This is a genomic window from Fibrobacter sp. UWB13 (assembly GCF_900177805.1).
Lineage (GTDB): Bacteria > Fibrobacterota > Fibrobacteria > Fibrobacterales > Fibrobacteraceae > Fibrobacter.
Genome location: NZ_FXAX01000001.1, coordinates 1,497,657 through 1,555,327 on the forward strand (window position 1 = coordinate 1,497,657; position 57,671 = coordinate 1,555,327).

The following is a 57,671-nucleotide window of genomic DNA, read 5'->3' on the forward strand; positions in this document are numbered from 1 at the left end:
CAAATTAAAATAATCGAACGGACGCTTGACTTTCCGGAACGGCTTGCCATATTCTATTTCGGCACCGTACATGATATGCTTATCATCCCAGCGTTGGTCCAAGTCATCTTCGTTGCGGCCACCATAGCGGTAGATGTTACCAAAGTGCGAACCTGTTCCTAAAAAGATGGACATGTCCACCGGCGTATTCCCCGTAATACCATCTCGATTGCCAAAAACTTTTCTTTGTAAGTAAGCCGAGTGAGCAAAGCCAAATGCGGCAACTTGCTTGTACCAAGAAGATTCTTCAACGCCGTAAAATTTTCGCGAAAGCCTGTAAAGAACTTCACCATACACGGCACCACCAATTGATGTAGCAAGCAAGTCATTAATGGACGGGTATTCCGTTTCGGCAAACATTTCCCACGTGTAGCTTCCTAGCGCCGTAAACAACAAGCTTCCATAAAATCCGTAGCCTGCGCCACGTGCAAAGTTGTAATAAGTTGCCCCTTGGTAAGGATGTCCGTAAAAGTTAATCGCCCAATGGTTGTGGTCCCATTCCCACCCTTCTTTAAAATTGCGTTTCCAATAGCTCGGTCCTGTGCGTGCATAATTTTTATCTAGCACATAGCGGTCCCATGCCCAGATAAAGCCGTTAAAACCAAATACCTCGCCCAAGACGATAAACGGGGAAACTTCTTTAGGCTTGTCCAACGCATCGATTTCTAGCGTGTCTTCGAACGTCGTGTTCGTTATCGAATACATGACGTTAATGGAATCTTCGGGAAGCGTTTGAGACGGGACAGAAAACAAAGGAATCACGCCCTGCGAGATATCCATGCTCAATGCGGTTACAGACAAAAATAATAGCGATGACAACAGTTTGCGAAACATATCACTCTCTCTTTTTTCGCAAAAGCTAAAACTTTGTCAAAAAATTTAAAGAGGAGTCTCGACGACTCCCCTAAAGTAGAGAATGAACGACAAATATTTAAGATAAATGGTTACTTCGACTTGAGCAAATTATCGAAGTAGACGATTGTCTTTTCGAGGCCCTGGCGAAGCGGAATGGTCGGTTCCCACTTGAGAGCACTCTTCGCAAGCGAAATGTCCGGACGGCGCATTTTGGGATCGTCACCCGGTAGCGGCTTGTAGACAATCTTGCTCTTGGAACCCGTAAGCTCAAGCACTTCCTTCGCAAGTTCGAGCATCGTGAATTCGCCAGGATTACCGATGTTCACCGGTCCGATAATCTTGTCCTGATTCATCATGCGGACAAAGCCTTCGATGAGGTCGTCCACGTAGCAAAAGCTACGCGTCTGGCTACCATCACCGTAAATGGTAATGTCTTCGCCATTGAGCGCCTGGACAATGAAGTTCGAAACCACGCGACCGTCGTTCGGGAGCATGCGCGGACCGTACGTATTGAAAATGCGAACAATGCGGATGTCGACCTTGTTCTGGCGGTGGTAATCCATAAAGAGCGTTTCGGCGACGCGCTTGCCTTCGTCATAGCAGCTGCGGATGCCGATGGGATTCACGTTTCCCCAGTAGTCTTCGGTCTGCGGGTGTACAGCAGGGTCACCGTAAACTTCACTTGTAGAAGCCTGCAAGATGCGGGCTTTCACGCGCTTTGCGAGACCGAGCATGTTGATTGCGCCCATGACGCTTGTCTTGATGGTCTTTACCGGGTTGAACTGGTAATGGATCGGGCTTGCCGGGCATGCCAAGTTGAAAATGCGGTCCACTTCCAAAAGGATCGGTTCGGTCACATCGTGACGGATGAGTTCAAAGTTGCGGTTGTCGCGCAGGTGGGCAACGTTAGCCATACGACCTGTGAAGTAATTGTCCAGGCAAATGACTTCGTGACCGTCATTCAAAAGTCTTTCGCAAAGGTGACTTCCTAAGAATCCAGCACCACCAGTAACTAAACAACGCATAAAAACTCCCATAAAGCGTCTAGATGTAAAAAATATAGTAAAGGAGATGCCCGCTCAAGGCGGGCATGACAGCTAGATGGCGGGGCAATCCCGCCATGACAAATTCGAATTAAATTCTCATCGAGATGTCGAGAGCCTTGACGCTATGCGTGAGGGCACCGACAGAGATGAAGTCGAGGCCGAGCGTAGCAATCTGCTTCGCGCGTTCGAGTGTCATGTTGCCAGAACCTTCCACAAGCACCTTGTCGCCACTTTCCTTGATAATCTTCAAGGCTTCGGCCATCATTTCGTTGCTCATGTTGTCGAGCATGATGACATCGACACCCTTGTTGAGAAGAGCGCGGAGCTGGTCGAAGTTTTCGACTTCCATTTCGACCATCAAGCCCTGCTTGTTGTTCTTCTTGACAACTTCAAGAGCTTCGAGCACGCCACCAGCAGCTGCAATGTGATTGTCCTTCACGAGCACCATATCAAAGAGACCCATGCGGTGGTTGGAACCACCACCGACGCGAACGGCGTACTTCTGCAAAGTGCGGAAACCCGGAATTGTCTTGCGAGTATCGAGCACCTTGGTCTTACCGCCCTTCAAGGCTTCCTGGAACGTGTGAGCCACAGTTGCCACACCAGAGAGCTGCTGGATGAAGTTCAAAAGCGTACGTTCGCCCGTCAAAAGTTCATGAGTCGTGCCATCAAGTTCGGCAATCAGGTCGCCTTTCTTCACGACGTCACCATCATTCTTGTGGAGCGTCACCTTGGCGTTTGCCTTGAGTTCCTGGAACACGAGTTCAATAATCGGGAGGCCGGCGAGCACGCCATCTTCTTTGGCGATGAGGCGGGCATGCTGTTTCTGGTCAGCAGGAATAGTCCATTCACTAGTCACATCGCCCGTGCGAACGTCTTCCGCCAAAGCGAGGCGGATCATGGTCAAAGCATCTTCGGTTGGGAATACTGGAGTAGAATTATCGCCGTACATTACTGTGCGCCTTTTCCGGTTAAAACAACGTAAACTGTTCGTACAAGAATCTGGAAGTCCAAAAGCAAGCTCATATTCTCGTAGTAATACATATCGTACTGGAGCTTGATCTGCACATCTTCGATGCTCGTATCATAATGGTGGCAAACCTGAGCCCAGCCTGTGAGGCCCGGTTTCATCTTGAGGCGGCTGATGTAGAACGGAATCTGTTCACGGAGCTTGCCGATAAACACAGCGCGTTCCGGACGCGGCCCCACCATGCTCATGTCGCCTTTCAAAACACAAAGAATCTGCGGAAGTTCATCAATGCGGGTCTTGCGCAAGAAGCGTCCAATTCGCGTAATGCGCGGGTCCTTCTTGGTGGCCCACTGGGCACCGAACTTTTCGGCATCGGTACGCATCGTGCGGAACTTGTAGACCGTAAACGGCTTGCCATAAAGACCAATGCGTTCCTGCGAATAGAAAACAGGACCATGGTCATCGAGCTTAATCGCAATAGCAGCAAACAAGCAGACCGGGAGAGACAAAAGTCCGAGGAACAAGCCAAAAGCAATATCGATAATGCGCTTGACACGCACCTGCCAAAGCGGCATCGTAAACGCAAAAAGTTCCTGCAGTTCAAAACCGTAAACGAGGTTTGCCTTAAAGCGTCCATTCACAACGCTATACAATTCAGGAACAATATAAATGTGGAGCGGGAGTTCACAAATCCAGACGAGCACACGCATAATCTCTTGCGGAGACGTACTTTCGTGCGCAATGATAATGCCGCTGACCTTGTACTTCTTGACAAGAGCAGGCAAATCAGAATACTTGCCGAGAACCGGAACCTTCGCAAACTTTTTCGGCAAGACTTGATAGCGTTCATCGACAAAGCCCACAACACGCTGACCACGAGCCGGAGTCTTTGCCAAATCTTCAGCAATCTTTTTACCCGCTTCTGTAGCGCCAAGCACGAGGATGTTGTTCGCCCCATAACCCTTACGGAGCAAAGCCCGCAAGAAGATGTAGATGAGCATACGGAACAGGCCAACAAGCAAAATAGCAAGGCCGCCATATATAAATATCCACGGGAACCGAGATCCATAGAGATAGCCCTCGCTGAGCGGTTGGTTCGTGAAGACCTTCCCCATGAATTCAGCACCAAAAAGACAGACAATCACCAAGACCACACCAATCACGACAGCCCTGAGGACGCGCAAGACTTGGTGCGTTCTTGAAAGCAACAACCAGGAGCGATACAATCCGGCAAAGGTAAATAGAGTAAGCCACCCGATATTCAAGACTAGTCCGTACTGCCAATAGCTTTCGAACGTCTTGGTCGGGTCAAACTTATCTACAATCCAACCACTATGGAACTGAACCCAAAACGCCAAGGCGAAACAAATCGACAAAGCGGCAAAATCCGAGAGGATTAAAAGAATTCGTTCCAAAGTAGTTGCGCGAATCATATACGACCTTTAATTAAGCGAGAAAGCGGATGACCTGGCTTTTCTCAACGATTTCGGAGAGAGAGTTCACTGCGTCGACAGCCTTGGAGAGCTTGCTATCGAGAGTCTTTTCCGTAATGACGACGATGGACACCTTGCCCGGGTCGTTCACGTTCTTCTGGATAATCGTTTCGATAGAGATGTTGTTGTCTGCAAGGATCTTCGTAATCTTGGCGAGCACACCGCAAGCGTCACGGGACGTGAAGCGGAGGTAGTAGCGGGCGCTAGTTTCGGAGATCGGAACGAGCGTTGCAGAGTTTTCGACGTTGAACCAGCCCATCGGGAGTGCCTTGCGGCTGCCCTGGTCGGTAGAACGAGCGAGGGACACGAGGTCTGCCACGACTGCAGATGCGGTCGGGAGGCGGCCAGCACCGGCACCGGTCTGAACCGTTTCGCCGAGGTTGTCGCACTTGAGGTAAACAGCATTGATGACGCCGTTCACGTTAGAGAGCAAGTTAGTGTTCGGAACGAAGCACGGATGGACACGGGCGTCCACGCGGTCGCCATCGCGGTGGTAGATGCCGAGGAGCTTCACGCAGCAGCCAAGTTCCTTGGCGAATGCGATATCCTGGGCGGTAATCTTGGAAATACCGGTAACGTGAATCTTTTCGAAGTCCACGCGCTTGCCGCTGCAAAGGCTAGCAAGGAGGGCGGTCTTGTGGGCGGAGTCGATACCTTCGATATCAAAAGTCGGGTCAGCTTCAGCAAAGCCGAGCTTCTGGGCGTCCTTCAAGACGACGTCGAAGTCGAGACCTTCTTCGGCCATGCGGCTGAGGATGTAGTTGCAAGTACCATTGATAATGCAGCTGAGGCTTTCGACCGTAGAGCCAACGAAGCCTTCCTGGACGCTGCGGATGATAGGAATGCCACCGCCAACAGCAGCTTCGAACAGGACATGCAAGCCCTTCTTTGCGGCGAGCGGGAAAATTTCGTGACCGTACTTGGCGAGGAGAGCCTTGTTGGCCGTCACCACATGCTTACCGCTTTCGAGAGCAGCGAGGATCCACTTGCGCGGCATGTTGTAGCCACCAGCGAGTTCCACGAGCACGTCGATATCGTCGCCAGCAATCATTTCGTCGGCATTGGTCGAGACCTTGTAGCCCTTAGCCTTGTACGGGGCAACTTCTTCTTCGGACTTAGCGCAGATGCAAGCGAGCTGCAGTTCAACGCCAAGCTTTTCCTTATATTCGGCAATCTTCTGTTCAAGAATCTGAATGACACCACCACCAACGGTACCCGTGCCAATTAAACCAATACGCAACATATAGCGTCTCCATTTTAAATTTTACGCGCTATAATGTAGTAAAAAGTCACTCCAAAGTTTTTAACAGAGAGTCCAGACGATGGGTCATTTGCATGGCACCAGCACGGCAGAGGTGATCATCGTCATAACTCATTCCTTCCAGGTAATCATGTTCCCCCATTTTATGCTGGTCAAAGAAGGTAAAATTGCTGTATTTCTGGGTCAAAGCATCGAGTCGTTCTAGAATTTGCGGAGCATCGCTGTTACGGAGCCCATATTTTCCATAAGCATTCGATTCCTTGTAATTGGGATTCTGCGGGAACTCCACACCGATAACCTTGATATTTCTTTCAGCAGCCAATTCGATAATATCGGTCAAGTAACCCAAAGTTTCTTCAAGACGGACAAGCCCCGTATCAAGCCATCCAATATCCTTTTCGGCATGTGCACTCGACCTCCAGTCGCTACAACTGTTCAAAGGCATATACCCCCGTTCGGTCAAATTGGCAGCATACGAGGAAACCTTGGGCACATCATGCGTCATTTCCTTAAGACCTTCAGGAACGCCAGACTTCCAGAAATCGTGATTGGCATCGTAGACATACCCTTTGATTTCTGGGCTATAAAGGTAAAAGAAGCTGTTCACTTTGCCAAGCCAGAGCCTATCCAAGCTTATGCCAACGATTATATACTTCAACTTCTTAAAGTGAGGCAATACGTAATTGACCGCAATATAATGCGTACTGTGAAGATTGCCATGCGCACTAGCTAAATTTACCACGTAGAACTGATCGCTAAACAATTTGGGAATAACCCCATGATGCGATCTGGACGATCCGAAAACGACGACATCCGCAGTATCCCAATAAGTCCAGACAAGCTCCATCTTGTAGCTCCAATGCGCTTCCTGGAACTCATTGTTTTTGGCATAAAAACCTGCGCTATCCTCATCAAGTTCAAAGAATTCCACTAGTTCTTCCGAAGAACTGCTGAAGAAATCACTAGAACTACTCGATTCTCCTGAGCTGCTAGAATCATCGCTTGAAGAGCTCGATTCCCCGGAGCTACTGGAGTTTTTACTGCTGCTTGATTCTGCGCCGCTAGAACTCGAGCCTTTGCCGTCATTGCGAGAACTCGAAGAGTTCGAAGCAATCTCTTTACTACTACTGGATACTTTGCTTGAACTGGAAAGGGTCTGCTTTTTCCCCTGAATCCAGAGGTTCGGGTACCATAATTCTTCGCCTTCAACAAGATTTGTAACAGAACTATCCGCCAAGTGGACAAGAACAATCTTCGTGTGAGCTCCATCTGCATTTGTAAGAGTCGCCACAAGATTCTGGTTCACACGACCCGTTGCCCATTCGGAATGATCAAATACAAAACCCGAAGGTGCCCTCACACTTTGAACAAGATTTCCAGAGCTGTCCGCAATAAACAAATACTCGTGGACTCTGTATTTTTCGCCCACAAAATTTTTGCCAGTGCTACCACCAAAATCAAGAAAAGCCGTACGCTTACTATAATCCTTCGCAAGCGATACATTGCACGCCTGTTCCTTATTATACCAGATTTTCTCTTTTTTATAGACACGAGCACGGAGAATTTTCGACCCTGTAACCGCAAGCGACTCGTCTTCACTGATACCGCCATGGAACGAACCGTCGAACAACTTTACCGGCGTTCCGAACTTTCCATTCATAAACGGCACTTGCCAAGTACTTGCACTTTTGAAGGTACTCTCGTTAGAATTATCCCCTGCTTTGGTCACGTAGGTAATAACAGTATCTCCATTAGCGAGCACGCTCCAGCGAGGGATAGCAGCACTCTTGACATCAAGTTTTACAAGACCGGACCCCTTTGGATCCAAATTTCGGACGTAAAGCCGGGAAGTTTGGTCGATACCTTCTATACCCGTACAGAACGCCACTTTTTTCCCATCCGGAGAAATATCGGGATGATAAGCAGGAATCGTATCCACAATTTCCACTATATCTTTTTCATTTGTATAATCTATATAGTTGAGGTTGCCCGTAACCTCGTTTTTAAAGACAAGCTTTACTTTAGAAGTCTTTGTGTAATCCCACAGTTTCAGCGCTGATAAAACAATTCTAATAGGAGAACTTACTTCCTTTCCGTCTTGGTCTAAAAAAGTCGCATTAGGGATTGCGCCAAGCGCCAAACGGAACCCAACATGGTCATCATAAGTAGACGGACTTACAGGATACGTCCCCCCTCTTGAATAAAGGTTTGACGAAGATCCACCCTTGATAATACGTTCATCGGCGCCATTTGCACTGGACGCACCCGCAAAATTTGTCACGATCTCATTTTTGAAAAGACCTTTGTAGTCGTTGACAAACTCCTTCTCTTCTTCAAAACAATCCGAACATTTATCATCTTCAGAAGCTACCTTCACCCATTCAGCTTCGGTCGGGAGCCTATAGCCCATCCTATCGAGATGGAACGAAAAACCTGCAAGATTCACACAATGTCCATCTCTATCAAATTCCACACTTGAATATTCATAGACCGTATCCAAATCATCCATTTTGCTTTTTTCATTAGCAAAGAGAACAGCATCAAAAAAAGTCACATTGACTACAGGCACGCTATCCGAGCCACAATCGATGCGTTTTTCAGCAACCGACTTAAATTCACCACAAGTTACCTTATGGACATCCATCCAAAAATCATAGTCCAGCAAGACCTTCATTTCCGGAGATTCGTCTATTTTGGCACCACTCTTATTTGTTCCTAGTGTAACGGTATCTTTTGACCCTTCGACAAGCAACATTTGCCTATGAACGTCCGAAGACGGAATACCCTCGGCTGGATAACTCCCTCCATCCGAAAAACACCCCCAAAAAAATCCAGCAAAAATAAGCACCCAAAAAAGTCTAACGGTCATTTTCAATCCTTCTATGAAAAATCTAATAAAAAAACATCGTATTGCAAACATTGATTTACAACACCTAAAAAATTGGCACTTATTGAAAGCAATCCCCATTTTTTTATATTTAGGCACATGGAACAGGAAACCGTCAATCCCGCAATTGGTTCGATTCTTAACGAACAGAAATTGAAGAATATTGTGTATCCAGCCAAGCTCTTCAAAGCTAGGTTGAACGAAGAGTTTTTGCGCGCGAACCGCACCCGCAAGCCCTTCCTCTTCATCAAGATCTATTCGCACCAATATGACGTGCTTGGTTGGGGACGTCCATCTAAGATTGTCGAAAATACTTGGAAAATCAGCGTTCTCACGATGTTTTCGCACTTGCGCTTTATCGATGTACTTGGTTACCTGAGCGACAATAGCGGTATCGGCATCATCCTTTTGAATTCTGACATGAGCACACTCGAGAGTATCCGCAAGGAAATTCTCCACAAGCTCAACGATGCAGGTCTTATCCAGGCACTCCGCCACAAGCCCAAGAGTCCGATTTTCCAGGCATACCTTTACACAGGCTATCAGGAAAAGGACAACCTCGAAATGGACGATAAGCTGAAGGAATTCAACAGCACAAACGGAAGTTTCTTCACGCTGAACAGGTTGAACCTTTCTGACATCTGGGTCCACCCGCACAAGATCCGCTTCAGGCACATCATCAAGAGGATCGTAGACATCACCTGCACTTCCGCAGCATTGATTGTCCTTTCTCCGCTCCTTTTATTCTGCGCGCTCGCCGTCAAGATTAGCGATCCGAAGGGACCGATTATATTCAAGCAGACCCGCGTGGGCAAGAACGGAGCTTTGTTCACCATGTACAAGTTCCGTAGCATGTATGTGGATGCCGAAGAACGCAAAAAGGAACTCATGGCACAGAACGAGACTGGCGGCAAGACCTTCAAGATGAAGAACGACCCGCGTATTTACCCGTTCGGACATGTTCTCCGCAAGTTCAGCCTCGACGAACTGCCCCAGCTCATCAACATCCTTAAAGGCGATATGTCCATCGTCGGTCCGCGTCCGCCAATTCCGTCTGAAGTGGCTGAATACGAACCGTGGCACCGCATGCGCCTTTCCGTGACTCCGGGACTTACCTGTATTTGGCAGGTCAGCGGTCGCAGCAACATCCCGTTCGAAGGTCAGATGCGCCTCGACAACGACTATATTCGTCGCGACGGCAAGCTCGGGGACGACTTCAAGCTCATTTTGAAGACGTTCAAAGTCGTGTTCAAAGGCGACGGCGCGTACTAGGCAATAGGGATTAGGAAGTAGGAGTTAGGAATTCTGATTCGTCATGCTGAGTTCGAAAAACGAAGCATCCAGTTAATTCTAGTAATAAATTGACTGGGTCCTTTCCCTTGCAGGGTCAGGATGACGCAGGGATAAAACATTCTTGAAACTCCTTGTTACTTTTAGTATCTTTCGCTCTCGGTGTATGGTTAATTATCCGGTGTGATATAAGGAGCGAATATGAAAAAATATTTGATTTCGACGGCGTTACTCGCAGCTAGCGCCTATGCCGCAAGCGTAACAGTCGATCCAAGCGCAACAGCCCAGAAAGTTACGGGATTCGGTGGCGCAAGCGTTTACTACCAAAGCTGGATCAAGAACCTCCCCGCAGCAGACCAAGAAGCACTTTTCGATACCGCATTCACGGGTCTTAACATATCCTTGCTCCGTGTGGGTAACTGGTACCAGGACGAAGATATTACGAAAGTCCAGGACGACATCGACATCGTCAAAGCTGCCAAGACCCGCCTCGGCGACCACATGAAAATCCAGATGTCCAGCTGGTCTGCTCCGGCAAAGCTCAAGCCGAGCGGCAACTTGAACGGTAAAGTGGACGGACAAAAGATCAAGAGCCAGAACACGCTCAAGCCCTCGAACAGCGACCCGTATGGCAAATACGTCTACAGTGATTTTGCCAACTGGTGGAAGAAGAGCCTCGAAGCCTACAAGGCAGCAGGCATCTCTCCGGACTATGTTTCTCTCCAGAACGAACCAGACATGGAAGCCGATTATGAAGAAACACTCTTTGAACCGACAGAAACTAACGAAATCGCCGGTTACAAGGAAGCCTTGAACGCCGTCTATGACGCCGTGAAGGGACAGACCAAGCTAATCGGCCCGGAACCGCTCGGTATTGGCTACAGCAACTTTGAAAAGTACGCCAAGGAACTCGATGCCAACAAGCTCGATGGCTACTCCTACCATCTTTACAACGCCGGTGATGGTAACGACAACTCCGGTAACAACTACCTGGACCCGGAAAACTTCCGCAAGCCCATGAAGGCCATCGCCGACGTCTACGGCAAGGGCGACAAGCCCATCATCATGACGGAATTCTGCCCGATGCTCGACGAACCGCGCGAAAAGGACATGCTCGGCCTCGCCCAGATCATGCAGATCGGCTTTACCGACGGTCGCCTCTCCGGCTACATCGCCTGGCAACTTTTCTGGGGTTACCACTCCCAGATGATCGGCGTCTGCCCGGGTGCAGGTTGGGACCTCGATGGCTCCGGCAAGTACGTCTGTGACGATGCAGGTTTCAAGATTTTCCCGGAATACCATGCCATGCGTCACTATTCCAAGTTCGTGAATCCTGGTGCAAGCGTCATCGCCTCCACGACTGCCGAAGCTAACCTCAAGACGGTCGCCTTCCTCAGTGCAAACGGTGATTCCATCTCGACCATCCTTATCAATACGGGTAGCACCGCCATTCAGCTCGACAATCCTGCCATCACGGGCTACGGCCTCGTTACCGCAGTGCAGTCCAAGGAAAACGGTCTTAAGAGCAAGAACATTTCTGTTGCTGCATGCACCGTTCTCCCGGCACGTTCCATCACGACGCTCGTTTACAAGAAGGGTGCTGCCGCTTCTGCTGTTGCAACCTGCAAGGACGAAACAAGCGACGCTAGCTACATCGAACCGGAAATTAAGCCGAGCGCAGACGTAGTCATTGTCGATTACACGACTTCGACCGACGTTTCTGGCTGGCAGGCAATGGACGACAAGCTCTCCGCAGTTACCTACGGCACCACCGCTATTGACGGTATCGCCGGTTACGCAAGCGTTCCGCTCGCCGGTTGCGACCAGTCCGAAGAATCTTGCGGCTATCAGAACCAGCTTTTGAACATCAGCGCCGAAGGCGCCAAGGCACTAGCCTCTTGCGAAAGCCTCATCATCACCATGCATAGCCAGGGCACTTCGGACGCTTACGTGAACGTGGGCGGCGCCGCAGGCGGCAGCTGGGTCGATTACGAATACGGCAAGCCGGCTTCGGCAAGCAAGTGGAGCGAAACAAAAGTTTCCCTCAAGAAGGAAGGTGAAAACGGTTCTACCGCACTCACGTTCAACAGCGAATCTGCAGGCATCTACATTGCAAAGATTGTCGCCACGGGCTGCAAGAGCGCAAGCGCCATCAAATCGTTCCGTCAGCAGGTCCTGAACGACAGCAAGACATTGGCAATGATTTTTGACATGAACGGCAACCTCGTTTGGAAGGGTCTCAAGAGCGAAGCTCTCAACGAAAACGGAACGCTCAAGCCGAGCATCCGTCAAGGCGCCTACATTTTGAAAACAAAATCTAATGTTCAGCGCGTCTTCAAGAAGTAACGACAAACGCTATTAAAACTTAAGAACGGTCCGCGAATGCGGGCCGTTTTTCATTCATGCTTTAGCTCGGATTTACATCTGAGCATTTTATGTATTGAGCTTGAACAAGATACGCAAAAGGCACCTGGTGGCGAAACCAGGTGCCTTGGAGCTGTATTATGTGAGAATTTCTATTAGCTAAGATTCTCTAGCTGATTATTTAGCATCAACTGCAGGGTCAGTGTCAGAGACGCAGCGGACCGTGAAGGCGTAGACCTTGTTAGTCGTGTTGACTTCACTACTTGCCTTGTCCATGACAACCAAGCCATAAGCCTGCTTCACTTCATCCTCATCTTCAGTATCAGACCAGAAGTAAGCGTAATCACCCTTCATGACCTTATTGTTGTTAGCGTCGTAGTAGCCTACCGCCGTGAAATCGAAACCAACGTCATCGAAACCATATTCGTTCTCAACATTGGCACCAGCAGCCTGGAGCAGATCAAGTTCGTCCTTAGTCGGCAATCTCCAACCAGCCGGGCATGCACCAGAAGTCTGATCCTCAACGTTAAGTTTCTTGATTTCGCCTTCTGTCATGTTATTTCTGAAGTCACCTTCACCCTTTGCAGATTTCCAAGTATAGTAACGGCCTTCAGTAGCTTCGAAGTTTTCAAAGACCTTTTCTTCGAAATTAACTTCACCCATAACCTGGTCGATAGATTCAACATCATCCGTCGTAACAACCTTAGGCAGCTTGTATTCGAACGCGAGGTTTTCATTCATCCACCAGATACCGTCTACGCCCTTGAGCTGAGCATACTTATAGATACGGTTGTCACGAATATCGCAGAACTGCTTAGTCTTGTCGTACATTTCGTCACCGCACCACTTAGCATACTCGATACCTTCACAACGGTTCTTTGCGGCTTCAAGCTTTTCATAGAACGTTTTCAGCTTTGCAGCATCATAAGCTTCAAGAGCTTTACCGACCAAGTTGCCATAGAGGCTTTCCTTTTCTTCGGCAGGAGCCGGTTCGTCACCTTCAACTGGGCGAGGAGACAACTCTACACCGAGGGTACTGTAAGCATCAGCAACAGTAATTCCGCCTTCAGCATAAGAATTATCGCAGTACGACAAGACAACGTCAGTCTTTCCGTCCTTGTCCTTACCGCAGTATTCATGCTGACCGAATTCCTTGCCACCGCACTTCGGAGTAATGATGCCATTCCAGCAGAATTCACCATCCTGAATGCCACGCTTGGTAACAAACTTATAGTTACCATTTTTCAGCAGCTGGTATTCCAAGCAGAGCGGAACGATCTTATTATCGATACAGGTTTCTTCATTAAGGACATATGCCTTTCCATCGCACTTGTCATAAAGCTTGCCAAAGACGCAGAACTTATTGGCAGGATCGTAGAAATCTTCACCGCACATAGCCTTGAAGATGGTGATCGGATCCGCGTCACCGCAAGTCACTTCCACCATTCCGGTTCCTTTGTCCACACTTGTGCAGCTTACACCATCGTTACCGTCTTCGCCATTCCATACGGTACCAACAAGCGTTTCACCGCAGAACATCTGGATACCTTCCTTACCGTTCTTTTCGTCCTTGATGGTCTGAGCAGTACAGCTGGTACCATCTTCACCGTTGATACCGTCGGTACCATTGGTACCATCGGCACCATTCTTACCGTCCCACACGACACCGGAGGTTCCGTCATCGCACTCCATCTGAAGGCCCTTTGTGCCATCCTTGGCTGCGGTTTCCGTGACAGAGCACTTCTTATTTCTAAGAATGGTTTCGGTAGATCCGCAAGTAATCTTAATGCCGTCAGTTGCTTCAGAAGTCGTGCAAGATTCACCGGCAACACCGTTTTTCAAGACACCAACTTGCTTGCCACCGCAAAGCACAGAATAGCCATCGGTAATAGCTTCTACAGTACAGCTAGCGCCGTCCTTACCTGTAGCACCGGTAGCACCTGTTTTACCAGTTTTACCCGTTGCACCGGTAGCACCAGTAACACCCTGCTTACCCGTTGCACCATTCTTACCGTGTAACAAGACGCCTACAGAATCCCCTCCGCAAAGCACCTTATAGCCACTGTCATCTTTCAATGACTTGACTTCGCAGCTTGTACCATTCAAGCCGTTAGTTCCATTAACACCGTCTGTTCCATCTTCGCCAGAACATGCGATGAGACCAAACATGAGTGCGGCACAACCCGCAACACTGAGGTTCTTGTATTGCATAATATGCTCCCTTGTTGAATTTTCTCCAATCTTTGTGAAAAACTTTCACAAAACAAAGTTTACATTAATTTTTCGAGAAAGTTAAGTTTTGCTTACAAAAAATTATTTCAAGTTGGAATAAGTTTGCAATTTTACGTTCGTTTTCTTATAAAAATATTACACAATAAACAAGTAAACTTTTAGCAATATTTGCCAAAATTTGAGTAAATTGGGCATTTTGGGAATTTTGGAGATTGAATACAAGAGAACGAAATTAGAGCTTAATTTCGTAAAGTAAAATTTTATTTACAATTTACATTTTTTGCGGGATTTTACGTTTTTCTGTTTTGAGAAGGGTTTTTCCGCTCGTAGGCGGGATGATAAATAATAAAAAGCCCGCGGTCGAACGATCGCGGGTTTGACTTTAAATTATTTTGTATTAACTAAGCCCAGTTTTCAGCCTTGAGTTCGCGGCCCCAGATTTCCTTGACCACGTCTTCGACCTTGCGGTTTTCGAACAACATCTGATAAACGGCTTCGACAATCGGCATTTCAACGCCAAGTTTCTTCGCAAGAGCGCGCGTACTACGGCAAGTCGGGACACCTTCGGCAATCATCTTCATGCCAGCAAGCACCTGTTCGAGCGTTTCGCCCTTACCAATGTGTTCGCCCACGTAGCGGTTACGGCTGTGCTGGGAAAGGCAAGTCACGATGAGGTCGCCCATGCCGGCGAGACCGGCAAACGTTTCGGGCTTTGCACCGAGAGCCTTGCCCAAGCGGCACATTTCAGCCTGACCACGCGTAAGGATGGCAGCGCGGGTATTGTCACCAATCTTGAACTTGCCACTAGCTTCGAGGCCATAGAGCACGCCGGAAGCAATTGCAATCACGTTCTTCACGGAACCGCAGAGTTCCACACCGACAATATCAGTCGAAGTATAGACGCGGAGGTAAGAGCAGCTCATTGCCTGCTGTACAACCTTTGCAGAGTCTTCGTTCACGCAAGCTGCGACAATAGCGGTGAGCACGTGGCGGCTCACTTCTTCGGCATGAGACGGACCGCTAAAGGCAACCATCTTGTCTTCAGTCAGCCAAGGCACCTTTTCGAGGATAACTTCGCTCATGAGCTGGTCAGTACCTTCGAGAATACCCTTTGTGGCGCAAACGACAATCGGTTCCTTGCCCTTTGCAGGGGTCCAAGAGCCAAGATTTGCGGCAACGCCAGCCATAAACTGAGACGGAACAACGATAAGGACCATGTCACAGCCTTCAAGAGCGGCGTGCATGTCGGTCGTGTACTTAAAATCAGCCGGGAAAATAACGCCAGGAAGCTTATCCTTGTACTGGTGTTCGGTGGAGAGAAGGTCAACTTCTGCTTGGGAATTGGTCCAAAAAGTGAGTTCGTTCTTGTTTTCGTAAACAACTTGACCGAGGGTCAGGCCCCAGCCACCGGTACCTAAAACTGTAACTTTCATAATATCGTTCCTTAGTCAATGGTCATTAGTCATTGGTCAATAGTTAATGGTTCGTAGGCAATGCTCAACATTGCCAAAAATCATTGCCGCATATAATCTACAATAATTAAATGTGTCTAGTCACATTCAATCGAGAAATTTACTGGATTCCTCGGCTATCGCCTCGGAATGACGTGGGACGAGAAGGGGATTCCCGCTCAAGGCGGGAATGACAAGTCCTTACTGGGACTATCGCTACGCTCTAGTCCCAAATGCTGGTCTCGGTCATGTCCAAGCAAGCTTGGCCGCGACACTCAACCTACGCATTTGTTTTGCGCTTAGAGCCGAAGCCGTTCTCGGTGCCGTTGAGGAGGCGCTTGATGTTCGACTTGTGCTTCACAATGACGAACACGGCGACAATCACGGCGAGAATCATCTGGCCAAGGTTGATGCTTTCGAAGTAGTATTCTGGGCAGACATAGCCAAAGATGGAAAGTGCGCCGAGAAGTCCGCACCCGAAGATGCTACCGACGGAGACGTACTTCGTGGTGACCGTGAGGATAATCCAGAGGGCAAATGCGCAAAGAACCGTCAAGGGCGAAATCGCAAGGAACACGCCAAGTGCAGCAAGCACGCCCTTACCACCGCGGAAGCCTGCAAAGCAAGTGAAGCTGTGGCCGAGAATCACGAGGAGACCTGCAACAAGCGGGACCCATGCGCTGTAATCGGCGCCGCCAGCGGCGACCTGTGCTTCGCACATTTTCTGGGCGATGAACGGTCCAAAGAAACCCTTCAAAAGATCCATGAACACGACCGGGAGAGCAGGCTTCCAGCCGAGCACACGGAATGTATTCGTGAGGCCCGCATTTTTGGAGCCGTAATCACGAATGTCAAAGTCCTTACCTTTCGCGAGTTTTGCGATCCATATGGCGCTGGGGATCGACCCCAGCAAGTACGCTATTGGAAGACTCAGTAAACTGTTCAAGTTCTTCATCCTTTCTGAGGGTTAACTTTCTATCGAAATTCAAGCGGAGCGGAGCGCCCTGCAACTGGAATTCGTCATAAAACTTTTTGAGCAAGTAGCGCTTGTACGATTCGTCGACAAGTTCCGGCGTGCGGGTTTCGATGTCGATGACCGGCGGTTCCACCATGATCTGGCAGGCACGGGTAAGCATAACGACTCGTCCATTGTGGCTCGGAGGAGCTTTCTCCTGCAAGAAGTTCGCAAAGCTTTCGGCAACGCGGTCACGGCCAAGCACACGGCGGCAGTTGGCATAGACGGTCTGGATAGCCTGAATCACGCGGCCTACGCGCTGGCCTTCCTTGGCACTGATCGAGAGAATCGGTACAAATTCAAGCATCGGTTCGCGTTCGAGGAGTTCCTTGACCATGTGATCAAAAGACTTGTCGTTCTTGTTCGGGAGGATATCCCATTTGTTCAGCACGACGACGAGGCCCTTGCCCGCCTTGCGGATTTCCGTGATGATGCGGTAGTCCTGGATTTCCATGCCGCGCGTGCAATCGACGACGAGCACAGACAAGTCAGAACGGCGGATGCTTTCGAGCGTACGCATGTTGCTGAAGACTTCCACTTCGTCTTCGACGCGAGCCTTTTTGCGGAGGCCTGCGGTATCGGTAACGACAAACTTTTGTCCGTCAACGACAAAGTCACAGTCGATAGAGTCGCGGGTTGTACCCGGGATGTCGGAGACCACAGCGCGATCTTCGTTCAACAGGCGGTTGAGGAGCGTACTCTTGCCTGCATTCGGGCGACCGAGAATGGCAAAACGCACCGGGCGTTCTTCGCGGCGTTCGCCACGCACCGGAGTCGGGAGCACGGAGACCACTTCGTCCAAGAGCGAGAGGCAAGCGTAGCCGGTCAAGGCACTGACGGTACGCGGCTGACCAAAGCCGAGTTTGAGGAATTCGTAGCTTTCCTGGCGGTCGCCCTGCAATTCGCTCTTGTTCGCGACGAGGATGACCTTCTTGTCGAGCTTGCGGATGAGGCGTGCAAACTGCTGGTCGAGCTTGGTGATGCCCACGCGGATATCGACCATGAAAAGCACGAGGTCGGCTTCGTTCACGGCGTTAAAAATCTGGGTTCGGACGCTGTCCGCCAAGACGTCGATAGAATCATCGGGCAAGAATCCACCCGTATCGACGACTGTAAATTCGTGACCCTTGTAAATCGCATTCTGGTAATGACGGTCGCGGGTAACACCATCGCGGTCGCTCACCACGGCGGCACGGCGGCCAAGAATGCGATTGAAGAGGGAGGACTTTCCGACGTTCGGACGTCCAATTATGCAAACGATAGGTAATTTCATCGGGCACAAATATAGAAATTGTGTCTAGGGGTTGTTTAGACTAAAGACCAGCGACTAATGACCAATGACTAACAACCAATAACAAACATCTTTTTTCATTCTTTCTCGCAAGAATAATATATCTTTGTAGTGTATTATTTAGAGTTTTTCCCCACAGGTGGGAAGGACATACGAGGTTACTTTGGCTTCCATAAACGGAAAGACGGAAACTCTTTGCATTTTCGGGCATCCGGTTGCTCACAGCAAATCGCCCGCTATGCACAACGCCCTTTTTGACGCCCTTGGCATCAATGCGGCTTATCTCCCCTACGCACCCGAACCAGAAAATTTCGCCCAAGCGATTCAAGGCTTCAAGGCGATGAAGTTCCATGGTGCAAACGTCACCATCCCCTACAAGACGGAATTCTTCAATGCAGACGGAACTGCCCGCCTGGTGGATGAACTTTCAGAAATTTCGAAGTTCACCGGTAGCGTGAACACGCTGTACTGGAAAGATGGCGTTGTCGGTGGGACTCTCTGCGGAACGACGACAGACCCTTACGGTTGCGTGCGAAATCTCGAAGAGAATGGCGTAAATCCGTCTAGCAAGAAGATTGCACTCCTCGGAAACGGAGGTGCCGCCCAGTCGATTGCTTTTACGCTTGTGGAACAAAGAAACGAGCTTACTATTGTTTGCCGCACCAAGGAAAAAGGCGAAGCTCTTGCGGGTTCTTTGAACAAGTTTTTCCAGTCCGGCAATGCAAGCGACAAGAATTTCAAGACCGTTCAGGTCACGACGTTTGGTGAATTTGCAAATATTTCCGCAAACTTTGACATCATCATCAACGCGACCTCGGTCGGCATGAGCCCAAACATTGATGCCTCCCCCATTACAGACGAATGTCTGCACAAGGGTCAGGTTGTCTGCGACATTGTCTACACACCGCCACACACCAAGCTTTTGCAGATGGCAGAAGCCAAAGGTTGCAAGATTGTGACCGGAGAAGGCATGCTCGTACACCAGGGCCTCGAAAGCTTTAAAAAGTGGTTCCCGAAGGAAACCGAAAACAAAACAAACGAAGAACTTACTGCGATTATGCGCAAAGGAATGCAGGGCTAAAATGAAGAAGCATCTCTACTTTACCGGATTCATGGCCAGCGGCAAGAGCCGTACAGGTCGCGCCCTCGCAGACCGCCTCGGACGCCCGTTTGTCGATACGGATAACGTCATTGTAGAACGCGCCGGCAAGTCCATTAGCGAAATTTTTGAACAAGAAGGCGAAGCCGCTTTCCGCAAGATGGAACGCGACGTGATTGCCGAAATTGCACAGAGCGAAAAGCCTCTCGTTGTATCTCTCGGCGGTGGTGCTCTCACGCAGGCCGAAAACTTGAAGGTCATCCGCGAAAACGGAACGATTATCCGCCTGTGGGCAAAGCCCGAAGTGCTTTCGGAACGCATTGGCCGCAAGAACACGCGCCCGCTCCTTGCAAACCTTTCGGACGAAGAACGCCTCGAAAAGATCAAGCAGATGCTGAAAGACCGCGAAAAGAATTACGCCAATGCGGACTTTAGCGTCGAAAGCTCGAACGACTATTCCGAAACGCACGTCACGGAACGCATTATGCACATGCTCAAGTTCTGGGAAAGCCATGCACTTGACGTGCACCCGAGCGAAGGTGGCCGCTACCCGATTTTCATCGGCAAGAACATTGTGCCGGACGCCGCAATTATGCTTGAAGGCTTACGTCTTGCCCCGACTTACGAATTCTTGATTTGCACGGACACGACGATTGCCAAGGAACAGAACACGAAGCTTTCGGAACTCCGCGGTCAGGCAGGCCGTTGCCCGATTTTCAAGTTCCAGGCAGGCGAAGGCCACAAGACGCTCCACAACTTGAACCAACTTTACAGTTTCATGTTGCACCGCGGTTACACCCGCAAGAGCTGCCTTTTGCAGTTCAGCGGCGGTGTCGTAGGTGACATGGCTGGCTTTGGTGCCGCCACGTACCAGCGCGGCATTCCGTTTGTGCAGTTCCCGACAACGCTCTTGTCGATGGTCGACAGTTCCGTTGGCGGTAAAGTCGCCGTGAACCATGCCGAAGGCAAGAACATGATTGGCGCTTTCTACCAGCCGAAAGCGGTTGTCTGCGACATTTCTGTGCTGAACACGCTCCCCCCCACCGAATACTTAGCAGGTCTTGCCGAAATCGTCAAGTACGGCGTGATTTACGATGAAGAATTCTTCACCTACCTTGAAAATAACGTTGAAAAGATCAAGGCTCACAACTTTGACGTGTTGAAGCACATGATTTTCCGCAGTTGCCAAATCAAGGCCGAAGTGGTCGGCATCGACGAAAAGGAAGCAGGCCTCCGCGCCATCCTCAATTACGGTCACACGTTCGGTCACGCCATTGAAAAGCTTACGCATTACGAGCTCTACAGCCACGGCATCGCCGTTTCTTTGGGCATGCGAGTGGCCGCACGCGCTGCAGTGCTCCTCGGAAAGCTCTCGAAAGAAGACGAACAGCGCCAAAACAAATTGCTCGACGATCTCGGATTCCCGAAGACATACAACACGGATGTCGAAGCGGCTTGGGCTGCAATGGCAGTCGACAAGAAGGCAGAAAAGGGCACTAGAGTTTATATTTTGCCTACAAAGATTGGAAAGGTCGAAAAAGTTTGTAATATTGATAAGGGTATTATTGCAAATGCCTGGAAAGCCATCCAGGCAAGTGAGGTTTAGATGAGTATATTGGTTACCGGGGGAACGGGATCACTTGGGTACAGTATTCTATCTAACTTAAGCGGCACCAATCACGAGCTGTACAGCTTCAGTGATGAACTTCCGCAGCCGTGGCAAAAGGTCGAAGGAGTACAGTACCTGACCGGTGATTTGCTGGACTTCAGAAATGTGCTGGAAATGATTCAGAAAGTTTCCCCGACGCACATTTACCATCTGGCAAGCCAATCCTCTGTGGGGCTCAGCTACAAGAAGCCTTACGAAACGCTCAACATCAACTTGTTGGGTACACAAACGCTCCTCGAAGCAGTGCGACAGGTTGTGCCGAAGGCAAAAGTCTTGCTCCTCAGCAGTAGCGAAATCTATGGCAGGACGGAACAGCAACTGACTTACTTGCACAAGGAAACAGACCCTCCTAACCCGCTCACTCCGTATGCCACGTCCAAGGCATGCATGGAAATATTGGGAAACCAGTTCCGCAATGCAAACGGTCTGCATATCGTGTTTGCTCGTCCGTTCCACTTTACAGGTCCGCACCACAGCCGCCGCTTTGTAATCCCTTCCATCGCCTACCAGTTGGTGAAGATAAAGTATTACGGAGCAGAACCGGTCATTTATTCGGGAAGCCTCGACGTAAGCCGTGACGTGGTTGACGTGCGTGACGTTGCCCGCGCTGCCATCCAGATTTTGAACACCGCCGAATCCGGCGAAGCGTTCAACATTTGCTGTGGAAAGTCCTACACGTTCCGTGAACTCGTGGAAATGCTCGTGGACATCTCCGGCGTGAGCGTGGACTTCCGTTTTGACCCGGGTTACGACCGTTGCAACGACATTCCACTCTTGATTGGCGACCCCACCAAGATCATGAATCTCGGCTGGAAGCCCATGATTTGCATGGAAGATTGCCTCTCGGATTTGTTCAACGAAATGGTGGTCCGCCGCCGCGTAGAACTCAAGATGGGCATGGGTCGCGATTTGCGTCTGTAACTTGTTCCATTTATCGGCAATTCATTCCGCAATAACCGCCGTTTAGCGAATTTCTACAACAAAGCTGTTCCACATGAACAGCTTTTTTTTATTTTTTCGAGTATGAGATTACAAATAAAAAATATTGCTTTGGGGATATGTGCCCTGTTTGCTTTGTCTGCGACAACACACGCCGCAGAAGTTGTTGGTCCGCAGGGTGGCGATAGAGCCCTCACTGTTAGCGACTTTATGCCGCACAATCCCATTTCTAAAGAATTTAACGAAACCTGGAGTTACCAGTTCGTATTCGACAACGGCACACGAGCTTTTGTAAACTACTCCCTCCTTAACGTGCCTGGCTCCGGCCGTAAAATCGGCTGCGACTTGAACTTCTGGAATTTCAAGGGAAAGACCTACTCTGTTGGCCGCCAATACCCGCCAGAACGTCTCGTTGCAAGCAAGGAAAAGGCAACTATCGATATCAAGGGCGAATACAAGCTCGAGAACAAGCCGGGTAAAGGCCATCGCGTTCTTTATAGCGCCGACAAGGGCGGAAAATTCCTCCTCGACGTGACATTCGAAAGCGCAGTCCAGGGCATGGTCCCGGGAAATGGAGTCTGGACTTACGGCAAAGAAAAGATGGGCCAGTTCATCCACATTCCTTACGGACGCGTTACGGGTAAAATTGCCTACAACGAAGACACTTTGACAGTCAAGGGTTACGCCTACATGGACCAAATTTGGCAAACCGCACAGGCAACAGATATGGCAGCCCGCACCATCAACTTTAGCACAAGCGACAAATCCCCGATGCACGCAGGCCGCATCACCCTCACGAAAGATGGTAAGTTGATGGGTTACGCCTTATACAACGGACCGCAGGGCATGAAGGTCGCCATCCCGACAAAGGTCAAGGAAGGCGGCTCCGAATACAACGGCAAAAAATTCCCGACAACAACGCTCTCATTTGAATGGAAGAACGGCGTCCCGGCTATGGTGTTCCCCGTGAACAAGGTTTTGCAAAAGGCATCGCTTTTGGACAAGATTGACGGCTGGTTTGCAAAGAAGGCTATGAAGATTGCCGCAGGTGGCGAAGTTTTGTTCTACCGCGGTAGAAGCCAGAACGGACTTGGCAAGAAAATTGACTGGGCTATTACAGGGGTCAAGGACTAATGACGAAGTTTAGACCGTGCATTGACTTGCACGATGGCAAGGTAAAGCAGATCGTCGGCAGTTCACTCTCCGACAGCGGAGCGGGACTCAAGACAAATTTTGAAACAGACAGATCATCCGCATGGTTTGCCGAACTCTACAAGAAAGACGGCATCAAGGGCGGACACGTGATTATGCTTGGCAAGGGAAACGAGAGCGCGGCAAAGGACGCGCTTTCGGCGTATCCAGGGGGCATGCAAGTTGGCGGTGGCATCAACGCCCAGAACGCTTTGGAGTACATCCAGGCAGGCGCTTCGCACGTGATTGTGACGAGCTGGATTTTTCCGGACGGAAAACTCGACCGTTCGCGCCTTGACGAACTTGTAAAGACGGTCGGCAAGGAACACCTGATTTTGGACTTGAGCTGCAAGCGCACCGGCATGGTCGATGGCAAGCCGCAATGGAAGATTGCCACTAACCGCTGGCAGACGATTATCGATATCGAAATCAACAAGGAAACACTCGAAGACCTCGCCAAGAGCTGTGATGAATTCTTGATTCACGCAGCCGATGTCGAAGGCAAGCAGCAGGGCATGGACGACGAACTCATCAAGTTCCTCGCCGAGAATAGCCCGATTCCTGTGACGTATGCAGGTGGTGCAAAATCGCTTGAAGACCTGATTCATTGCAAAGAAATTTCGAATGGCAAGATTGACCTTACCATTGGTAGTGCTTTAGACTTGTTCGGTGGCAAAGGAGTGAAGTATGACGACTGCGTCAAGTTCAACAAAGCTCAAGGCTAGCGACAAGCTCGATTCTCGCCCGGCAATTTTTGGTCGAAAGGTCACGAGCACCTTCCGCAAGATTTTCTCGTTTGACCACAGACCGCCCGGAAACATCCGCACTTGCTGGATCCCACCTCTAGTGTTTTTTACGCCAATTATAAATTTGCCGAAACTCTTGAAGTTGCGTTTTTATTTGAAGAAAGAACGCCAAAAGAGAGATCCGGACGATGTGCGCATTCTGTTTTACTCGGACAATCTGGACGAGACGAACGGCATTGCGAACAACTTGAGGAACGTGATTCCGTACATGCGTGCACACGGCATGAAGGCTTACCTCGCCGGCAGTGCATTCAACACCCGCCCATGCGGTGTCATTGAAAACAGCTACTGCATTTTGTTGCCGCGCCTGTTCAGCATGGAACAGCTCGGGTACGCGAATAGCGAACTTGCCATTCCGCGCATTTCACCGGCACTGAGATTGCTCAAGCGCTACCCGATTGACATGATTGAACTGGAAACCCCGAGCCCTGGCGCTTGGGTCGTTTGCCTATGTGCATGGATTGCAGGCATCAAGGTCTTTAGCCACTACCGCACCGACGTGCCGACTTACGCAAAAACGCTTGTAAAAGCGAAGTGGATGCACACGTACGTGCTCTGGCTCATGCGCATTTTCTACTGGATGGCGCGCCCGGTCATTAGCCCTTGCGATGACTATGCAGACATTCTGCAAAAGGACTTGAAGGTCCCTGCAAACCAGGTGCAGATTCTCCCCCGCGGACTCCCGCTCGATCGTTTTTCGCCGACATTGCGCGGTAAAGGTGCATGGGAAAAGTTCGGCAACGAACGCACCAAGAGACCCGTGCGATTTGCATTTATCGGTAGAATTTCCAAAGAAAAGAATCTGGAATTTTTGAACTCCGTGTGGAGCAAGTTCTCAGCCAAGCACGACGACGTGGAACTCATGTACGTGGGCTACGGTTGGTATCTCGAAGAAATCAAGAAGCAGTTCAAAGACAATCCGAGTGTTTGCTTTGCAGGCGAACAGGGCGGCGAGATGCTCGCAAGCCTTTATGCGGATGCGGACTTTTTCTTGTTCCCAAGCACGACAGACACGTTCGGAAACGTAGTCGTGGAAGCGATGTCTACAGGCACACCCGCAATTGTAAGCAATTACGGCGGTCCGCACGACATTGTGCAGGACGACAGTTGCGGACGCATTTTGCCAATTGATGAAACAAAGTGGTTGGAAACGCTCGAAGAATGCCGAACCATCAAGCTTGAGAAGCCGGAACTCTACGAACAGATGCGCATCGACTGCCACAAGCGCAGCGAACGCTACACGCTTGCAAGCTCGACCAAAACGCAGTTCGAGTTCTTTAGAAAGCTCAAACGAGAAGTGTACGGGATTTAACCGAACAACTAATGACTCCAGATTCGTTAAAACGTTTGCGCGAGTGGTTCAGGGCGAACGCGGCAGAATTGCCGTGGAGGCCTGCGGACTTGGATGCGCCCCGTGATCCGTATGCGGTATGGATTAGCGAAACGATGTTGCAGCAAACGCAGGTTTCGACGGTCAGGGATTATTTTATACGATGGATGAAGCAGTTCCCAAATGTGGAAACGCTAGCCCAGGCAGAAGAAGCCGAGGTCTTTAAGTATTGGCAGGGGCTTGGGTATTATAGCCGCGCTAGGAATATATTGAAGACGGCGAAAATCGTCGCAGGCCTTCGACAAAGCAAAGGACCCTGCAAGATGCCCGAGACGCGCAAGGAATTGGAAGCGTTGCCGGGAATTGGAGCGTACACGGCGGGCGCCATTTTAAGCCTCGCCTACCACCAGAGAGAAGCGATTCTGGACGGGAATCTCGTTAGGATTTTTAGCCGATTGTACGAGCTTGATTTTTTGCCGACTGACAAAGGAAAAATTATAGATTGCCACGCCTCCTTACAGGAGGCTCGCAATGACGTGCAAGTTTCGACAGCGCGGGAGCTTGCACACGCATTGGAGAAACGCAGCAGTCATGGCACGAAGTGCAATGACGTGAGAGCAAGCGAGATTTATTGGGAATATGCGCGGAAAGTGGCGGATTCTCCGAAGGCCTACATGCACAACGAAGCTCTGATGGAGCTTGGACGAACAGTTTGCAAGACAAAGTCTCCGCTCTGCGAAACATGCCCGCTCCATAAAGAATGCCGCGCATTCTTGGATGGTCGCACAGCAGAATTTCCACCCGCAAAAAAACGCACCGAAAAAAGCTGGCACGGGACAGTGCTCGTTATCGAGAGTGCGGACGAAAAAATTTTAGCCGTAAACGGCGGGCAAAAATTCTTGGACAAGCAACTGGCGCTACCGCATTTTGAAAGTGCTCGCCATGCAACCGTTGCACTCCCCGCCAAAGCAGAAGATTACATCAACGCCGACGATGTCGAATCGTTAAAGCATTGCGGAACATTCCGCCATAGCATCACGGTGCATAAAATCGAATGCGATGTATTGCACGTGCAACTTTCAACAAAAGCAAAATCAGCACATTTGCCAAAGCCAACAGCCAATAGTGACAAGCCGACCGTATTTGAATGGATTGAAAAAGCGAAAGCCTTGGAGACTTTCGCTAATTCATTCAGCTTAAAAGCACTAAAGAAATGTCTTTAGGAGATGCCTGCTCGGAGGCAGACATGACAGGTCGGAATAATTAGTGCTAGTTAAAAGCTCTTCTTTGCAGTGCAGAAGAATCGGATGCGGCTATGCCCGCCATTCGGTGCTTCTATAACTTCTTCACCTAAAGCTTGGATAATCGAGCCTGCTAAAGACATTCCCCATTTCGGGAAACGCTGTTCAAACGTAGCGTCCCAGAACCAGTCTCCCTTTACGACATACGGATTCCTGGTACGGAGATTCCACTCAGCATCACTTCTATAACGCAATGAATGTGAAATACGGAACGTCTTGTTAATAAGCCAATCCGCATTGAACGAAACATAAAATTCCGCAGGATTGACCTCAAAACGTTTTTCATCGCCGTCAATACGTTCAAAGCCCGTGAGCGCTGTAAAGTTGAAGAAATCTTTAAGCCAGAGCTTTAACCAAAATTCACCCGTTACGCCTTTAATCCATGAATTTATGCGAGAGACATCGCCATGACGGTACGTAAAGATTTTGTCTTTGACAAATGATTCTGCGTCAAAAGTTTCAGCACCATATTCAGCCCAAAAACTTCCACGAAGACCAAAGCCGAAGAAATTCGTCAGAGAATCTTCAAAACGGACGTAGCCTTGCAACAAGTTCATTCGACCCGCTGCAGTCAGTGAAATGGTATCGCCGTCGAAATATTCATGCGTATCGGCAATCGGATTCAAGCGCGTTCCGGCAATATTCTTGGCACCGACTGTAATATTCATTTTTTCGAGAGCAGGTATCAAATATTCAACGCTATCTTGAACAAGCCAATCTCTATCATTCACGCCAAACATCACATCGAACTTGAGGTTGTCCATCGGGCGAACGCCCATTTCAAGGAATGGCCACAAGACTCGATCGTCAGCAAGACCTGTATAAACAGTACCCTCATCATTAACAAAACGGAATGCAAGACCTGCAGAAAGCTGCAACATACCACGTTTACACGTTTCGCTACAGCTATAGACAACAGAGCCGTTCACTTCTTTGCGTTCACCAGTTTCCTTCTTTCGTTTGTCCTGATATTCCGCATTTTCATAAACAAGCGTGGTCGAGAAATTACCGATTTCTGCACGTGCTTCAATTCTCGGCTTGTACTCCACAGGGATCCATCTGGAGCTTTCGGTAAAGATCCACAAGTATTCCTTGCCGGCGAGAATGGATGCATCTATAAAGTCATTCGTATAACCGATTCCACCATAAGCCGAACTGAAAAACGGCCAGTTTTCGCCAAAGAACGAGAACGATCCGTCAACTTGATCCATACGATATTTGCGTGCCGTATAGAAGGCATAATGGTCATCCTGGAATAAACGGAACGTCGCCCATAAGCCATGGAACAACGGCGTACGGAAACCGCCTTCCAAAATCGGAGTTCTATTAATGGGGCGATCTTCAGCATCCGTGAGGAAGTCATGATAAATTAAATCACCCAATTCATTACCCGTCTTCATCCAGAAGGATGGCGTAGCGATTGGAGTCCAGCTCGGCAAAACGGACATGCGATTAAAAAGCAGACGATAGCGCAACTTACGCGGAGTCCACAATTCACTTTCGGAATGAATTCCGCCTGCGCCAAGAGTGCGGTCAAAATAATATGTCGGACCCGCAATTAAGAACGTACCGTCATCGCGAGAAACAACTTCCATGCCTTCCATTTCGGCATCAACGGATGCGAAAGCAAAACAAGCGGATATTGCCAAAACAGAAAATATCTTATTTACAAAGGAGTTCATTACCAGATGCTCCTTTCAAGAGTGAGTCCAGCAGATAACATATTAGAGCGTTTGGGAAGAGTCCACAGCTGTTCCCATGATATGTGGAAACCCGCACTGTATTCTTTAAACTTAAACACAGGCAAACTAATCCTTGCATACCATCCAAATTCTGTTTCGTTATCGGTCAAAGTTCCACCGCGTTTTTTATAATCCATTTTTTCGGTATCGGCACGAGTCCAGTTACAAGCGAAACCGCCTCCAAGAATAACGGGACTGATAACATTCCATTTCCAGTCCACACCGACACGTCCCATAAACTGGTGAACGCCATCATAGTAAATATCGGTATTCGGCTTGAAATACGTGTATTGGAACATCACGATTCCATCAACATTTTCCCAATAAGTGTAGCGGACACCGACACCGCCATACAAGGCATTTTTCACAGCATCCATCAAGCGCCCCATCGGGTAGATTTCGCCACCTTCGATGAACACGGACAAATGTGAAAACGAGATATCGTTTGCAACAGCCGCAGAGTCGTTTCTAAACGCAAGCGGATCTTCAGCATGTAAAAGCGATACCAAACTTAAAGCTAGAATCGTAATGAGTTTTTTCATTTTTTGTATTCCAAAGCTTGTGCGAAAAAGCCGTCGAGGCGGGAATCCTTGAGGCCTGGCAAAACGGGTTCGCCAACTTTCACAAATTCAGGATGAGCCTTGACGAAGCGTGCGATGACTCGCGTTGTTTCCGTCGGATCGGGGCTGCATGTGGCATACACGAGGCGCCCGCCAGGAGCGAGTGCGGCAGATGCATTTTCGAGAATCTTGAACTGGAGTTCGGCAACTTCATTAATGGATTCTGGAGTCATGCGGTAGACGGATTCCGGACGGCGAGCGATCACACCCATGTTGCTGCACGGGACATCGAGAAGAATGCGGTCGAACTTAGACGAATGCTGCGGAGAAGTCGCGGAATCTTGAGCAGGCGCAAGGTCGATGACTTCGGTCTTGATGTTTGTAAGGCCGAGGCGGTTCATCAGGTCTTGCATTTTTTCGAGACGCGAGGCGGACGAATCGCTCGCGAGAATTTCAAGCGAGCTATCCATTTCGGCCATGAGTGCGGTCTTGCCGCCGGGAGCAGCGCAAGCGTCCCAGACTTTCAAGCCAGGCTTCAAGTCGAGGAGTTTCACGACTTCGAATGCAGACGGATTCTGGAACGAGAATTCGCCTTTCACAAATTCCGGAAGCGCAAGCAAAAGCTTCACGCCCACGTCACGCGGGATTTCAATAAAGCGGTCGTAGAGAATCGAGGCGCCCGTAATACCGATTTTTTCGGCAAGCACCGGAGCGCTCGTCTTTTGCAAGTTCACGCGGATCCATTCGGTCGGGCGTTCCAGCGTCGCCTTCGCCAAAGCTTCGGCGCGGTCGCCTCCGTACACATCGAACCAACGACGCACAAGCCATTCGGGCACGGAATTCTCGACACTCACGCGGCGAACGCGCTGCGGTGGAAGCGCAGGCTCGCCTTGACGGCGAGCAGTGCGAAGCACCGCGTTCACAAGCCGCGCAGTACTCTCGCCGAGATTTACAGACTTCGCAAGTTCCACGCAATCATTGATTGCAGCGTAATCCGGCACGTCCATAAAGAACATCTGGAAGAGGCCCATTTCAAGAATCACGCGGGCTTCGAGCGATGGCAATTTCTTTGTGAGCGACTTGACGAAATATTCAAGGTACAAGTGCCTGCGGCAAACGCCCAGAGCAAGTTCCATCGCAAAAGGAGAAAGTCCGCTTTCCTTGATGAACGAGCCGTCTTTTAGCCAAAGCAAAAGGACTCGATAGGCTTCTTCACGTTCCGTTAGCAAAATTGAAGTCCCTCGCGCTTTTGAATGCCTCGCATAAAGTCTGCTACAGGCATCGGCTTTTTGCCTTCGGCCTGGATTTCAATCACTTCGAGAACGCCTTCGCCAGTGCCAATAAAAAGTCGATTGTCCTTGAATTCGACAACACCCGGAGCAAGCTTCGGACCGTTTTCGGGAGTATCCGTCTGGCGCAAGTACACCATGCGGCCACCGAGCTTTCCATAGCCACCCGGCCACGGATTAAACGCGCGGATGCGATCGTGAATCGTGCGTGCCGGCAAATTGAAATCGATCAAGCCTTCTTCTTTCTTGATTTTCGGAGCACCACTTGCCTGAGCGTGGTCTTGCGTCAAATCCTTTTCGCAACCGTTCTTGAGCTGGTTCAAAGCATCGTCCAAGGCATCGCAACCCGGAGCGACCATTTTGTCGAGCAAGCTTGCGGTTGTGTCCTGATGGTCAATCACGACCGTGCGCTGTGCAAGAATCGGACCATGGTCCATCTTTTCGTCCAGGCGGAAAACAGTCACGCCAGTTTCCTTGAGGCCATCGGCAATAGCACGCTGCACCGGAGCGGCTCCGCGGTACTTCGGGAGCAAACTACCGTGAACGTTCACGGCACCAAACTTCGTGATGCCCAAAATATTCTTGGGCAAGATGGAATACGCCACGACGACATAAAGGTCGGCATCGTACTTGCGGAGGTCTGCTTCGAATTCAGGAGACTTCAAGTCCGTCGGCTGCAAGACCGGCAAATTGTGCTTGAGCGCAGCCTCTTTCACAGGCGGAGGCGTAAGCACGCGGCCACGGCCTGCCGGGCGATCGGGCTGTGTGACAACAGCTAAAACTTCGTTATCGGAAGCAACAAGGTGCTCCAAGAATTGAGCCGCAAACGCGGGCGTTCCCATAAATACAATTTTCATACCGCAAAATATAGCTATTAGAAAGCATTTCAAGTCTTATATAAAAAGCACTTGCTCTAGTATAAGCGAGAAGTTTAAATAACTATAGAAACAGAAACAAATCGTTGAGAGAATAAAAGCGTCGGCCAAGGATGGGGAGGGTGCAGGGAGGGGCCCGTGCGGCCTTCGCAACTCCGAGCTGGGGCCCCGCCCGCATAATCTACTTTTTGCATTAAAAAAAACACCTTTGGCGTGAGCCCTTATTTTCTATCTTTGGGCGCATGCGAGTATTTTTACAACTAGCCCTGATTTTGGGGATTTGCTACGCAGGCGACCTCATTCATGATTACACGGGCATTCCCGTCCCCGGCAACATTCTCGGAATGCTCATCCTGCTCTTGTTACTTTGCCTAAAAATCGTGAAACTCGACCAGATTCGCGAAGTGAGCGATTTCTTCTTGAAACGCCTTTCGTTCTTCTTCTTGCCGCCAGCAATTGGACTTATGCTCGTCGGCGATGACGTTAAAAGCCAGTGGCCACTGTTACTGTTCCTCTGCATCGTGATTACGGTCGTGACCATGGTAACGACCGGCTGGACCGTTCAACTTTTAAGCAAAAAGAACAAAAACAAAAATTGATTTTAACGCGCTATGTTTGGAATTATTCTTACTATCATCGCTTTTGAGCTTGGCGTCACCATCCGCAACAAGTGGCGTAATCCGCTCCTCAATCCAATCCTCATCGCCACCATTCTCATCATCGGATTTTTGACCGTCACGGGAATCAAATACGAAACATACAAAGTAGGTGGCGATTACATTTCGTTCTTTCTCGGACCTGTAACTGTTTTGCTCGCCGTTCCTTTGTACAGACACATCCAGGCACTCAAAAACAACTGGCTCCCAATTTTAACAGGGATTCTCGTGGGTTGCATCACAAGCATCGCTTGCGTGATCGCTTGCGCCAAGATTTTCAACATCAGCAAGACTCTGATGCTTTCGCTCATTCCGAAGTCCATCACTATTCCTATGGGTTCCGTAGTTTCAGAGCAGATTGGCGGTATTCCGTCAATCACGATTGTGGCAATAGTCATTACGGGAATTACAGGCGCCGTGACAGCACCACTCGTTTGCAGATTTTTCCGCATCGGGAATCCGGTTGCACAAGGCGTTGCCATTGGAACCGCAAGCCACGCACTTGGAACGACAAAGGCGATGGAAATTGGTGAAGTTCAGGGCGCCATGAGCAGCTTGTCCATTGGCGTCGCAGGCGTGATGACTGTGTTCGTGACACCTGTATTGTTGAATGTGTTCGGATAAAACCCGCTATCTCGCGGGGCTTTTCCCGATGAGCACGGTCGAGATGATGCTTTCGGTTTCGGGAATATCAAGAAGCTTTTTGAGTTCGTCGTGGTAGAAGAAATGTTCTTCGCGGGCGGTCTTGTTGAGCAAGCGCGCGGAGACGTAAAGCGATTCGGCGAGCACACCTGCGTTTAGATTCATATAGCGATAGCCGCGGTTTCCAAGCACCTGGCAAGATTCATTCAAGTTCGAAGTCAGCACCACAGCGAACATGGAATTTTGAACTTGTTCAGGAACGGCAAAGCACTTGTTAAACTTTTTCGGATTGGCAGAACCGCTTTGCATGTAGATGGACTTTCGAACAGGGATGTAGCGGTACACGCCTGCATACACGAACATCACATCAAAAACCACCACCCAAATTTTTATAAGCCCGGCGCCAAAAGCGTTCAACTGCGCGAGTTCCAGCCAGCGCAACAACGACGAGAAATCATCCAAGTCTAGCGTTCCGTGAACAAAAGGCGCAGCGACTTTTTTATCAGTGCGCAAATACCACAGTTCACGCAAATAATACTCATTCGTAAACTTCGACGGCGTCAGCGGAAATTCATCGCCCGGGAGCGCCTGCACATTCAAACGGCGCACCTTCATACAAAGGTTCAAGTCATCAATATTTTCGAGATGGTTCTGCAGCATGAATCGTGATGGGTAACGCGAAATTTCAAAATTGCTCTCCGCCTCGCCCACATACGCACTCATTTCCGCATGGTTCGAATACGCGAGTTCACCAACGCCATCATCGACGGAATTGAACGCAACCATGCTCTTTTCAGGGAAAACAGCAATCGCCGCCATCGGCATTTCGGTCGCCCCAAGCTTAAGCGCAACCGCAATAGAATCATCGACAAACCCGCCAAGCGCAAAGACTTTTTGCCCACGCGACTTTGCCAAAAGAATCGTGTTTGCACAAGCAGAGCCCACGTCCATTTGCACTTGTCGATATGCCGCCTCGCGGAATCGCCAAACAGCACGTTCCAAGAGCCCTGTGTAAATGAAAATCGTCTGCGCTTCGGTTATAAATTCCTGTTCCGGAAACGATGCAAGAATCGCCTTGCGAGCATCAGCACCACCGAGCTTGACGAGCTTCGATTCTTCGCGGTCCACGTAATAAACGCCATCGGGAACCTCGCCCCCATGCACCACGGCATAGACGCAAACCGGATTCAGGTAATCCGCCGAAACCGGCGCCAAAAGAGGCATGAAAGCGGCCGTCAGAGGGTAACGATTGCACCCCTCGTAGCGCTTATCGGCATACGCTTGCTTTTCCCAGTGCATGATGACGGGATCCCCACTTCCATGGGGAATATACTGGGTCGATTCGTGGTAAATTTCCGAAAAATAGCGCATCCAAAACCAAAGATAAAAAGATTAACGTTTGTCAAAAGCACCATGTCAGTTAAATGAAATATTTTTTAACGTTTTTCGTATAGAAAGTGGAGTTTTCGACCAAAACACTTATTACACTTTTTATTCCGATATATCATTTTACATAGCATAAATCAAAGCCCCAAATATATCTTTGGTAAAAAAGAAAAATTACTTTAAGAGGGTTTTATGCAACTCAAGAATTTCTATCCCAAAATGAGCATTATCGGAATCGCAACCGTGATCGCTCTGACCGCCTGTAGCGACGAAAATCCCACACTACCGCAGGTAACCGACCCGAACGGAGGAATTTTCAATCCGACTCCGGGTTCCAGTAGCAACATGACTCCGACCTCTAGCGATGCAGTCATTGATCCGACGTCTAGCTCCGCAGTAGTTGTAGACCCGTCCACCCTCCCTGCAGAAGGTCCGATTACCCAGCCGGCAGGTCTCGGCATTTTGGTCGACGACTTCGAAGACGGTGACAACTTGAGCAAAATCAACGATTACTGGTACACCTACAACGATAACGACAACGGAGGCGCATCCATCATCACAACTCCGCTGAACGAAGAAGAAAACATCATCCCAGGTCGCGTCAACAACGGTTCCAACTACGCTTTGCAAGTCAACTACACACTTGACAGAGGCGAATACGAATACGATCCGTACGTGGGCTGGGGCGTTCAAGTCGCACCGGACGAAGCCAACGGACGTTTTGGCGGCCTTACCTACTGGTACAAGGGCGGCGCCCACGAAGTGCATGTCGAAATTACTGACGTCGAAGACTATGACGTGCATCTCGCCAAGTTCCCGGCATCTCGCACTTGGAAGCAGGCAGTTGTCCGCTTCAAGGACCTCGTACAGGGCGGCTGGGGCAAGGAAGTCCCGTTCGACGCCAAGCACATTAATGCAATCAGCTTCCAAGCAAAGGGAAGCAAGAGCAAAGTCATGACCGACTCACTCTTCATCGACAACATCTATTTGCAGGACTCCTCTGAAGTTGAAAAGGACCAGCCGGATATGGAAATCATGGATCCGGTGATTCCGACGGTCGAATTTACCGAAGCCGAAATTACGGTGACAAACCCGTTGCAGGAAAAGGCCATGAAGTACCTCAACAAGGGCGTCAACTTTACCAACTGGCTCGAAAATGCCGATGGCAAGTTCAAGTCCTTTGAATTGGGCGAAAAGGATGTCCAGATTCTCGCAGAAAATGGTTTCAAGAGCCTCCGTTTGCCGATTGACCTTGACCTCTATGCCACAAACCGCGATGCATTTATCGCCGGCACCGATACCGAGCTCAAGTTCGATGACGACACCTTGTTCCTGGTTCTCGACTCCTTTGTAGAATGGACAGCCAAGTATAACATGTCTCTCGTCATCGACTATCACGAATATGACAACAGCTACAACGCCACCAGCGCCAAGGACGCCAACTACATCAAGATGATGGCAGAAGTGTGGAAGCACGTTGCAGCCCACTACGCCGAAAGCCCACGCGAAGACTTGTTCTTCGAACTCCTGAATGAACCGGACATGAGCGATGGAAAGGTCACTGCAGCAACATGGACAACCGCAGCCCAGGCCATGATTGACGCCATCCGCTCGGTTGATACCAAGCACACCATCCTCTTCGGTGATGCACAGTGGTACTCCATCACGCTCCTCGCCAAGCGCACTCCGTTCACCGATGACAACATCATCTACGTGATCCACACCTACGAACCGTTCGCCTTCACGCATCAGGGCGGTTCCTGGACAGACTACGCCACCATTCACGACATTCCGTTCCCCTACGATCCGGCAAAGTGGTCTACGGTTTCTGGCGACTTCGGTGTCAACAAGAGCACAAAGGCTTACGTGAAGACCGCTATCAAGAACTACTACAAGACCGGAAGCAAGGAAGCCATCTTGGAACAGATTCTCAAAGCCAAGAAGTGGGCAGCCACCAACAACGTGCCGGTGATCATCAACGAATTCGGCGCATTGAACCTCCGCTCTACCGCAGAATCCCGCATCAACTACCTCACGGCTATGCGCGAAATCTGCGACACGCTCCAGATTCCTTGGACGCACTGGGGCTACACCGGCAACTTCTCCGTGATTGAAAACGGCAAGTTGATCGAAGGCCTCGACAAGGCTCTCGGCGTCGGAAAATAGTTTCTTTCCTTAAAACCCCCTCAAAGAAGGCTACGCAGAAATGCGTAGCTTTTTTTCGTAGTAGGCAGTAGGAAGTAGACAATAGGAAGAATAGCGCAACAAGTACAATTGATACAGACTTATCACAGAATCCAGCATTCCAACATTTTTGTGATAGGCTTATTACGTATCTTTATTATCGTAATAATAAATCCTCATCTCCTCCAAGCAACCGCATGAGCAATCATGCGGTTTTTCTGTATATTTTTTTTCTAAGCACATACAAAATTCTAAATTACAACCATGAAGATTAAGATAAAGAGCATTTTTGCAATCTGTTCCGCATTGTTAGCGGGAACAGCATGCGCCGCCGGCTTTTACGGCAACCAGAGCGATATCAAGTGGAAAACCGCAGGCACGGAACATTTCCAGTTCATCTACCCTGTTGAATATTCAACTCACGCCGCTAAAGTTTCCGCTTACGCCGAAGCCGTTTACGATTCCGTCACAAGCCGCTACAGCAAGCCGCTCCCACGCATCAATGCTGTTTTGAACAATGCCCTTTATAGCAACGGCAGCGCCATCCCGAGCGAAAATGCACTGAACCTCTGGCTCACCAACTGGGATTTTAAAATCCGTAGCAGTCACGGCTGGATTTCAGACGTCGTAACGCATGAATTTAGCCATCTTGTGAGCATTGAAAGCGGAGCTAAGATTGTCCCGAATCTTTACGGTTTCCAGTTCAGCTATACGGACTATTATAACGAACGCACGAGAAGCGATTTTCTCACGATGATTCCGTTTACGTTGCAGCCGCTTTGGCTTGCAGAAGGAACCGCTCAATACGAATCTTCACGCATGGGATTTGATGCCTGGGACACGCACCGCGACATGCTTCTCCGCACAGCCGCCTTGAACGACAGCCTCATGACGCTCCCGTACATGCACGACTTTTCGGACAATTCGCTACTCGCCGAACTCGGGCCCTACACGCAAGGCTTTTCGCTCGTGCTTTACATCGCCAAACATTACGGCGACGATGCCATTCCAAAAATTTGGCACGAACTCGGGAAGCCCTACCGCGCCACGCTCAACGGAGCGATTAAAAGTGTACTTGGCATCAGCGAGCAGCAACTATACGACGATTGGAAAAAAGAAATTACTGAGTATTACCAAGCGCAAAAAGATTCTCTCGGCACGCTCGTCGAAGGCATCAAGATTACGAAGGACGCGTTCTGGCAGGACTTCCCTGTCGTAAGCGGCAAAAACCTTTATGGCATTTCGAATTTTGGCGGTCCGTGGTTTGACGGCAGCGTGTTCAAGATTCCGCTGGAAGATACATTAAAGACGAGCGACAGTACTACGGCGGATTCCGCGAAAGTCGCAGAATCTAAAAGCACCGATTCTACAAAAGTTGAAGTTGGCGATATCGAGGTTGAAGGCGCAGACAGTACCCTTATCAACATCGCCGATTTTGCAAAGTCCGGCTTCAAGGCTAAAAAGCCCTGGTTCGACAAGGGCATCGACATTTTCGACGACAGCACGCACGGTCCAATCCTCACTTACATCAGCTACCAGAATCGCGACAAGGATGGTCACGCCCACTTTGACGTAGCCGTGAGCGATACGAACAAGAACGAAGTCGCCCTCACGTACCTTGTTGATGCCGTTTACCCGTCATTCAACAAGCAAGGGACTTCCATCGTCTTTGCAAGACGCGACGCATTTAGCACTCGTTTCAGATTGAGCAAAATTCCTTTCTCGAGCGATTTGAAAAAAGCATCCTCCGAAGAGCCCATTGACGTTTTCATTCCAGATTCTTCGCTCCTCTACTATAATATATACAGTCCGAAGTTCAGCCCAGACGGGAAACGCATCGCATTTAGCTTTTTTGACGATGTGCAACGCGGGATTGCCGTAATCGACACAAACGGAGCAAACTTCAAGGTTGTAAGTACCACTGGTTATGACGAACGTGATGTCAACTGGATTGACAACGACAAGATTATCTTCGCCAGCAACCGCAACAACATTTTCAACTTGATCGAAAAGGACTTGAAAACCGGCAAGGAACGTGCGCTCACAAACGTGATCGGTGGCGCATTCACGCCGACACTCGCAAACGATACGATTTTCTTTACGCAGTATGACAAGGACGGTTTCTCGCTTTACAAATTGCCTTACGCAAAAGAAGCAGAACCCATATTCCGCGATAGCGTTGTCGTGACCGTCCGTGATAGCGTTTTGCAAAAAGCCGATACCATCCAAGTCGCATGTGCCGACACGACCCAAGCCACAGATTCCACGAAATGCACGCAAGTCGTTTTGCACAAAGACGTGATTCAGGTGGAACAACGCGACACCATCAAAGTTGCCGTCAAAGACACGACACTGCGTGAAATCATCTTGCACGGGACACTCCCGCAAAAGCCACATAAAGGACTCGAACTCATTGACCGTGAATTTGCAGGAGCCGAACGCAACTACAAGCCTATTCCGAACACACCGCTGTTCGTCCCGATTTTTAGCATTTCTGAAAACGCCCCGAGCTTGACGGTTTTTGGCGAAGGAGAAATGAAAGCAAAACTCGGAGTTGCCGTTGTCATCAGCGACCCGCTCAAGAAAAACACAGTGCAGCTAGGGCTGTTACTTGAACTCGGCAAGGGCATCAACTACATCAACGGCGACGGTCTCAATCCCAAGCAAGAAAAGGAATTCTTTATTGCGTGGGATAACCATAGCACACCACTCGATCTTGGAGTTTCGTACAGCTACGCGAACTACACCAACAAGGACACCGTCCGTTACGAAGACGTTGGAGCCCACGGCGGCGATAGTATCGGAACAACTCATTACGCTTACGCCACACAAGCCATTACAGGTACCGCAGGCTATAGCATTTTCAAGAGCATCGATACATTGCAAGCGGCCATCAGTTACGACTGGGCAAATGTCAACTTCTACGACGAGAGAATCGAATGGACCTACCAGAAACGCTTTAGCGCAACAATCGGTCTCGGACTTTACGGCGATCACGAAGGCGAAAGCGGTTCAGGAATTTCTGGACAGGGGAACGGCCTCTTTGCCTATTACCAGTACGCCAACAGCGACCTTAGCCGCCCCGGTTCACTTTACGTCACCGAAAACGGCAGAATCGAAAGCCATTACAGAAACTTCACGTTGCACCAGTTCGGCTTGAACCTTTACGGAAGTGTGCAAACGCCGTTCCTCCATGCAAGACTTGCCGCTGGCGGTAAGCTCACGACGTTCTTCTGGAACACCGACGACGTAGTCGATACACTCGATTCATACTACCTGACTCCAGTGTTCCTCGATGGTTACCCGTACTTGCGCAGCAATGAAGACTATACGCTTGCAGGTATAAAGACGGCAATGGCGGAACTCCATTACCTCTACCCGATTTACGACGACTGGCGAAACAACCTTTGGATTTTCTCGACTCGCAGTTTGTATGTAGACCTGTTTGCTCAGATTGGTGCCGCTTGGGATGGCAAGTTCTGGACAAGCAAGCTTACAAAGCATGAGTTTTGGGATCGTTCTGTTGGCTTAAGCTTCCGCATGAGTAACAAAATTTGGGATAACATTCCGTTCGACATTTCGCTCACGCTGGCACGTGGTTTAAGCCGCATCGGTGAGGACAAGGATTTGCGCGGAGGAACGAAGCTGAAACCGATTGACTTGCCGCTGTTGCACAAGAACATCTGTCCCACGAGAATCAAGTTTTCTATTGGGATGGGGTTTGTTAATTCCTGGCAATAAAGGAGAAGCCTGCTCAGCGGCAGGCATAACACATAAAAAGGCGGCTTAGAGCCGCCGTTTTTAGTAGTTGAAACTCTTGGTATTTTTTTCGCCAGGGAGGAGCTGACCGGGGCTGGTGCGTTCGGCTTCGCGACCCTTAAAATTCGGATTGTATTTCTTGATTTCGCGGGATTTCACTTCTGCCTGGACATCAATCAAGTGGCGTTCCCATTCCTGGATGGCGCCATCGAGTTCCACGCGAGCGTTCAACATGAGTTCCTTGAGCTGCATGAGTTCAAGCATGCGTTCGCGCTTCATCACCCAGAGTTCTTCTTCTTCGGGCATGCGCTCGATATTGAACAACAAGTTCAAATACTTTTCTTCGGCTTCACGGTATGCCTTATACGTATCTTCGTAAACGAGATTGCGGTCTTCAGCCATGGTCTGCTGAGACGAGACATGAGTCGCGCAACCGATGAAATTCATCGCAACAGGGAGAAGGAAGAGAGGGATTGTCAAACGCATAAAATAAAGGTACAAAAAATAATAAGCAGAACTTAGTTATTAGTCAATGGTTATTAGAATGTAGCCATGACATTGAATGGAGATGCCTGCTCGGTGGCAGGCATGACATTGCAATTTATTCAGCGGCGTCGGGGATATCACGCTTGGTGTTGTAAAGTCTTTCGTACGAGATGTGGCTCATGAACGTGACAGTATCCTTTGTTTCGGGGTGGATCATCGTGTGCGTTCCGACTTTGACTTCACGTTCCTGACACGGGAGACCTGTTTCCGGTTCAATCATGACTTCGAACTCGGTGCGGTATTCGCCTTTGAGTCCAGAGGTATAAGCCTTAAACTTGTCCGGCACGATTTTGCTGCCCACGTGCTGTTCCCAGATGAAATACGGGAAACTTTCAGTTTCATGCAGATAGACGACGTAGTCCAAGCACTTGCGGTGGTCGCGATTCGTAAAGCCCTTCGTCACCACAGAATCCACCTTGATAAGCGCAAAGTTCAAGCGTCCCTGCTGCTTGAGGAGTTCAGTCACATTGCCCTTGACCGGCACAACACCCTTGAGCAAGTGGTCCATTTCCCAGCGGTGCTTTTCCAAGCGCTTGAGGTGCGGTTTGAATTCAGGATTCAAAAGTTGATCGCGCCAGCGGCTCGGCATCGGGACATGAGCCAGCAGCGTATCATAGCCATCGTCAATGCCGGTAAGGCTCGTCACATTGCGGTCTACTGCGGCAAGGTTCACTTCCTTGATGCGCCAAGCGAGTTCCGTCGGCATAAAATTCTTGAGGTATCCGCGAGACTTGTCAATCACGTAATTGCGCTTGACAAACGTCGTATCGCCTTTTGAAGAGTAGTTCAAATCGGCATACGTCGCTGTAATCGTCCCCATCTTTTCTTCGCCCTTCAAGTCCAACGTCGCATAATAGCTTTCGGTGTACATTTCGAGCGTGACAGGAGCGCTTAATTTATAGTCAACAGATACTTCAGATTCGCCACAAGCGGTAAGCATTGCAGCGACAAACATTCCACTCAAGAATTTTATTTTATTCATCAAGATAACCAATTATTGATTGACAATAGACAACTGTTTTTCGGCGATCAAGCCCCTTTCAGAAGAGACTTCGACAACGACAGTTCCCGGCGCCTTGAGCTTCGTCATTTCACGGGCAGTTGCATAGCCACCGCGACGCGAGCGAGCTTCAAGCGTAAAAGCTTCCATTTTATTGGAAACATGGAAATCGTGTTCCCAAAGTTTTTCACCCTTTTTAGTGAGCGTTCCTTCGTAAAAGGCAAACTTCAATGTATTAAAGTCGAAACCCGTTCCATAGCGCAACTGGATGATGAGTTCATCAGCCATTCTGAATACGCTACCCGTATCGGCAACATACCCCACAGCCGGATTCCATTCACGACCACAGGCAATAATGGGTTCGGATTTTGAGCAACCTGCAAAAAGCCCACCCAAGGCTAAAGTTGCAAGCATAACGACTTTCTGTTTTTTTTTCATTGTATCCCTCTCTTTTTTGCCCAACAGCACTTTCCAAAATAGCAAAAAACTATCTGTCAAGTACAAACATCATCTCAAGATGGGGCGTTTGAGGGTAAAAAGCAAAGCCTTCGGCGTGAGAAAGGGTAAATCCGGCCTCGGAGAACTTGGCAAAGTCGCGTGCAAGCGTCACCGGGTCGCAAGAAACGTAAATCAGGCGGTTGACAGAGCTTTTCACGATGGCGGTCAAAGCTTCTTTGGGGAGCCCCGTTCTCGGCGGGTCTACGATGAGGGTTGCGGGGACATCGACGACGTTTTCGACGAGCCAATCTTCTGCAGGAGCCGAGACGTTTTCAATTTCAGGGGTGCGAGAAGCCACGCAATCTTGAGATGCCGCGGAATCTTCGGGGAACGCCGCAGGGACAGACAAATTAACTTTCGCATGTTTAAGGCAACCTTCTTCGCGTTCGACAGTCGTAATCTTCTTAAACTTGTCCTGCAAAATACAGGCAAAGAAACCAACCCCGCTAAACAAGTCAATCAGCCAAGCGTCAGAGGACTTGCCACTCGCCAAGCCTTCATCCACAGCCTTGCGGACCGATTCAACGAGTTCCGGCAAAAGTCCCAAATTGCTCTGGAAAAATACGGACGCATCCGCTTCGATTTTGCGGCCTGCAATCTCAACAAGGCTCACGGCATGAGCATCGAATTCGGACTTGTGCATTCCTGGGTAATAGAACGAGATTTCGCCCGCACCGTTATCGAAGATGTTTACATCGATATCGCGAGAATACCTGTGAAAGTCGTCGCGACCGCTCGAATTACGATTAGAATCGCCCGCGAGAAGCGTCGCGGCAGGCCCACGCAAGAATTCATTCAAGCCATCCGTGAGCACAGGGCATTTTTCAAACGGGACGATGTTATTGCTTTCTTCACCACGGAAACCAAAGACAGCGCGTTTTGCTGCACCATCGCGATCTGCAGCACCATAACCGGAATTGCCACGGAACACGACTCGGGCACGGTTTCGATAACCCCAGGCATTCCCTGTGTGAATGACAAAATCTTTGGGCAGTTCCGCATGAGCGAGGCGCTTGAAATTTTCGCGTTCGACTTTTTCAAGATAATCCGCTTGCCTTTCAGAGGCGAGATGTTGCAAGCTGCAACCACCGCACTTGCCATACAGCGGGCAAAGCGGCTTCACGCGATCGGGGCTAGCTTCCAGAACTTCGACAACGCGGCCCTTGGTAAAATCCTTTTTCTGGAACGTGAGGCGCACCTTGCAGAGTTCGCCCGGGAGCGCTCCTGCCACAAAGCACACGCGACCGTCTTCCAAGCGCGCCATGCCCTCGCCCCCCTGCACCATTTTTTCGATGCGGAGCGTCAAACATTCACCACGCGGTTCACGACTAGAGTCGCGGCGGTCATTATTGCGATTCGGACGAGAATTGCCGCGGTTAAAGCGGTCTTGTTTCGAGCGATTGTTTCTGCGGAATTCTACCATAATTGCAAAAATAGAATTTTTACGAGGCTCTCACGAGAGGGAGATGCCCGTTCACGTCGGGCATGACAAAGCAAAGACATACTGATGACTTTACCGTATTTTTGCATTTCATCACGTATATCTAATAGTCTGTCATTATTACCATATTCAAATTGCATATTTTTTCTAAATTGTCGCCCAATGGAAACGACATCGATAGTTTTGCCTAGCGCTCTCACTGCTGCGAACAGCAAAAAGCTGCTTTCGAGTTGCAGGAGCGCCCTCACCAAAGGGGAGCTTCATCTAGACGGATCAAGCCTTGCCTCGATGGACTATAGCGCCGATGCCTTTTTTGCACTTTTAGCGGAACTTTCCGAAAAGACGGGCAACAAGCTCGTTCTTGAGCATTTTTCGCCCGAAATCAAGCAGCATTTGCAGAACCTCCGCAAGATGGTTCCGCCCGAGAAGCCGCAGCGCGAGACCAACAACATCCTCGAAATGATGGGTGGTGCCGGTTTTTCGCTGCTCAAGGAAGTCTTCGAAGTCCTCGTTTTGCTCTTTACGGCAATTTACTGGACCATCGTCGGACCGTTCGACAAGGGTAAAATCCACTTTGGCGGTATCACCAAGCAGATGTTCAAGTCGGGCAGTGAAGCCATGGGCATTTGCTTCTTGTTCGTGGGACTTATCTGCCTTACGATGGCTCTCCAGAGTTCGGTGATGCTGAATGCGGTCGGTGGCGGCTCTTACCTCGCTTCGGGGCTTGGGTTCCTCATTTTTGCAGAAATTGGCCCGCTCCTCACGACGATTATTTTGGCAGGGCGTTCCGGTAGCGCCATGGCGGCAGAAATTGCAAACATGAGCGTCTGCGAAGAAGTCAAGGCATTGAAGTCCATGGCCATCCCGCCAGTGCAGTACCTCGTGGTCCCGCGTTTCATTGCCTTGAGCATCACGACGCCGATCCTCTCGTTTAGCGCATCCATCGTCGGTAGTTTTGCCGGGTTCCTCATTGCGTATTTCTTCTGCGATATTTCTTTCTCGAACTACATGATGGGGCTTCGCGACGGCATCGACCCGATGACGTTCCTCAAGAGCACTATCAAGGCGCTTGTATTTGGCTGGATTGTAACGCTTATCGCCTGCAACAAGGGACTCAATGCCCACGGCGGTGCAGAAGCGGTCGGTAAGGCAACCACGTCCAGCGTCGTTGCAGCTATTTGCACGATCGTGATTTCGGATACCCTTTTCGCCTTCATTTTCTACTAGAGGTCAATATGGACGAAATTCTAAAAGTTGACCATCTGAAAGCGAGCTACGGCAACGAGACTATCCTCAAGGATATTTCGTTCGGTGTCAAGAAGGGCGAAATCCGCATGGTGCTCGGCAGTTCCGGTTGCGGTAAGTCGACGCTTTTAAACAACGTGCTCAAGTTCATCAAGTCCGATGCGGGTACGATTACGTACTTCGGAAAGTCGTTCGGCCCGCAAGAAGGTCTCGACAGCGAAACGCGTATGCGCACCGGTGTGCTCTTCCAGAGTGGCGCTCTGCTTGCGGACTTGACCGTCGCCGAAAACGCGATGCTCCCGCTCAAACGTAGCATGCCCTACATGCCCAAGAGCCAGATGGAAGCGATTGTCGCAGACCGCCTCGAGAAGGTGCACCTGCTCCACGCATTCCACAAGTTCCCCGGCGAGATTTCTGGCGGTATGAAAAAGCGTGCAGCCCTTGCCCGCGCGATTGCGCTCAAGCCGGAACTTCTGTTCTGTGATGAACCGTCCACAGGCCTTGATCCGGTGACCGCCCGTTCGCTCGACGAACTGCTCCTCGAACTGCGCGACACGCTCGGCGTTTCGATGGTGATTGTGAGCCACGAACTCGAGAGCATCAAGATTGTCTGCGACCGATTTGTGTACCTCAAGGACGGCTACGTCCTGAAAGATGCGACTTTGAAAGAAGGCATGGAATCCGACGATCCCATCCTCAGGCATTTCTTCAATAGGCAGTGCCCCAAAGAATACAATGCCGAAGACTTTTACCACTTTGATTTTATTGATTGAGTTGGAGAAATAATGGAAACCACCCGATCCGAAAGAATAAAACTTGGCGCATTTATGCTCTTTTGCGGAGTACTTATTTGCGTGTTCCTGGGTTACGTGCTCAAGCGTTACCTGAGCGAGCAATACGACAACTACTACACCATTTTCGACACGGACGTGAACGGACTTTTTGTCGATGCCAAGGTGAAGTTGAACGGTATCGCCGTCGGTAGTGTCACAAGCATCACAATCAACGAACAGGACCTAAACCAGGTCGTCGTTGCGTTCAAGGTGACGCAAGGAACACCAATCAAGATTGGCACTCGTGCAGGACTTACCGCAGGCATGAACCTCACCGGCGAAAAGCAGGTTATCCTCTCCGGCGGAAGTTTCAATGAACCGAACGTTCCTGAAGGAGGTCTCGTCCCGGCAGCGGCCTCGATGTTCGACCAGATTACAGGCCAGATGGGCGACCTCTTTGGCAAAGTCAATCCGATTGTTGACGGGCTGGTCCGTGTACTGAATCCTGAAAATGCCGAAAGCATTTCACGCACACTCCAGAATCTCGAAAAGACAACCGCAAACTTGAGCTACGTGACATCAAACCTCGGAAAACCGCTCAGCAACATGAGCAAGTCCGCTGCTTCGCTGCAGAAAATTCTTGCTGAAATCGAAGAAGCAAAGCTCGCCGCAAAGACCGAACAGAATCTTACGGTACTTAAGGAAAAGCTCGAAGCGATCGACACCAAGGGCTTGAACGAGAACTTGATGCAGACCGCCGAATCGATGAACAAGCTTGCCCAGCGTGTGGATGCCATCGTTTACAAGAACGAAGACCAGGTCGGAAACGCCATGGATGAACTCAACACGATTCTTGAAAACCTCGAAGAATTTTCACAGAAAATCAAGAACAACCCGTCTGTACTTATCCGTTCCGAAGGCAAGAGCGGTCGCTAAAAAGGAGAAACCAAAATGTTTAAAGCAAATCGTTTTTTGGCAGTCGCCGCACTCCTTTCTGTTTTCACGCTCACGGGTTGCGTTGGCGGTTCGACCGAACCTTCCCGCTATTACACCGTTTCGGCTGAATCCATCTCGGTCGCAGGCGCTACTAGCGATGCCCGCGTGCACGTCAAAAAATTTACGATTGACCCGTCATACCAGCGTACGAACATCGTCTATAGAGAATCCCCTTACGACTTCAGCTTCTACAGTCTGGACCTCTGGGCAACACGCCCGGAACAGATGCTCACGCAAGTCGCAGGCGAATACCTGGTCAAGAGCAACATGTTCAAGTCCGTGGACTTGAAGCCGATGGGCAAGCCGGACTTTGAATTGCTCGGCAATGTCGATGCCATTGAAGAAATCGACGAAGGCAGCTCGCAAGAAGCTCACCTCGCTGTGCAGCTCACGTTCCGCAAGGTCGGTGAAGATGCTCCGCTGTGGGAAAAGCGCTACGACGAGCGCCAGAGCATGAGCAAGCGCGACGCACATTCTGCAGCCGAAGCGCTCTCGAAGCTCTACGCCAAGTACATGCAAGACGCACTCGAGAACATCTCGAAAGTGAAGTAGGTATGAGCGCGGGCTTTGAGCCCGCTTTTTTTTGCAATTTTATACTACTAAATTTCAATTTTTATGGCTTTAGTAGCACAATTTTTACTTTATCTACATCAAATTTGTTAAAATTTCAAGATCTTATGCTACTAAACAAGTCATTTACTGCTTTTTGTAGCATATCACACCTCGGCAAAACCGAATTTTCGCTCAAATCAGATTAGTTTATTTAAAAATCATGCTATAAAAAGCAACAATTCTGAATTTTAGTAGCACATTTTTGCAAAAATAACCTAGTACACTTCCATTTTAGCACAACAGATTATTCCCGTCTAATAGTCGGGACGCTTGCGAGCAATTTTTTCGTGTAGTCGTTTTGCGGATTCGTGAGGACTATATCGGCGGGGCCGTGCTCTACGGCATGCCCAAAGTACATGACCAGGACTTCGTCGCTCAAAGCACGGACCACCTGCATATCGTGGCTGATAAAGAGGATGCTAAGCCCGAGTTCATTACGCAAATCATCGAGCAAATGCAAAATTTGCGCCTGCACAGACACGTCCAAGGCACTCGTCACCTCGTCACAGAGCAGCACCTTCGGACGCACCATCAAGCTGCGCGCAATGCACAAGCGCTGACGCTGACCGCCCGAGAATTCATGCGGGAACTTGTCCATTGCCCCCGCCGGGAGCGATACGCGTTCCAAAAGTTCTACCGCACGGGCGCAAGCCTCGTCATACGGAACGCCACGGGCAATCACAGGCGCCGTCAAGATTTCCGTCACCGTCTGTCGCGGGTTCAAGCTGCTGAACGGATCCTGAAAAATCATCTGCACTAGGTCCGAGACGCGCACAGCATCTTTCCCGGTCCCCGCCTTGCCGCTATTCACCGGCAGTCCAAACAAATTAACTTTACCGCTAGAAATCGGCACCAGCCCGACTAAAGACTTCACAAGAGTCGACTTTCCGCAGCCAGACTCCCCCACAATCGAAAGAATCTTCCCTTGCGGGAGCGTGAACGAAACGTTATCTACGGCAGTGAAATAATCCTTGACCTTGCTAAAAACGCCCCCGCGAATCGGGAACTTGACCGTAAGCCCGTTTACCTCGATAGCAGGCACCGTTTTATCAAAATTTTCGGTATTCATCAACCATCCAATTCAGCAAGGGCGTCCTGAACGTTCTTTTCAGTCGCAATCAAAATCTGGCGGCACTTGCGCAAAAGCTGCGTAGCCTCTTGAACCTCAACAGCAAGTTCATCAATTTCCATCTCGGAATTGTCGATTTTCGAGAGAATTTCTTCCAAACGCGTCATTGCGTTTTTATATTCAAAATTTTGCGCACTCATGTTCACGAATATAGTTAGATTTAAACCAAATGAATTTGTTCACTCGCTCCAATTTGCCTTTTTTTGTTATCGCCACCTTTTTAGGCGTAATTTTTACCGGATGCCTTGATGCCCCCGGCTACCCGCACGCACTGCAACCCGTAGAATCCATCAGCATCATGGTCCAACAAAAAACGGATTCTTACTCGACCCAGCTCAAAGTGAATCCGTCCGATACAGCGACAATCAAGGCTAGCGTCACCCCTGAAAAAATCCAGAACGATATTTCATTCGAATGGTTTTACACCAACGATGGGAAAGACAGCCTGTTAAGTCGCGAACCCGTTTACTCTTTTTACCCGAGCAAAAATGAAGGCGCAATTCCCAATAAGCTCATCGCGATGGACAATGACGGCAACCAGCAGATTTATGATTTTACAATAGCCATCAACACGCCGCCCGAGCTTTCAGAGTCCACAATCCCAGCAGATGGCGACACGCTTTACGGTTCAGAATTCTCGGCATTTCTTTTTGAATGGTACAGCTTTGACCGCGACTTTAGTTCTGGCGACACGCTATTCCACATTTTAGAAATTGATGATAAAAAATACGATGTCGGAACACTCCTGCAAGTCAAGCAATCCGGTTTCAAGGCTGGCGAACATAAATTCCGCATTATTGTAAACGACATCTATGGCGATGCGGATACATCAACCTACAGGAATTTTTACGTTGTCGATACGCTGGAGGCTAAATGAAATTCATAAAAAGTTTCATCGTAGCATCGCTCGCCTGCTTACTCCAAGCCTGTTTCAATTCCGATGACTACATCTTTGACGAAGCTGAAACGACAGACATCATAGTCGAAGCAACTCTCGCCAAATCCATGGGCGACTTTTCGAACATTACTAAAGCAGACACATTCCACATTAGCGATACCATCTACTTTTTAACAACCGTTAGCCCCAGCAAGTCCATCAAAGTCCAGGACTTCCACTGGCTCATGGATGGCAAGTACTGCTCTTCAGAATACAATTTCAAAAAGCAAATCAACGAACCCGGTCATCATGAATTCACGTTCGTCTTGAAAGATTATTTTGGTGACATGCACTATGACACCTTAAATGTCTGGATTGCAGACAAGCCGATTTTGAACGATGCAGAATTCACACCGGCAGAAGGCACTCAAGCCATCGATCCCTATGAGTCTATTTACTTTACATGGAGTGCAAAGACAGAAAAGATCAAACTTGCACATCGCTACCATTTCACGTTGAGCGAACAAAATTACGCGAATACAGAATCGAAATTCAATAGTATCGATACCATTTTAAACGAGCCGCACTTTATATACCACAACAAGCTCAACCCCTTCAAGAAATACAACTGGACCGTACAGGCGATTAACGAATACGGTCTCACATCCGACGAAAAAATCGAGTCCTTCTTTTTCACCAAAGGGCTTCCGGGAGAAGGCTCCCTGCAAGCAACAATCGATATAGGAAACGCAAGTATCGTACCGGTTCAACTTACGCTTTTAGACAACAACAATAACGACAAACAATTCAGTTACAATTTCAACATTTCAACATCGAAAAATGAAATTTCGCTCGGAGCCATCCCAGCAGGAAGCTACCAGCTAGAGTTTCATTCAGACCATCCTGATTTCGGGACTTTCCAAAAAAATGTAGACATTCACGATGGTTTCGTTACCATCATGAAAAATTCCAAGCTGATAGACACCATTCCCCCAACAATCGTTTCCGTTTCTGCACACGACACACTCTCCTTTGCCGACACACTCCAGTTTATCATAAACGATGGCGGCGGACAAATCGTAACATCGAAAACGAAAGTTTCACTTGAGAACGAACAAATTCTAGAGAGATTCTACAACGACAGCATTTTGACCGTTATCCTCAAGGAAACGGACAGAAGCTGGGCTTATAGGATTCTCACGATCGAAGCTACCGACGGGAGCCAAAACACAATAAAGAAATCGTTCTACATAGTCCCAAGCATCCTATGGTTTACAACAAATAGCGATACAACCATTGCAAGCAATGAAATCATCAAGTTGTTCATTCACGAAAACAACCCGTATGACTTTGAACTGGACTTTTTACAATTCTACAACGTGACCAAAGGCGAAGTCATCGTCTCCGTTTCAGAATACAAAAGCAACACATTTACTGCAGAACTAGAAGCCAGTTTTTTCGATGCCGAACAGACCATCGAATCAACTGTCATTTACAAAAACGGTCTGAAACAGAGCAAGACATGGACACTCCGTGTTAAGCCTGCCGATACAAAGGAGGAAGAATAATGAATAGCAAAATTCTCCGACTCCTAGCGATTCCTGCATTTTTACTAGCGATTGTTTCTTGTTCTGATTCCGAAATCAATTCATCGGATATTCCTGAAATTTCGCAATCCATTTTCGTTGTCCCTGAAAATTTGCGGGGAGAACCTTACAAGTCGCAGTACACGTCTTCGGATAAATTCTTCGTTAAAATCAATGAAAAGATTCGCATTTGCGGAGTCTACTCAATTAACGGAGCATTTATATCAACAGACGACGCAACACCATACTACAACTCCCACAGATGGACCATCGACAACAACGAAGTCAACACCTCATCATCTGTCTATTATAGCTTTGACAAAGCGGGAATCCACGAAATTTCGTTCGAAACAGTCGACCATCTAGGCGACACACTCGTATCCCATGCTCAAATTTACGTAAACACACCAACTACAATAACACTACAGTCTCCCGCCAACAATTACAACCAAGTCGATGGAAAAAATGAAAACGGAATTGAGCTTTCATGGAGCATTTCGGGAATTGACCCTTGGGAAACTTCAAGATGCATCGTTTACGCCAGTTACGATCGACTAGCGGTTTGGGACTCGCCCTTAGGAGAACTAGATTGCGCAGGTTCTGTCAATTTGATGGGCGAACTGGATGCAGAAATCAATGACCAAGGAGACCCTATCAACCATAGCATAGACAACTCCACTATATATTGGAGTGTTCAAGCGGACATTAAAAATGAAAATAAAGTCACAGAACATGCATTTAGTGAAATTTTCAGTTTTTCCACAAAGCTAAAGAACAACGGATATTCCGTCGTCGAAATTCCTGTTTCGTGCAAATTCAACCAGTATCCTGAAAAATCCATTTTGACAGGGGCTTTCATTTCATCCACAGGCGATACGCTTTTTAAAATTCGAGGAGTAAACTCCAATACGGTCATCCGCAGTACCCTAGATCCGGGGTCTAATATAAAGTTTGTCATTTGCGATACCATTCGAAAGGAATACGGTTGCGAATCAACTACGTTCGATTTGGCGGCGAGCACCAAAAACGTATTGGACACTTTATTCCTGCTCGATAAAGTCAAGCCCAACATGCAACCCGCCAAAACAGAACTCCCAACCGCTTCAAAAATACAGTTCTTTATTCTCGACAACGGTTCTGGAGTCAACGTTTCAAAAAATCAGGCAATCATCAACAACGACACTCTTGAAACTAAATTTGAAGACAACGTACTATCATTTGCAAACACTTGCAAAAAAGAATGTAACCTCATCATAACCGCCGAAGATTACGCACACAACCGCGTCCCCGATGTTTATTGGAAAATCAAAGTCAATGGTTCCGAGACAAAAATTTATGGGCCATTTGCAAGTTCAGAGGAGGATCTATAATGTTTAAGACCTCCATAGCCTTTATCATTTTACTATTTGCATTTTGTGGGAATGCCTTTGCAGAACAAGACACGACACAAAGTTCCCCCAAAACACGCTATTTGCAGATTTCGACAAATCCGTCAACAGTAGACTTGTTCATTGGCAAAGCGCTACCCGACTTTGCAAGCAAGCCCCATTATGTTTCGCCCGCATTTATCCCCGTCCCCGATGGAAAAGACACCATTACCGTTTCTTTTTTCCACCCGGATTACGCGGACACGACCGTCAATATTGCGCTATCGAAAAAAGACACCTCATTCATCATCGTTGCACTCCGACAAACTTATGACGATGACGAAATCGCCCGAAAACAGGATTTAATAAAACACAGAAACAGGCGCATTCTCGGTGGCTACCTCAAATGGGCATCCATCGCGCCCTTTGCCATCAGCGGAATTTCAGCCATCGTTTCGCTTTACAACATCGGCAAAGCAGAAGACCACAAAAAAGCCATGGAAAACACGCGCTTTTCGACTGAAAAATACGAAGCCCACGCCCGAGACTTTACGGACCATCGTGAAAGCGCAAAGACCGCCAAAACAGTTTCAAAAGTTTTTCTCGGAACAGGTTTAGCCATATTAACCGCAGGATTCGTCCTTTCATTTTAGGTAGAATATGAAAAAGATTTTCTTACTAATTGCAATCGCATTGACCGCAGCCTTCGCAAACCCCGAAGGGATTTTCGTTGACGTCGAGCTCCTTTCCGGAACAAAGCAGCGCGCCCAACTCATGGGCATCGAAAACGATACAGTAAGCCTTGGCGGATACATCCAGAACAAGTTTACTATTGTAAAAATTGCCAAAAAGCAATTCAAAAAAATTATAGACGAAAAAGGCAACGACTTGATGAAGGTTAAAACAAAAGTCGTAGTCAAACCAACAAGTTCATCCCAAACATCAGCACCAGAACCAAAGTCTAGCTCCAGCCACACCGTTAAGAGTTCCTCAAGCTCTTCTATTTCCAGTTCCTCGATTGAACACGCTACAGCACCAAGCTCCTCTAGCGAAAAACAACCCGTTAAGACAGTCCTTATCGCTTACAATGCCGATGGCATCGAACAAAGCGTCGCAGACCAGTTCACTGCACTTACAACACGTCTTTTGATGGAAGCTGGAGAGAACCCGCAAATCATCCGCAAAAGCGATATCAAAAAATGCGATGACAACATCTGCATTCAAAGCGAACTTGCCTCATACGGCTACAAGTCCATCTACTTTGGCGAAATCGTTCCAGACATAAAAACCGATAGTTTAACATTAAACCTCACCCACGCTTTCTACGAAGATTCGCTCCCGATGTTGCATCGGGCGAGCATAAACCTTTCCAGAAACGCAGCCTTTAGCGACGCCATTACGAACAACAAATTAAAGAATCAGCTTTTGGATGCGCAGGGCAAAGACATTATCAAATCCAAAAAAGACAGGTCCTATATCCACATCGAAACAGACCCGGATGGCGCTACAATTTCTCGCGCCGAAAAAGATGCGATTTGCAAATCGCCCTGCACCTTCGTGACCACAGATACTACAAAATTCACTGTTTTCGCTTACTGGAACGTCGATAGACATTTGTGGGGATCAAGTACAAATATCGTTCCGCTCCCCGGTGACACCGTACACGTTTCGCTGAAGCTCAAGCGCATTACCCCAGAAATCCGAATACTCACGTTCCCTGAAGGCGCCAATGTCTACAAAGCGAGTGCGCCAATTACCAAGCGTTCCAAAGCCATCGCCCAAACGCCCGATAAGATTTCCGTTTATAACATGGGCGCAGACAGCCTCGTCATTCGCAAAGCAGGCTACCGCGACACGCTCATCAATTTCTTTGCAGCCCCCGTTCCGCAAATTGACTTGAGCATCAATCTCGAAAAGCTGACAAACTTCGATGAAATCGAAATGCAAAACAAATGGCTGCACGACAAGAAGATGCAAACACTTGGCGAAGCCATGATTGGAGGCGCCGCGGGAACAGTTCTCATCGGCTCCTTGCTCATGTACTTTGCCCATTTAGATTATAGCGATGCCGAAGACATCAAGAAAGAGCTCAAGATTCCGGGAGCGTCCAAAGGCAAGAACTATCAGGACAAAGTCAAAAAGAACAAGAAACTCGTGGACCAAGGCGATAACAAAGCCATTGCTGGAGGCATTTTGTTAGGTACAGGCGCTGCCCTCCTTGGCGTTGGACTTTACTTCTATTTTTAATTTTCTAAATTTGTCCCAATGAAAAACACAGTCTTTAAAACAACCATTGCTTTAGCTCTCCTCCTTACCGCATTTACCTTTGCTGCCGATACGCTTTCTGTAGACGCAGGCGCAGTCGCAAGCACTGCTGCCGACACCGCAAAATCGACAGGGATTTACAATCAAATTATCGACTGGTACAATGACAACTTGAACTACGGCACCATTACGCTTTTGATGGCGATCGAAAGTTCGTTCATTCCGTTCCCGTCTGAACTTGTCGTGCCGCCCGCCGCTTACAAGGCTTTACAGCCTGGCTCGGGTCTGAACATTGCGCTCATCGTCTTGTTTGCAACATTTGGTGCACTCATCGGCGCTTACATCAACTACTACCTCGCGAAGATTCTCGGTCGCCCGATTATCTACAAGTTCGCCGATAGCCGTCTCGGTCACTTCTTGCTGCTCGATGTCGAAAAGGTCGAAAAAGCAGAAAACTACTTCCGCGAACATGGCGCCATTTCGACATTCGTCGGCCGCCTCATCACGGTGATCCGCCAGCTCATTTCTATCCCGGCAGGTCTTGCCAAGATGAAGCTCGCTCCGTTCACGCTCTACACGTTCCTCGGCGCCGCCATCTGGAACTGCGTCTTAGCGCTGCTCGGCTACTTTGCCCACGGACAAAAGGACATCATCGAGAAGTACAACTCCGAACTCGCCATCGCATTGCTTGGCTTCGGCGTGCTCTTCATCGGTTACATGGTCTGGAACGCCATGAAGCCAAAGAAAAAGTGAGGGCAGTCATTAGTTGTTAGTCGTTAGTTGTTAGTCGTTAGTAATCAGTTTTAAGTTTGGCGCTTTCAGCGCACTTATATAACTAATGACCAACGACCATTGACCAATGACTAAAAATCACAATTTTTGACGCAGCGGTTATTCTGGAATTCCGCTTCTAAAGTAACCTTGCCAAAGGTGTAGCGGTGGTAAGTTCCATTGCGGATACCACGGACAAAGTTGATGTCTTCGGCTAAAAGTCCCATCTCATCGTAGAACTTGACGACACCATGAATTTGTCCATTCTCGTAAGGGATTTGGCGACGGAGCTTACCATTCTCAAACCACTCTTCGGACACGCCATTGAGCACGCCGCGACGATAAGATTCGCGGCTTTTCTTTTTGCCGTTTTCGTAATAGATAATGCTAAAGCCTTCTTCTTCTCCATCCAGGTAGCCAATCGTTTCATGTAGTTTTCCGTTTTCATCAAACGAGCGGAAAACGCCATCCAGTTTGCCGTTTCTGTATGGAGCTTCGACTGCCAACTTCCCGTTCGGGTGGTAAGAAAGCGCCACCCCTTCGCGAATGTCAGTCCCCTTTTTGACCGTGTAAATTCGAGCCACACGCCCGTCATCAAACGTCGTGCGGACCGTATCTAGCGCCACATTGTTAGACTTAGGCGCTGCAGAGGCCGATATTACCGTGCCCCCCATCACTATACACGCAAAAATTGTAAAAAAACGCTTTTTCATTGCATTATAATGTAGCATAATCCATTGAGATTATGTATTTTGTGAGCGTCATGAACGTTACTTTTTTAAATCCCCCCTTCCACCCGATGTTCAGTCGGGAATCTAGATCCCCATGTGTTACGAAGTCCAGTACGCTTTACTGGCCCATGTTTTTGAGCTATGCTGCCGGCGTTTGCGAAGCCGACGGTAACGAAATCCAGCTGATCGACAGTCCCGCCATGGAACTCGATCTTCCGCAAACGCTCGAAGGCATCAAGAAATTCGGTCCGGAACTCGTTATTTGCAGCACTAGCACCCCGAGTATTTTGAACGACCTCAAGGTAGTACATGCGATCAAGCAAGAAATGCCGAACGTGAAGGTCGCCATCATGGGTACGCACGCGACTGCAGAGCCGCTCGAATCCATGGAAATGGAACCGTCTTTGGACTACGTGGTGATTGGCGAAGCCGACTACACCTGTAGGAACCTTGTCCGCGCTCTCCGTGGCGATGGCGCTCCTGTCGGTCAGTTCGCAGGTCTTGCTTACCGCACCGCCGAAGGCAAGGTGGACTTCCAGCCCGAAGGCCCGAAGATTGAAAACCTGAACGAAATCCCGTGGGTCTCGAAGGTCTACCGCAAGCACCTTTACAGCTGCTACAAGAAGTATTTCTACGGCGCAAACCTGAACCCGCTTATCGTGATTCTCAGTGGCCGCGGTTGCCCGAACCACTGCAGCTACTGCGTGATTCCGCAGACGCTCAACGGTCACAAGTTCCGCCGCCGCGATCCGAAGGACGTTGTCGACGAACTCCAGTACATCAAGGAAAACTTCGAAGATTTAGGCGAAGTTTTCTTTGAAGACGATACGTTTACGGCAAGCCACGAACACGTGCGCCAGATTTGCAACTTGATTCTTGAACGAGGTCTCAAGATTACTTGGAGCTGCAACGCCCGCGCCGATGTGCCGCTCGATTTGCTCAAGCTCATGAAGAAGGCCGGTGGCCGCGAAATGTGCGTGGGCTTCGAAAGCGCCTCCCCCGAGGTTCTCGAAAAGATCCACAAGGGCGTGAAGAACACAGACAAGGCTATTGAATTTACGAAGAATGCCCGCAAGGCAGGACTCCTCGTTCACGGATGCTTCATGGTCGGTAACCCGGGCGACACGCCGGAAACTCTCCGCATGACGCTCGACTACGCCAAGAAGCTGAACCCGAACACAGCCCAGTTCTACCCCATCATGGCATACCCTGGCACCGAAGCTTACAAGGAAGCTCTCGCCAGTGGCGCTTTGAAGTCGAAGGATTACAGCCAGTGGCTCGACAAAGACGGTTTCCACCGTACCACGATCCAGCGCGGCGAACTCACAAGCCAGGCTCTCGTGGACTTCTGCGACAAGGCCCGCCGTGAATTCTACCTGCGTCCAAGCTACATCATTAGTCAGGGCATCATGGCGCTCAAGAACCCGCGTGAACGTTACCGCGTTCTCCGTGGATTCGGCACGCTGGTGAAGCACTTGTTCAGAAAGCATGGTGAACTCGCCCCGGTCGCAAGACAGGCTCCGACTAATAAGACGTAGGGGAAAACCTAAGTTTTTCCCCTAGACTCCTATCCTTTACTGCGGCTAGGAATGTTTTGATAAGTCGTAAAGGGAAACCCGAGGTTTCCCTCTAGACTCCTTTCCTTGGAATCATACGTCATTCTGAGAGGCGAATAGCCTCGAAGAATCCAGTTAAATTTCAAAAGCGACCCGCAAATAAGCGGGCCGTTTTTTGCAGCCATCATTTCAGTCTATTAAACTTTTTCATTTCTTTGTCCAAAAACGTATCAACGTATTTTGCATAAATGAGCGTTGTGTCCAAATTGCGGTGGCCGAGAAGTTTGCTCGTTGCTGGTAGCGGGATTCCTATCGTGATGCATGTTGTTGCAAATGTATGCCGCGCCAGGTGGCAATGGATATGCTTGTAATGCCCTAGTTTTTTCGCCCCCTTGCGTAGTGTGCGGTTGAACGTCGAATTATCCACGACATGAAACACGCGTCCAGACGTAAGCGGGTTCGGGAGCAACAGTCGTGCCTGCACAGGAATCGGGATGTACACCGCCTCGCCAGTCTTGTGCATTTGCTTACGGATTTTCCAGTCAAAAATTTCTGAGGCATCCAGCGAGCGCAAGTCTCCGTAACGGAGTCCCGTAAAACAGCTGAACAGGAACACGCGCATCACGTCATCTTCTGCCCGCGTCAAAGCATAACGC

The 57,671-nt window shown here is 49.1% G+C and carries 47 protein-coding genes (2 of these 47 cut by a window edge); 24 read left to right on the plus strand and 23 right to left on the minus strand.

Features of this window, described 5'->3' with window-relative positions; all coding sequences use genetic code 11:
- The 6 genes from B9Y77_RS06280 to B9Y77_RS06305 all read right to left on the minus strand — a co-directional run.
- Positions 1-873, minus strand: partial view of a DUF3943 domain-containing protein gene (locus tag B9Y77_RS06280; RefSeq protein WP_085490869.1) — the 5' portion only. 636 nt of this gene lie to the left of the window's left edge; 873 of the gene's 1,509 nt are visible here — the first part of the coding sequence; it begins with the start codon at positions 871-873; its stop codon lies off the left edge, out of view.
- Positions 874-983: 110 nt separating this feature from the next.
- A complete protein-coding gene (locus B9Y77_RS06285) occupies positions 984-1,919 on the minus strand; it encodes a UDP-glucuronic acid decarboxylase family protein (RefSeq protein WP_073423286.1) in 936 nt (311 codons plus the stop codon).
- 109 nt (positions 1,920-2,028) lie between these two features.
- Positions 2,029-2,892: a carboxylating nicotinate-nucleotide diphosphorylase gene (gene nadC / locus B9Y77_RS06290; protein ID WP_085490870.1), complete on the minus strand. Its 864-nt coding sequence runs from the start codon at positions 2,890-2,892 to the stop codon at positions 2,029-2,031.
- Positions 2,892-4,343 (minus strand): sugar transferase, encoded by a 1,452-nt coding sequence (locus tag B9Y77_RS06295; RefSeq protein WP_085490871.1) that lies wholly within the window; start codon positions 4,341-4,343, stop codon positions 2,892-2,894. The genes nadC and B9Y77_RS06295 overlap by 1 nt, the downstream gene beginning before the upstream one ends.
- Positions 4,344-4,356: 13 nt before the next feature.
- A complete protein-coding gene (locus B9Y77_RS06300) occupies positions 4,357-5,646 on the minus strand; it encodes a homoserine dehydrogenase (protein WP_073423289.1) in 1,290 nt (429 codons plus the stop codon).
- A 46-nt stretch (positions 5,647-5,692) separates the two neighbouring features.
- A complete protein-coding gene (locus B9Y77_RS06305; RefSeq protein WP_085490872.1) occupies positions 5,693-8,533 on the minus strand; it encodes a TIGR02171 family lipoprotein in 2,841 nt (946 codons plus the stop codon).
- Between the two features lie 117 nt (positions 8,534-8,650).
- Between B9Y77_RS06305 and B9Y77_RS06310 the strand changes: the two genes are divergently transcribed.
- Positions 8,651-9,823 carry a sugar transferase gene (locus B9Y77_RS06310; protein WP_073423291.1) on the plus strand — a complete coding sequence of 391 codons (1,173 nt, stop codon included), beginning with the start codon at positions 8,651-8,653 and terminating at the stop codon, positions 9,821-9,823.
- A 219-nt stretch (positions 9,824-10,042) separates the two neighbouring features.
- Positions 10,043-12,187, plus strand: coding sequence for a glycoside hydrolase (locus B9Y77_RS06315; protein ID WP_085490873.1), 2,145 nt, complete (start codon positions 10,043-10,045; stop codon positions 12,185-12,187).
- 195 nt (positions 12,188-12,382) lie between these two features.
- Here B9Y77_RS06315 and B9Y77_RS16295 read toward each other — a convergent pair whose 3' ends face one another.
- The 4 genes from B9Y77_RS16295 to der all read right to left on the minus strand — a co-directional run bounded on the left by B9Y77_RS16295 (position 12,383) and on the right by der (position 18,176).
- Positions 12,383-14,416, minus strand: a complete 2,034-nt coding sequence (locus B9Y77_RS16295; RefSeq protein WP_085490874.1) for an FISUMP domain-containing protein — start codon at positions 14,414-14,416, stop codon at positions 12,383-12,385.
- A gap of 422 nt (positions 14,417-14,838) precedes the next feature.
- Positions 14,839-15,870, minus strand: a complete 1,032-nt coding sequence (locus tag B9Y77_RS06325) for an NAD(P)H-dependent glycerol-3-phosphate dehydrogenase (RefSeq protein ID WP_073423294.1) — start codon at positions 15,868-15,870, stop codon at positions 14,839-14,841.
- A 298-nt stretch (positions 15,871-16,168) separates the two neighbouring features.
- Positions 16,169-16,801 carry a glycerol-3-phosphate 1-O-acyltransferase PlsY gene (plsY, locus tag B9Y77_RS06330; RefSeq protein WP_176221717.1) on the minus strand — a complete coding sequence of 211 codons (633 nt, stop codon included), beginning with the start codon at positions 16,799-16,801 and terminating at the stop codon, positions 16,169-16,171.
- Entirely contained in the window at positions 16,749-18,176 is a 1,428-nt protein-coding gene (der, locus tag B9Y77_RS06335) for a ribosome biogenesis GTPase Der (protein ID WP_085490876.1), read from the minus strand. Before der ends, plsY begins: the two co-directional genes overlap by 53 nt.
- 181 nt (positions 18,177-18,357) lie before the next feature.
- Between der and aroE the strand changes: the two genes are divergently transcribed.
- The 7 genes from aroE to B9Y77_RS06370 all read left to right on the plus strand — a co-directional run bounded on the left by aroE (position 18,358) and on the right by B9Y77_RS06370 (position 26,451).
- The gene (gene aroE / locus B9Y77_RS06340; RefSeq protein WP_085490877.1) at positions 18,358-19,275 is read left to right on the plus strand and encodes a shikimate dehydrogenase; all 918 of its coding nucleotides are present in this window, start codon (positions 18,358-18,360) and stop codon (positions 19,273-19,275) included.
- 1 nt (position 19,276) lies between these two features.
- Positions 19,277-20,899, plus strand: a complete 1,623-nt coding sequence (gene aroB, locus B9Y77_RS06345) for a 3-dehydroquinate synthase (protein WP_085490878.1) — start codon at positions 19,277-19,279, stop codon at positions 20,897-20,899.
- Complete coding sequence (locus B9Y77_RS06350) at positions 20,900-21,883, plus strand: GDP-mannose 4,6-dehydratase (RefSeq protein WP_014546883.1); 984 nt, start codon at positions 20,900-20,902, stop codon at positions 21,881-21,883.
- Between the two features lie 102 nt (positions 21,884-21,985).
- Positions 21,986-23,035 carry a hypothetical protein gene (locus B9Y77_RS06355; protein WP_073423297.1) on the plus strand — a complete coding sequence of 350 codons (1,050 nt, stop codon included), beginning with the start codon at positions 21,986-21,988 and terminating at the stop codon, positions 23,033-23,035.
- Positions 23,035-23,817, plus strand: coding sequence for a phosphoribosylformimino-5-aminoimidazole carboxamide ribotide isomerase (gene hisA / locus B9Y77_RS06360; protein ID WP_085490879.1), 783 nt, complete (start codon positions 23,035-23,037; stop codon positions 23,815-23,817). The genes B9Y77_RS06355 and hisA overlap by 1 nt, the downstream gene beginning before the upstream one ends.
- Complete coding sequence (locus B9Y77_RS06365) at positions 23,780-25,210, plus strand: glycosyltransferase (RefSeq protein WP_085490880.1); 1,431 nt, start codon at positions 23,780-23,782, stop codon at positions 25,208-25,210. The genes hisA and B9Y77_RS06365 overlap by 38 nt, the downstream gene beginning before the upstream one ends.
- Positions 25,211-25,221: 11 nt before the next feature.
- Positions 25,222-26,451, plus strand: coding sequence for an A/G-specific adenine glycosylase (locus tag B9Y77_RS06370; RefSeq protein WP_085490881.1), 1,230 nt, complete (start codon positions 25,222-25,224; stop codon positions 26,449-26,451).
- A 50-nt stretch (positions 26,452-26,501) separates the two neighbouring features.
- Here the strand turns inward: B9Y77_RS06370 and B9Y77_RS06375 are convergent, their stop codons facing one another.
- The 4 genes from B9Y77_RS06375 to fmt are packed head-to-tail and all read right to left on the minus strand — an operon-like array spanning position 26,502 to position 30,977.
- Positions 26,502-28,178 (minus strand): hypothetical protein, encoded by a 1,677-nt coding sequence (locus tag B9Y77_RS06375; protein WP_254899945.1) that lies wholly within the window; start codon positions 28,176-28,178, stop codon positions 26,502-26,504.
- A gap of 32 nt (positions 28,179-28,210) precedes the next feature.
- Positions 28,211-28,813 (minus strand): hypothetical protein, encoded by a 603-nt coding sequence (locus tag B9Y77_RS06380; protein WP_085490883.1) that lies wholly within the window; start codon positions 28,811-28,813, stop codon positions 28,211-28,213.
- Positions 28,810-30,060, minus strand: coding sequence for a transcription antitermination factor NusB (locus B9Y77_RS06385; protein ID WP_085490884.1), 1,251 nt, complete (start codon positions 30,058-30,060; stop codon positions 28,810-28,812). The genes B9Y77_RS06380 and B9Y77_RS06385 overlap by 4 nt, the downstream gene beginning before the upstream one ends.
- Entirely contained in the window at positions 30,054-30,977 is a 924-nt protein-coding gene (gene fmt / locus B9Y77_RS06390; protein ID WP_085490885.1) for a methionyl-tRNA formyltransferase, read from the minus strand. Before fmt ends, B9Y77_RS06385 begins: the two co-directional genes overlap by 7 nt.
- Before the next feature lie 260 nt (positions 30,978-31,237).
- On the opposite strand from fmt, the gene B9Y77_RS06395 reads away from it, so the two are divergent.
- Positions 31,238-31,594, plus strand: coding sequence for a CidA/LrgA family protein (locus B9Y77_RS06395; RefSeq protein WP_085490886.1), 357 nt, complete (start codon positions 31,238-31,240; stop codon positions 31,592-31,594).
- Positions 31,595-31,606: 12 nt separating this feature from the next.
- The gene (locus B9Y77_RS06400; RefSeq protein WP_085490887.1) at positions 31,607-32,275 is read left to right on the plus strand and encodes an LrgB family protein; all 669 of its coding nucleotides are present in this window, start codon (positions 31,607-31,609) and stop codon (positions 32,273-32,275) included.
- A gap of 6 nt (positions 32,276-32,281) precedes the next feature.
- On the opposite strand, the gene B9Y77_RS06405 is transcribed toward B9Y77_RS06400, so the two are convergent.
- Positions 32,282-33,664, minus strand: coding sequence for a nitroreductase family protein (locus B9Y77_RS06405; protein WP_085490888.1), 1,383 nt, complete (start codon positions 33,662-33,664; stop codon positions 32,282-32,284).
- A gap of 207 nt (positions 33,665-33,871) precedes the next feature.
- Between B9Y77_RS06405 and B9Y77_RS06410 the strand changes: the two genes are divergently transcribed.
- On the plus strand, positions 33,872-35,845 hold the full coding sequence (locus B9Y77_RS06410) for a cellulase family glycosylhydrolase (protein WP_085490889.1): 1,974 nt from the start codon (positions 33,872-33,874) through the stop codon (positions 35,843-35,845).
- A 282-nt stretch (positions 35,846-36,127) separates the two neighbouring features.
- Positions 36,128-39,604, plus strand: a complete 3,477-nt coding sequence (locus B9Y77_RS06415) for a hypothetical protein (RefSeq protein WP_085490890.1) — start codon at positions 36,128-36,130, stop codon at positions 39,602-39,604.
- 60 nt (positions 39,605-39,664) lie between these two features.
- Here the strand turns inward: B9Y77_RS06415 and B9Y77_RS06420 are convergent, their stop codons facing one another.
- The 4 genes from B9Y77_RS06420 to B9Y77_RS06435 all read right to left on the minus strand — a co-directional run bounded on the left by B9Y77_RS06420 (position 39,665) and on the right by B9Y77_RS06435 (position 43,089).
- Positions 39,665-40,108 (minus strand): hypothetical protein, encoded by a 444-nt coding sequence (locus tag B9Y77_RS06420; protein ID WP_139829269.1) that lies wholly within the window; start codon positions 40,106-40,108, stop codon positions 39,665-39,667.
- Between the two features lie 115 nt (positions 40,109-40,223).
- Positions 40,224-41,150, minus strand: coding sequence for a hypothetical protein (locus B9Y77_RS06425; protein WP_085490891.1), 927 nt, complete (start codon positions 41,148-41,150; stop codon positions 40,224-40,226).
- Positions 41,151-41,162: 12 nt separating this feature from the next.
- The gene (locus tag B9Y77_RS06430; RefSeq protein WP_085490892.1) at positions 41,163-41,606 is read right to left on the minus strand and encodes a hypothetical protein; all 444 of its coding nucleotides are present in this window, start codon (positions 41,604-41,606) and stop codon (positions 41,163-41,165) included.
- 49 nt (positions 41,607-41,655) lie between these two features.
- Positions 41,656-43,089, minus strand: a complete 1,434-nt coding sequence (locus B9Y77_RS06435) for a class I SAM-dependent RNA methyltransferase (protein WP_085490893.1) — start codon at positions 43,087-43,089, stop codon at positions 41,656-41,658.
- 180 nt (positions 43,090-43,269) lie between these two features.
- Here B9Y77_RS06435 and B9Y77_RS06440 point away from each other — a divergent pair, with 180 nt between their 5' ends.
- Genes B9Y77_RS06440 through B9Y77_RS06455 form a run of 4 tightly spaced genes read left to right on the plus strand, consistent with a single transcriptional unit; the run spans position 43,270 to position 46,673 of the window.
- Complete coding sequence (locus B9Y77_RS06440; protein ID WP_085490894.1) at positions 43,270-44,334, plus strand: ABC transporter permease; 1,065 nt, start codon at positions 43,270-43,272, stop codon at positions 44,332-44,334.
- An 8-nt stretch (positions 44,335-44,342) separates the two neighbouring features.
- Entirely contained in the window at positions 44,343-45,125 is a 783-nt protein-coding gene (locus tag B9Y77_RS06445) for an ABC transporter ATP-binding protein (protein WP_085490895.1), read from the plus strand.
- Positions 45,126-45,137: 12 nt separating this feature from the next.
- Complete coding sequence (locus B9Y77_RS06450; protein WP_085490896.1) at positions 45,138-46,061, plus strand: MlaD family protein; 924 nt, start codon at positions 45,138-45,140, stop codon at positions 46,059-46,061.
- 15 nt (positions 46,062-46,076) lie between these two features.
- Complete coding sequence (locus B9Y77_RS06455; RefSeq protein WP_073423316.1) at positions 46,077-46,673, plus strand: ABC-type transport auxiliary lipoprotein family protein; 597 nt, start codon at positions 46,077-46,079, stop codon at positions 46,671-46,673.
- Between the two features lie 304 nt (positions 46,674-46,977).
- Here the strand turns inward: B9Y77_RS06455 and B9Y77_RS06460 are convergent, their stop codons facing one another.
- Positions 46,978-47,802, minus strand: coding sequence for an ABC transporter ATP-binding protein (locus B9Y77_RS06460; RefSeq protein ID WP_085490897.1), 825 nt, complete (start codon positions 47,800-47,802; stop codon positions 46,978-46,980).
- Positions 47,802-48,002, minus strand: a complete 201-nt coding sequence (xseB, locus tag B9Y77_RS06465) for an exodeoxyribonuclease VII small subunit (protein ID WP_014546862.1) — start codon at positions 48,000-48,002, stop codon at positions 47,802-47,804. The genes B9Y77_RS06460 and xseB overlap by 1 nt, the downstream gene beginning before the upstream one ends.
- 29 nt (positions 48,003-48,031) lie before the next feature.
- Here xseB and B9Y77_RS06470 point away from each other — a divergent pair, with 29 nt between their 5' ends.
- The 6 genes from B9Y77_RS06470 to B9Y77_RS06495 are packed head-to-tail and all read left to right on the plus strand — an operon-like array spanning position 48,032 to position 54,710.
- On the plus strand, positions 48,032-48,739 hold the full coding sequence (locus B9Y77_RS06470) for a hypothetical protein (protein WP_085490898.1): 708 nt from the start codon (positions 48,032-48,034) through the stop codon (positions 48,737-48,739).
- A complete protein-coding gene (locus B9Y77_RS06475) occupies positions 48,736-50,307 on the plus strand; it encodes a hypothetical protein (protein WP_085490899.1) in 1,572 nt (523 codons plus the stop codon). Before B9Y77_RS06470 ends, B9Y77_RS06475 begins: the two co-directional genes overlap by 4 nt.
- Complete coding sequence (locus tag B9Y77_RS06480; RefSeq protein WP_085490900.1) at positions 50,307-51,695, plus strand: hypothetical protein; 1,389 nt, start codon at positions 50,307-50,309, stop codon at positions 51,693-51,695. The genes B9Y77_RS06475 and B9Y77_RS06480 overlap by 1 nt, the downstream gene beginning before the upstream one ends.
- Entirely contained in the window at positions 51,695-52,345 is a 651-nt protein-coding gene (locus B9Y77_RS06485; RefSeq protein ID WP_254899946.1) for a hypothetical protein, read from the plus strand. The genes B9Y77_RS06480 and B9Y77_RS06485 overlap by 1 nt, the downstream gene beginning before the upstream one ends.
- 7 nt (positions 52,346-52,352) lie before the next feature.
- On the plus strand, positions 52,353-53,939 hold the full coding sequence (locus tag B9Y77_RS06490) for a hypothetical protein (protein ID WP_085490901.1): 1,587 nt from the start codon (positions 52,353-52,355) through the stop codon (positions 53,937-53,939).
- An 18-nt stretch (positions 53,940-53,957) separates the two neighbouring features.
- The gene (locus B9Y77_RS06495) at positions 53,958-54,710 is read left to right on the plus strand and encodes a DedA family protein (protein WP_085490902.1); all 753 of its coding nucleotides are present in this window, start codon (positions 53,958-53,960) and stop codon (positions 54,708-54,710) included.
- A gap of 110 nt (positions 54,711-54,820) precedes the next feature.
- Here the strand turns inward: B9Y77_RS06495 and B9Y77_RS06500 are convergent, their stop codons facing one another.
- Positions 54,821-55,441, minus strand: a complete 621-nt coding sequence (locus tag B9Y77_RS06500) for a toxin-antitoxin system YwqK family antitoxin (protein WP_085490903.1) — start codon at positions 55,439-55,441, stop codon at positions 54,821-54,823.
- A 50-nt stretch (positions 55,442-55,491) separates the two neighbouring features.
- On the opposite strand from B9Y77_RS06500, the gene B9Y77_RS06505 reads away from it, so the two are divergent.
- A complete protein-coding gene (locus B9Y77_RS06505) occupies positions 55,492-56,997 on the plus strand; it encodes a B12-binding domain-containing radical SAM protein (RefSeq protein ID WP_085491462.1) in 1,506 nt (501 codons plus the stop codon).
- A 202-nt stretch (positions 56,998-57,199) separates the two neighbouring features.
- Here the strand turns inward: B9Y77_RS06505 and B9Y77_RS06510 are convergent, their stop codons facing one another.
- Positions 57,200-57,671 carry the 3' portion of a site-specific integrase gene (locus B9Y77_RS06510; RefSeq protein WP_085490904.1) on the minus strand. The gene runs 365 nt beyond the window's last position, so only the last 472 of its 837 coding nucleotides appear in the window; the start codon falls outside the window, past its right edge; it ends in the stop codon at positions 57,200-57,202.

Bases quoted from the DNA above. Each gene is read 5' to 3' on its own strand.
- B9Y77_RS06300 (WP_073423289.1), bottom strand. From the start codon at position 5,646: ATGTTGCGTATTGGTTTAATTGGCACGGGTACCGTTGGTGGTGGTGTC.
- B9Y77_RS06310 (WP_073423291.1), top strand. From the start codon at position 8,651: ATGGAACAGGAAACCGTCAATCCCGCAATTGGTTCGATTCTTAACGAA.
- B9Y77_RS06430 (WP_085490892.1), bottom strand. From the start codon at position 41,606: ATGAAAAAAAAACAGAAAGTCGTTATGCTTGCAACTTTAGCCTTGGGT.
- B9Y77_RS06415 (WP_085490890.1), top strand. From the start codon at position 36,128: ATGAAGATTAAGATAAAGAGCATTTTTGCAATCTGTTCCGCATTGTTA.
- B9Y77_RS06440 (WP_085490894.1), top strand. From the start codon at position 43,270: ATGGAAACGACATCGATAGTTTTGCCTAGCGCTCTCACTGCTGCGAAC.
- B9Y77_RS06450 (WP_085490896.1), top strand. From the start codon at position 45,138: ATGGAAACCACCCGATCCGAAAGAATAAAACTTGGCGCATTTATGCTC.
- nadC (WP_085490870.1), bottom strand. From the start codon at position 2,892: ATGTACGGCGATAATTCTACTCCAGTATTCCCAACCGAAGATGCTTTG.
- B9Y77_RS06285 (WP_073423286.1), bottom strand. From the start codon at position 1,919: ATGCGTTGTTTAGTTACTGGTGGTGCTGGATTCTTAGGAAGTCACCTT.
- B9Y77_RS06425 (WP_085490891.1), bottom strand. From the start codon at position 41,150: ATGAATAAAATAAAATTCTTGAGTGGAATGTTTGTCGCTGCAATGCTT.
- B9Y77_RS06325 (WP_073423294.1), bottom strand. From the start codon at position 15,870: ATGAAAGTTACAGTTTTAGGTACCGGTGGCTGGGGCCTGACCCTCGGT.
- B9Y77_RS06460 (WP_085490897.1), bottom strand. From the start codon at position 47,802: ATGAATACCGAAAATTTTGATAAAACGGTGCCTGCTATCGAGGTAAAC.
- B9Y77_RS06365 (WP_085490880.1), top strand. From the start codon at position 23,780: ATGACGACTGCGTCAAGTTCAACAAAGCTCAAGGCTAGCGACAAGCTC.
- B9Y77_RS06305 (WP_085490872.1), bottom strand. From the start codon at position 8,533: ATGACCGTTAGACTTTTTTGGGTGCTTATTTTTGCTGGATTTTTTTGG.
- B9Y77_RS16295 (WP_085490874.1), bottom strand. From the start codon at position 14,416: ATGCAATACAAGAACCTCAGTGTTGCGGGTTGTGCCGCACTCATGTTT.
- B9Y77_RS06380 (WP_085490883.1), bottom strand. From the start codon at position 28,813: ATGAAAAAACTCATTACGATTCTAGCTTTAAGTTTGGTATCGCTTTTA.
- der (WP_085490876.1), bottom strand. From the start codon at position 18,176: ATGAAATTACCTATCGTTTGCATAATTGGACGTCCGAACGTCGGAAAG.
- B9Y77_RS06480 (WP_085490900.1), top strand. From the start codon at position 50,307: ATGAATAGCAAAATTCTCCGACTCCTAGCGATTCCTGCATTTTTACTA.
- B9Y77_RS06500 (WP_085490903.1), bottom strand. From the start codon at position 55,441: ATGAAAAAGCGTTTTTTTACAATTTTTGCGTGTATAGTGATGGGGGGC.
- B9Y77_RS06490 (WP_085490901.1), top strand. From the start codon at position 52,353: ATGAAAAAGATTTTCTTACTAATTGCAATCGCATTGACCGCAGCCTTC.
- fmt (WP_085490885.1), bottom strand. From the start codon at position 30,977: ATGAAAATTGTATTTATGGGAACGCCCGCGTTTGCGGCTCAATTCTTG.
- B9Y77_RS06485 (WP_254899946.1), top strand. From the start codon at position 51,695: ATGTTTAAGACCTCCATAGCCTTTATCATTTTACTATTTGCATTTTGT.
- B9Y77_RS06420 (WP_139829269.1), bottom strand. From the start codon at position 40,108: ATGCGTTTGACAATCCCTCTCTTCCTTCTCCCTGTTGCGATGAATTTC.
- B9Y77_RS06435 (WP_085490893.1), bottom strand. From the start codon at position 43,089: ATGGTAGAATTCCGCAGAAACAATCGCTCGAAACAAGACCGCTTTAAC.
- B9Y77_RS06350 (WP_014546883.1), top strand. From the start codon at position 20,900: ATGAGTATATTGGTTACCGGGGGAACGGGATCACTTGGGTACAGTATT.
- B9Y77_RS06445 (WP_085490895.1), top strand. From the start codon at position 44,343: ATGGACGAAATTCTAAAAGTTGACCATCTGAAAGCGAGCTACGGCAAC.
- B9Y77_RS06470 (WP_085490898.1), top strand. From the start codon at position 48,032: ATGAATTTGTTCACTCGCTCCAATTTGCCTTTTTTTGTTATCGCCACC.
- B9Y77_RS06495 (WP_085490902.1), top strand. From the start codon at position 53,958: ATGAAAAACACAGTCTTTAAAACAACCATTGCTTTAGCTCTCCTCCTT.
- B9Y77_RS06395 (WP_085490886.1), top strand. From the start codon at position 31,238: ATGCGAGTATTTTTACAACTAGCCCTGATTTTGGGGATTTGCTACGCA.
- xseB (WP_014546862.1), bottom strand. From the start codon at position 48,002: ATGAGTGCGCAAAATTTTGAATATAAAAACGCAATGACGCGTTTGGAA.
- B9Y77_RS06455 (WP_073423316.1), top strand. From the start codon at position 46,077: ATGTTTAAAGCAAATCGTTTTTTGGCAGTCGCCGCACTCCTTTCTGTT.
- B9Y77_RS06370 (WP_085490881.1), top strand. From the start codon at position 25,222: ATGACTCCAGATTCGTTAAAACGTTTGCGCGAGTGGTTCAGGGCGAAC.
- B9Y77_RS06355 (WP_073423297.1), top strand. From the start codon at position 21,986: ATGAGATTACAAATAAAAAATATTGCTTTGGGGATATGTGCCCTGTTT.
- hisA (WP_085490879.1), top strand. From the start codon at position 23,035: ATGACGAAGTTTAGACCGTGCATTGACTTGCACGATGGCAAGGTAAAG.
- B9Y77_RS06505 (WP_085491462.1), top strand. From the start codon at position 55,492: ATGAACGTTACTTTTTTAAATCCCCCCTTCCACCCGATGTTCAGTCGG.
- B9Y77_RS06315 (WP_085490873.1), top strand. From the start codon at position 10,043: ATGAAAAAATATTTGATTTCGACGGCGTTACTCGCAGCTAGCGCCTAT.
- B9Y77_RS06295 (WP_085490871.1), bottom strand. From the start codon at position 4,343: ATGATTCGCGCAACTACTTTGGAACGAATTCTTTTAATCCTCTCGGAT.
- B9Y77_RS06475 (WP_085490899.1), top strand. From the start codon at position 48,736: ATGAAATTCATAAAAAGTTTCATCGTAGCATCGCTCGCCTGCTTACTC.
- aroB (WP_085490878.1), top strand. From the start codon at position 19,277: ATGAAGAAGCATCTCTACTTTACCGGATTCATGGCCAGCGGCAAGAGC.
- B9Y77_RS06410 (WP_085490889.1), top strand. From the start codon at position 33,872: ATGCAACTCAAGAATTTCTATCCCAAAATGAGCATTATCGGAATCGCA.
- B9Y77_RS06400 (WP_085490887.1), top strand. From the start codon at position 31,607: ATGTTTGGAATTATTCTTACTATCATCGCTTTTGAGCTTGGCGTCACC.
- B9Y77_RS06405 (WP_085490888.1), bottom strand. From the start codon at position 33,664: ATGCGCTATTTTTCGGAAATTTACCACGAATCGACCCAGTATATTCCC.